Annotated in this window: 62 protein-coding genes, 1 tRNA gene, 1 pseudogene and 1 riboswitch (2 of these 65 running past the window's edge); of the genes and pseudogenes, 33 read left to right on the plus strand and 31 right to left on the minus strand. The window is 72.6% G+C overall.

Features of this window, described 5'->3' with window-relative positions:
- Positions 1-105, minus strand: partial view of a YhjD/YihY/BrkB family envelope integrity protein gene (locus tag BJ983_RS26180; protein ID WP_179796498.1) — the beginning only. 921 nt of this gene lie to the left of the window's left edge; 105 of the gene's 1,026 nt are visible here — the first part of the coding sequence; it begins with the start codon at positions 103-105; its stop codon lies off the left edge, out of view.
- Between the two features lie 59 nt (positions 106-164).
- On the opposite strand from BJ983_RS26180, the gene BJ983_RS26185 reads away from it, so the two are divergent.
- Positions 165-1,244 carry a DNA glycosylase AlkZ-like family protein gene (locus BJ983_RS26185; protein ID WP_179796499.1) on the plus strand — a complete coding sequence of 360 codons (1,080 nt, stop codon included), beginning with the start codon at positions 165-167 and terminating at the stop codon, positions 1,242-1,244.
- Between the two features lie 54 nt (positions 1,245-1,298).
- Here the strand turns inward: BJ983_RS26185 and BJ983_RS26190 are convergent, their stop codons facing one another.
- From BJ983_RS26190 to BJ983_RS26200, 3 genes are all read right to left on the minus strand, one after another.
- Positions 1,299-2,051 carry an SIR2 family NAD-dependent protein deacylase gene (locus tag BJ983_RS26190; protein ID WP_246325656.1) on the minus strand — a complete coding sequence of 251 codons (753 nt, stop codon included), beginning with the start codon at positions 2,049-2,051 and terminating at the stop codon, positions 1,299-1,301.
- Positions 2,052-2,125: 74 nt separating this feature from the next.
- Positions 2,126-2,446 carry an antibiotic biosynthesis monooxygenase family protein gene (locus tag BJ983_RS26195; RefSeq protein ID WP_179796500.1) on the minus strand — a complete coding sequence of 107 codons (321 nt, stop codon included), beginning with the start codon at positions 2,444-2,446 and terminating at the stop codon, positions 2,126-2,128.
- Between the two features lie 9 nt (positions 2,447-2,455).
- Positions 2,456-3,343, minus strand: a complete 888-nt coding sequence (locus BJ983_RS26200) for an A/G-specific adenine glycosylase (RefSeq protein WP_179796501.1) — start codon at positions 3,341-3,343, stop codon at positions 2,456-2,458.
- A 111-nt stretch (positions 3,344-3,454) separates the two neighbouring features.
- Here BJ983_RS26200 and BJ983_RS26205 point away from each other — a divergent pair, with 111 nt between their 5' ends.
- Positions 3,455-4,273, plus strand: a complete 819-nt coding sequence (locus tag BJ983_RS26205; RefSeq protein ID WP_179796502.1) for a hypothetical protein — start codon at positions 3,455-3,457, stop codon at positions 4,271-4,273.
- Here BJ983_RS26205 and radA read toward each other — a convergent pair.
- On the minus strand, positions 4,257-5,660 hold the full coding sequence (gene radA / locus BJ983_RS26210) for a DNA repair protein RadA (RefSeq protein ID WP_179796503.1): 1,404 nt from the start codon (positions 5,658-5,660) through the stop codon (positions 4,257-4,259). The genes BJ983_RS26205 and radA overlap by 17 nt on opposite strands.
- 74 nt (positions 5,661-5,734) lie before the next feature.
- Entirely contained in the window at positions 5,735-6,283 is a 549-nt protein-coding gene (locus tag BJ983_RS26215; protein WP_179796504.1) for a copper chaperone PCu(A)C domain-containing protein, read from the minus strand.
- 258 nt (positions 6,284-6,541) lie between these two features.
- On the opposite strand from BJ983_RS26215, the gene BJ983_RS26220 reads away from it, so the two are divergent.
- The 7 genes from BJ983_RS26220 to rlmB all read left to right on the plus strand — a co-directional run bounded on the left by BJ983_RS26220 (position 6,542) and on the right by rlmB (position 13,026).
- Complete coding sequence (locus BJ983_RS26220) at positions 6,542-7,024, plus strand: CarD family transcriptional regulator (RefSeq protein WP_179796505.1); 483 nt, start codon at positions 6,542-6,544, stop codon at positions 7,022-7,024.
- A 1-nt stretch (position 7,025) separates the two neighbouring features.
- Entirely contained in the window at positions 7,026-7,682 is a 657-nt protein-coding gene (gene ispD, locus BJ983_RS26225; protein ID WP_179796506.1) for a 2-C-methyl-D-erythritol 4-phosphate cytidylyltransferase, read from the plus strand.
- A gap of 34 nt (positions 7,683-7,716) precedes the next feature.
- Positions 7,717-8,181 carry a 2-C-methyl-D-erythritol 2,4-cyclodiphosphate synthase gene (gene ispF / locus BJ983_RS26230; protein WP_179796507.1) on the plus strand — a complete coding sequence of 155 codons (465 nt, stop codon included), beginning with the start codon at positions 7,717-7,719 and terminating at the stop codon, positions 8,179-8,181.
- A gap of 146 nt (positions 8,182-8,327) precedes the next feature.
- The gene (locus BJ983_RS26235) at positions 8,328-9,713 is read left to right on the plus strand and encodes a hypothetical protein (RefSeq protein ID WP_179796508.1); all 1,386 of its coding nucleotides are present in this window, start codon (positions 8,328-8,330) and stop codon (positions 9,711-9,713) included.
- A complete protein-coding gene (locus tag BJ983_RS26240) occupies positions 9,710-10,444 on the plus strand; it encodes an ESX secretion-associated protein EspG (protein ID WP_179796509.1) in 735 nt (244 codons plus the stop codon). Before BJ983_RS26235 ends, BJ983_RS26240 begins: the two co-directional genes overlap by 4 nt.
- A gap of 84 nt (positions 10,445-10,528) precedes the next feature.
- On the plus strand, positions 10,529-11,941 hold the full coding sequence (cysS, locus tag BJ983_RS26245; RefSeq protein ID WP_179796510.1) for a cysteine--tRNA ligase: 1,413 nt from the start codon (positions 10,529-10,531) through the stop codon (positions 11,939-11,941).
- Between the two features lie 2 nt (positions 11,942-11,943).
- Positions 11,944-13,026, plus strand: coding sequence for a 23S rRNA (guanosine(2251)-2'-O)-methyltransferase RlmB (rlmB, locus tag BJ983_RS26250; RefSeq protein ID WP_179796511.1), 1,083 nt, complete (start codon positions 11,944-11,946; stop codon positions 13,024-13,026).
- A gap of 63 nt (positions 13,027-13,089) precedes the next feature.
- On the opposite strand, the gene BJ983_RS26255 is transcribed toward rlmB, so the two are convergent.
- Entirely contained in the window at positions 13,090-13,974 is an 885-nt protein-coding gene (locus tag BJ983_RS26255; RefSeq protein WP_179796512.1) for an alpha/beta fold hydrolase, read from the minus strand.
- A 112-nt stretch (positions 13,975-14,086) separates the two neighbouring features.
- Positions 14,087-15,697, minus strand: a complete 1,611-nt coding sequence (locus BJ983_RS26260) for an adenylate/guanylate cyclase domain-containing protein (protein WP_179796513.1) — start codon at positions 15,695-15,697, stop codon at positions 14,087-14,089.
- Positions 15,698-15,774: 77 nt separating this feature from the next.
- On the opposite strand from BJ983_RS26260, the pseudogene BJ983_RS32745 reads away from it, so the two are divergent.
- Positions 15,775-16,608, plus strand: a pseudogene (locus BJ983_RS32745) (ATP-binding protein); the annotation flags it as partial.
- Here the strand turns inward: BJ983_RS32745 and BJ983_RS26265 are convergent.
- The 3 genes from BJ983_RS26265 to BJ983_RS26275 are packed head-to-tail and all read right to left on the minus strand — an operon-like array spanning position 16,578 to position 19,250.
- On the minus strand, positions 16,578-17,492 hold the full coding sequence (locus BJ983_RS26265) for a metal ABC transporter permease (protein WP_179796514.1): 915 nt from the start codon (positions 17,490-17,492) through the stop codon (positions 16,578-16,580). The pseudogene BJ983_RS32745 and the gene BJ983_RS26265 sit on opposite strands and share 31 nt — an antisense overlap.
- Entirely contained in the window at positions 17,489-18,298 is an 810-nt protein-coding gene (locus tag BJ983_RS26270; protein WP_179796515.1) for a metal ABC transporter ATP-binding protein, read from the minus strand. The genes BJ983_RS26265 and BJ983_RS26270 overlap by 4 nt, the downstream gene beginning before the upstream one ends.
- Before the next feature lie 13 nt (positions 18,299-18,311).
- Positions 18,312-19,250 (minus strand): metal ABC transporter solute-binding protein, Zn/Mn family, encoded by a 939-nt coding sequence (locus BJ983_RS26275; RefSeq protein ID WP_179796516.1) that lies wholly within the window; start codon positions 19,248-19,250, stop codon positions 18,312-18,314.
- Between the two features lie 177 nt (positions 19,251-19,427).
- Between BJ983_RS26275 and BJ983_RS26280 the strand changes: the two genes are divergently transcribed.
- Positions 19,428-20,519, plus strand: coding sequence for a substrate-binding domain-containing protein (locus tag BJ983_RS26280; protein ID WP_179796517.1), 1,092 nt, complete (start codon positions 19,428-19,430; stop codon positions 20,517-20,519).
- 162 nt (positions 20,520-20,681) lie between these two features.
- On the opposite strand, the gene BJ983_RS26285 is transcribed toward BJ983_RS26280, so the two are convergent.
- Positions 20,682-22,121 carry a threonine/serine exporter family protein gene (locus BJ983_RS26285; RefSeq protein ID WP_179796518.1) on the minus strand — a complete coding sequence of 480 codons (1,440 nt, stop codon included), beginning with the start codon at positions 22,119-22,121 and terminating at the stop codon, positions 20,682-20,684.
- A 217-nt stretch (positions 22,122-22,338) separates the two neighbouring features.
- On the opposite strand from BJ983_RS26285, the gene BJ983_RS26290 reads away from it, so the two are divergent.
- Positions 22,339-22,414, plus strand: a tRNA-Thr gene (locus BJ983_RS26290).
- A gap of 76 nt (positions 22,415-22,490) precedes the next feature.
- Here BJ983_RS26290 and BJ983_RS26295 read toward each other — a convergent pair.
- Genes BJ983_RS26295 through BJ983_RS26325 form a run of 7 tightly spaced genes read right to left on the minus strand, consistent with a single transcriptional unit; the run spans position 22,491 to position 26,678 of the window.
- Positions 22,491-23,738, minus strand: coding sequence for a tyrosine-type recombinase/integrase (locus BJ983_RS26295; RefSeq protein WP_179796519.1), 1,248 nt, complete (start codon positions 23,736-23,738; stop codon positions 22,491-22,493).
- On the minus strand, positions 23,738-23,923 hold the full coding sequence (locus BJ983_RS26300; protein WP_179796520.1) for a helix-turn-helix domain-containing protein: 186 nt from the start codon (positions 23,921-23,923) through the stop codon (positions 23,738-23,740). Before BJ983_RS26300 ends, BJ983_RS26295 begins: the two co-directional genes overlap by 1 nt.
- A 3-nt stretch (positions 23,924-23,926) precedes the next feature.
- Positions 23,927-24,274, minus strand: coding sequence for a hypothetical protein (locus tag BJ983_RS26305; protein ID WP_179796521.1), 348 nt, complete (start codon positions 24,272-24,274; stop codon positions 23,927-23,929).
- On the minus strand, positions 24,271-25,488 hold the full coding sequence (locus BJ983_RS26310) for a hypothetical protein (RefSeq protein ID WP_179796522.1): 1,218 nt from the start codon (positions 25,486-25,488) through the stop codon (positions 24,271-24,273). Before BJ983_RS26310 ends, BJ983_RS26305 begins: the two co-directional genes overlap by 4 nt.
- Entirely contained in the window at positions 25,488-25,847 is a 360-nt protein-coding gene (locus BJ983_RS26315; protein ID WP_179796523.1) for a WhiB family transcriptional regulator, read from the minus strand. The genes BJ983_RS26310 and BJ983_RS26315 overlap by 1 nt, the downstream gene beginning before the upstream one ends.
- Entirely contained in the window at positions 25,844-26,251 is a 408-nt protein-coding gene (locus BJ983_RS26320) for a hypothetical protein (protein WP_179796524.1), read from the minus strand. Before BJ983_RS26320 ends, BJ983_RS26315 begins: the two co-directional genes overlap by 4 nt.
- Positions 26,252-26,264: 13 nt before the next feature.
- Positions 26,265-26,678 carry a hypothetical protein gene (locus BJ983_RS26325; RefSeq protein ID WP_179796525.1) on the minus strand — a complete coding sequence of 138 codons (414 nt, stop codon included), beginning with the start codon at positions 26,676-26,678 and terminating at the stop codon, positions 26,265-26,267.
- Positions 26,679-26,830: 152 nt separating this feature from the next.
- Between BJ983_RS26325 and BJ983_RS26330 the strand changes: the two genes are divergently transcribed.
- The 5 genes from BJ983_RS26330 to BJ983_RS26350 all read left to right on the plus strand — a co-directional run bounded on the left by BJ983_RS26330 (position 26,831) and on the right by BJ983_RS26350 (position 31,724).
- The gene (locus BJ983_RS26330) at positions 26,831-27,628 is read left to right on the plus strand and encodes a GntR family transcriptional regulator (RefSeq protein WP_179796526.1); all 798 of its coding nucleotides are present in this window, start codon (positions 26,831-26,833) and stop codon (positions 27,626-27,628) included.
- The gene (locus BJ983_RS26335; RefSeq protein ID WP_179796527.1) at positions 27,625-28,428 is read left to right on the plus strand and encodes a hypothetical protein; all 804 of its coding nucleotides are present in this window, start codon (positions 27,625-27,627) and stop codon (positions 28,426-28,428) included. Before BJ983_RS26330 ends, BJ983_RS26335 begins: the two co-directional genes overlap by 4 nt.
- Positions 28,425-28,868: an NUDIX domain-containing protein gene (locus BJ983_RS26340; protein WP_179796528.1), complete on the plus strand. Its 444-nt coding sequence runs from the start codon at positions 28,425-28,427 to the stop codon at positions 28,866-28,868. Before BJ983_RS26335 ends, BJ983_RS26340 begins: the two co-directional genes overlap by 4 nt.
- A 35-nt stretch (positions 28,869-28,903) precedes the next feature.
- The gene (locus BJ983_RS26345) at positions 28,904-30,520 is read left to right on the plus strand and encodes an AAA family ATPase (protein ID WP_484456040.1); all 1,617 of its coding nucleotides are present in this window, start codon (positions 28,904-28,906) and stop codon (positions 30,518-30,520) included.
- 94 nt (positions 30,521-30,614) lie between these two features.
- Entirely contained in the window at positions 30,615-31,724 is a 1,110-nt protein-coding gene (locus BJ983_RS26350; protein WP_179796530.1) for a hypothetical protein, read from the plus strand.
- On the opposite strand, the gene BJ983_RS26355 is transcribed toward BJ983_RS26350, so the two are convergent.
- Complete coding sequence (locus tag BJ983_RS26355) at positions 31,677-32,759, minus strand: rolling circle replication-associated protein (RefSeq protein WP_179796531.1); 1,083 nt, start codon at positions 32,757-32,759, stop codon at positions 31,677-31,679. The two genes, BJ983_RS26350 and BJ983_RS26355, sit on opposite strands and share 48 nt — an antisense overlap.
- A 593-nt stretch (positions 32,760-33,352) precedes the next feature.
- Between BJ983_RS26355 and BJ983_RS26360 the strand changes: the two genes are divergently transcribed.
- The 4 genes from BJ983_RS26360 to BJ983_RS26375 all read left to right on the plus strand — a co-directional run bounded on the left by BJ983_RS26360 (position 33,353) and on the right by BJ983_RS26375 (position 36,093).
- Positions 33,353-33,628 (plus strand): hypothetical protein, encoded by a 276-nt coding sequence (locus BJ983_RS26360; protein ID WP_179796532.1) that lies wholly within the window; start codon positions 33,353-33,355, stop codon positions 33,626-33,628.
- 390 nt (positions 33,629-34,018) lie between these two features.
- Positions 34,019-34,456, plus strand: a complete 438-nt coding sequence (locus BJ983_RS26365) for a DUF2510 domain-containing protein (protein WP_179796533.1) — start codon at positions 34,019-34,021, stop codon at positions 34,454-34,456.
- A 651-nt stretch (positions 34,457-35,107) separates the two neighbouring features.
- Positions 35,108-35,626: a DUF4234 domain-containing protein gene (locus BJ983_RS26370; RefSeq protein WP_179796534.1), complete on the plus strand. Its 519-nt coding sequence runs from the start codon at positions 35,108-35,110 to the stop codon at positions 35,624-35,626.
- Positions 35,627-35,739: 113 nt separating this feature from the next.
- Complete coding sequence (locus tag BJ983_RS26375) at positions 35,740-36,093, plus strand: nuclear transport factor 2 family protein (protein ID WP_218891599.1); 354 nt, start codon at positions 35,740-35,742, stop codon at positions 36,091-36,093.
- On the opposite strand, the gene BJ983_RS26380 is transcribed toward BJ983_RS26375, so the two are convergent.
- From BJ983_RS26380 to BJ983_RS26400, 5 genes are read right to left on the minus strand one after another with little or no spacing between them, the layout of a single operon-like run.
- A complete protein-coding gene (locus BJ983_RS26380; protein WP_179796536.1) occupies positions 36,060-37,226 on the minus strand; it encodes an FAD-dependent monooxygenase in 1,167 nt (388 codons plus the stop codon). The genes BJ983_RS26375 and BJ983_RS26380 overlap by 34 nt on opposite strands.
- Positions 37,223-37,849, minus strand: a complete 627-nt coding sequence (locus BJ983_RS26385) for a TetR family transcriptional regulator (protein WP_179796537.1) — start codon at positions 37,847-37,849, stop codon at positions 37,223-37,225. The genes BJ983_RS26380 and BJ983_RS26385 overlap by 4 nt, the downstream gene beginning before the upstream one ends.
- A 30-nt stretch (positions 37,850-37,879) precedes the next feature.
- On the minus strand, positions 37,880-38,749 hold the full coding sequence (locus BJ983_RS26390) for a hypothetical protein (protein WP_179796538.1): 870 nt from the start codon (positions 38,747-38,749) through the stop codon (positions 37,880-37,882).
- A 23-nt stretch (positions 38,750-38,772) separates the two neighbouring features.
- Positions 38,773-39,147: a PIN domain-containing protein gene (locus tag BJ983_RS26395; RefSeq protein ID WP_179796539.1), complete on the minus strand. Its 375-nt coding sequence runs from the start codon at positions 39,145-39,147 to the stop codon at positions 38,773-38,775.
- Between the two features lie 4 nt (positions 39,148-39,151).
- Entirely contained in the window at positions 39,152-39,412 is a 261-nt protein-coding gene (locus BJ983_RS26400) for a type II toxin-antitoxin system Phd/YefM family antitoxin (RefSeq protein ID WP_179796540.1), read from the minus strand.
- A gap of 244 nt (positions 39,413-39,656) precedes the next feature.
- Here BJ983_RS26400 and BJ983_RS26405 point away from each other — a divergent pair, with 244 nt between their 5' ends.
- A complete protein-coding gene (locus BJ983_RS26405; protein WP_179796541.1) occupies positions 39,657-40,454 on the plus strand; it encodes a DUF4190 domain-containing protein in 798 nt (265 codons plus the stop codon).
- A 137-nt stretch (positions 40,455-40,591) separates the two neighbouring features.
- Here BJ983_RS26405 and BJ983_RS26410 read toward each other — a convergent pair whose 3' ends face one another.
- Together BJ983_RS26410 and BJ983_RS26415 are read right to left on the minus strand one after the other, a co-directional pair.
- Positions 40,592-40,996 (minus strand): VOC family protein, encoded by a 405-nt coding sequence (locus BJ983_RS26410; protein WP_179796542.1) that lies wholly within the window; start codon positions 40,994-40,996, stop codon positions 40,592-40,594.
- 13 nt (positions 40,997-41,009) lie between these two features.
- A complete protein-coding gene (locus tag BJ983_RS26415) occupies positions 41,010-42,101 on the minus strand; it encodes an SPL family radical SAM protein (RefSeq protein ID WP_179796543.1) in 1,092 nt (363 codons plus the stop codon).
- A gap of 105 nt (positions 42,102-42,206) precedes the next feature.
- On the opposite strand from BJ983_RS26415, the gene BJ983_RS26420 reads away from it, so the two are divergent.
- From BJ983_RS26420 to BJ983_RS26430, 3 genes are read left to right on the plus strand one after another with little or no spacing between them, the layout of a single operon-like run.
- On the plus strand, positions 42,207-42,965 hold the full coding sequence (locus BJ983_RS26420) for an alpha/beta fold hydrolase (protein WP_246325658.1): 759 nt from the start codon (positions 42,207-42,209) through the stop codon (positions 42,963-42,965).
- A gap of 51 nt (positions 42,966-43,016) precedes the next feature.
- Positions 43,017-43,310: a hypothetical protein gene (locus BJ983_RS26425; RefSeq protein WP_179796544.1), complete on the plus strand. Its 294-nt coding sequence runs from the start codon at positions 43,017-43,019 to the stop codon at positions 43,308-43,310.
- A 22-nt stretch (positions 43,311-43,332) separates the two neighbouring features.
- Positions 43,333-43,866, plus strand: coding sequence for a DUF4334 domain-containing protein (locus tag BJ983_RS26430; RefSeq protein ID WP_179796545.1), 534 nt, complete (start codon positions 43,333-43,335; stop codon positions 43,864-43,866).
- A 32-nt stretch (positions 43,867-43,898) separates the two neighbouring features.
- Here the strand turns inward: BJ983_RS26430 and BJ983_RS26435 are convergent, their stop codons facing one another.
- Entirely contained in the window at positions 43,899-44,990 is a 1,092-nt protein-coding gene (locus BJ983_RS26435; RefSeq protein ID WP_179796546.1) for a glycosyltransferase, read from the minus strand.
- Positions 44,991-45,150: 160 nt separating this feature from the next.
- On the opposite strand from BJ983_RS26435, the gene BJ983_RS26440 reads away from it, so the two are divergent.
- A complete protein-coding gene (locus tag BJ983_RS26440) occupies positions 45,151-46,113 on the plus strand; it encodes a TauD/TfdA dioxygenase family protein (protein ID WP_425484792.1) in 963 nt (320 codons plus the stop codon).
- 84 nt (positions 46,114-46,197) lie between these two features.
- Here BJ983_RS26440 and BJ983_RS26445 read toward each other — a convergent pair whose 3' ends face one another.
- Entirely contained in the window at positions 46,198-47,082 is an 885-nt protein-coding gene (locus BJ983_RS26445; protein ID WP_246325659.1) for an AurF N-oxygenase family protein, read from the minus strand.
- Between the two features lie 77 nt (positions 47,083-47,159).
- On the opposite strand from BJ983_RS26445, the gene BJ983_RS26450 reads away from it, so the two are divergent.
- The 3 genes from BJ983_RS26450 to BJ983_RS26460 are packed head-to-tail and all read left to right on the plus strand — an operon-like array spanning position 47,160 to position 49,026.
- Positions 47,160-47,816: a TetR/AcrR family transcriptional regulator gene (locus BJ983_RS26450; RefSeq protein ID WP_179796548.1), complete on the plus strand. Its 657-nt coding sequence runs from the start codon at positions 47,160-47,162 to the stop codon at positions 47,814-47,816.
- A 52-nt stretch (positions 47,817-47,868) separates the two neighbouring features.
- A complete protein-coding gene (locus tag BJ983_RS26455; protein WP_179796549.1) occupies positions 47,869-48,300 on the plus strand; it encodes a VOC family protein in 432 nt (143 codons plus the stop codon).
- Between the two features lie 21 nt (positions 48,301-48,321).
- The gene (locus BJ983_RS26460) at positions 48,322-49,026 is read left to right on the plus strand and encodes a DUF3159 domain-containing protein (RefSeq protein WP_179796550.1); all 705 of its coding nucleotides are present in this window, start codon (positions 48,322-48,324) and stop codon (positions 49,024-49,026) included.
- Here BJ983_RS26460 and BJ983_RS26465 read toward each other — a convergent pair.
- Positions 49,012-49,773, minus strand: a complete 762-nt coding sequence (locus BJ983_RS26465) for an SGNH/GDSL hydrolase family protein (protein ID WP_179796551.1) — start codon at positions 49,771-49,773, stop codon at positions 49,012-49,014. The two genes, BJ983_RS26460 and BJ983_RS26465, sit on opposite strands and share 15 nt — an antisense overlap.
- A 209-nt stretch (positions 49,774-49,982) precedes the next feature.
- Here BJ983_RS26465 and BJ983_RS26470 point away from each other — a divergent pair, with 209 nt between their 5' ends.
- Positions 49,983-51,182 carry a hypothetical protein gene (locus tag BJ983_RS26470; RefSeq protein ID WP_179796552.1) on the plus strand — a complete coding sequence of 400 codons (1,200 nt, stop codon included), beginning with the start codon at positions 49,983-49,985 and terminating at the stop codon, positions 51,180-51,182.
- A gap of 88 nt (positions 51,183-51,270) precedes the next feature.
- Here the strand turns inward: BJ983_RS26470 and thiE are convergent, their stop codons facing one another.
- The gene (thiE, locus tag BJ983_RS26475) at positions 51,271-51,909 is read right to left on the minus strand and encodes a thiamine phosphate synthase (protein ID WP_179796553.1); all 639 of its coding nucleotides are present in this window, start codon (positions 51,907-51,909) and stop codon (positions 51,271-51,273) included.
- 28 nt (positions 51,910-51,937) lie between these two features.
- A riboswitch (TPP riboswitch) is annotated at positions 51,938-52,049 on the plus strand.
- Between thiE and thiO the strand changes: the two genes are divergently transcribed.
- From thiO to thiG, 3 genes are all read left to right on the plus strand, one after another.
- Positions 52,042-53,148 carry a glycine oxidase ThiO gene (gene thiO, locus BJ983_RS26480; protein ID WP_179796554.1) on the plus strand — a complete coding sequence of 369 codons (1,107 nt, stop codon included), beginning with the start codon at positions 52,042-52,044 and terminating at the stop codon, positions 53,146-53,148. Its footprint overlaps the riboswitch before it by 8 nt.
- The gene (gene thiS / locus BJ983_RS26485) at positions 53,145-53,345 is read left to right on the plus strand and encodes a sulfur carrier protein ThiS (protein ID WP_179796555.1); all 201 of its coding nucleotides are present in this window, start codon (positions 53,145-53,147) and stop codon (positions 53,343-53,345) included. Before thiO ends, thiS begins: the two co-directional genes overlap by 4 nt.
- 1 nt (position 53,346) lies before the next feature.
- Positions 53,347-53,589, plus strand: partial view of a thiazole synthase gene (gene thiG / locus BJ983_RS26490; protein WP_179796556.1) — the 5' portion only. 516 nt of this gene lie beyond the right edge of the window; 243 of the gene's 759 nt are visible here — the first part of the coding sequence; its start codon is at positions 53,347-53,349; the stop codon falls past the right edge of the window.

The following is a 53,589-nucleotide window of genomic DNA, read 5'->3' on the forward strand; positions in this document are numbered from 1 at the left end:
CAGCGCGACCAGGCCGACCCGGTTCGCCGTGTGCCAGGCGTCGTCGGCCGAGAGGTCCTCGCCGTGCATGTCCGTGGTCTCGGGGACGGCGCGGACGGAGCTCACCGGGTCATCATCTCCCGACCTGACAACAGGTGTCAGGCACGGGGCGGCAGGGTGGGCGGATGGACGTGACCCGCGAGCAGGCCGTCGCGTTCCGCATCGGGGCGCAGGGGCTGGGACGGCGCGACGCGCACGACGCCGCCGCACTGCTCGACCTCGGGGTGCAGCACCGCGAGTCGTCCGTCGCGGTGGCGCTGGCGGCGCGGCTCGACGGACCACCCGCCGGCGGGGTGCTCGCCTGGACGCATCGGGCGGCCCCGCACCGGCACCACCCGGCGGACCTCGCGCGGTGGGCGCGGGCGCTGCGGCCGCTGTCCGAGGCCGACGCGGCCGGCCGACTGATCTGGACCGCGGAGCAGAGCGCGGCGTTCGGGGCGCTCGACGCGATCGACCGCACCGCGCAGGTGCTGTCGACGGTGGCCACCGGCCCCATGACGAAGGGCGAGCTGTCCACCGCCGTCAGCCGCGAGCTCCCGCGGGCGCTGCAGCGGGACTGCCCGGGCTGCGGGGTGTGGCACGTGTTCGACCAGCTCCTCCGGCTCGCCGCGCTGCCCGCCGGGCTCACGCTCGACGGGGGCCGGATCCTGCGGGCCCTGCCGCCCGATGACGGGTGGGTGCGGCCCGAGGGGCCGGGGGAGGTCGGCGACGTCGCCGGACTCGTCACGGCCGCGGCCGGGGTGCTCGGCCCGGTGTCCGCGGCGGACCTGGCGGCCTGGGCCGGGACGTCCGCGGGGGCGCTGCGGCCGGCCGTCGAGGCCGCCGATCTGCTCGCCGTGCGGGTGGACGGGCGGCGCACCTGGGTGGCCCGGGACCGGCAGGAGCTGCTGGCCGACCCGCCGCCACCGCCCGGTCTGCGCCTGCTGCCCCCGTTCGATCCGCTGCTCTCCGGCCGTGACCGCGCCCTGCTGGTGCCCGACGCCGGGCTCCGCCGGGCGGTGTGGCCCGCGCTGGGGCATCCGGGGGCGGTGCTCGTCGGGACCGGGATCGTGGGCACCTGGCGTCCGCGGGCGAGCGGGACGGCGCTGACGCTCGAGGTCACGTCGTTCGACGATCTCCCGCGGGACCTGCTCGACGAGGAGGCCGAGCGGGTGGCGGCGGCGCGAGGGCTGCGGCTGCGCGCGGTGGGCGTGGTGGATTCCTGACGTCGGGTGTCAGCGGTGTGCCACCGCTGACGTCCGGCGGGCGCGGACGGCCGCTCAGGTCCAGGCGTCGGTCAGCAGCCCGTCCAGCGCGAGCAGCGTGTCGCGGGCGCCGGCGGCGATCCCGACCCCGCGCCCGTGCCGGACCTCGGGTTCGCGGACGTTGATGCGCACGAGCCGTCCGGACGCGGCCGAGGCCAGCTCCGCGTGCCGGCGGACCGTGGGCACCGCGGTCCCGGCGCCGAGCTCGACCACGGCGACCTCGGGGTGTCGACGCAGCCAGGCGCGGTGGGCGGCCATCCGCTCGGCGTGCGCCCCCGGCACCCAGGACCCGTCGCCGAACATCAGGATGTTCGGCCGCGCGAGCGCCCCGCACCGCGGGCAGGTGGGCAGCGGGTCCCGGGCCCGCATCGTGTCCTCGTCGATCTGCACCTCGACGCCGTCCGCGGACCAGGTCGCGTCCGAGCACGGCCGGGTGCACTGCAGTGTGCCGATGGCGCCGTGGCACTCGACCACGGTGTCGTCCCCGAAGCCCGCCGTCTGGAACGCGCCGTCGACGTTCGAGGTGAACACCTGCGTCGGCAGCCGTCGCGACCAGCCGAGGAGCACCTGGAAGCCGGTGTGGGGCACGGTCGCGCGGTAGAGCGCGAGGCGGTGGCCGTAGAAGCCCCAGGCGAGCTCCGGGTCGTCGTCGAAGTGCTCCGGGTCGGCCAGCTCCTCGAAGCGCAGGCCGAGTCGGCGGTAGGGCGGGTAGGCGCGCCAGAAGCCCTCCGGGCCCCGGAAGTCGGGCAGCCCGGAGTCGACCCCCATGCCGGCGCCGGCCGCGACGACGAGGGCCGAGGCGCCGCGGAGCAGGTCCGCGGCGCGCTCGACGTCGGGGTCGCTCAGGACTCCCCGCCGGGCTTGCCGACGGACAGGACGACCTCGAACTCCATGAGGTCCGCGCCCGACGAGACCGGCTGCTTGCGCTCACCGGCGTGCGCCGCGGCGGCCGCGCCGCCGTCGCGCCAGTTGACGAAGGCCTCCTCGGTCTCCCAGCGGGTGTAGACGAAGTAGCGGTCGTCCCCCGCGGTGGGACGCAGCAGCTCGTAGCCGAGGAACCCCGGGGTGTCCTTGATCGACTCGCCCCGGGCGGCGAAGCGGCGCTCGAGCTCCTCGCCGTTGCCCTCGGGGACCTTGATGGCGTTGATCTTCACGACGGACATGGCTCCACCCTACGACGGTGCGTCGGACTCTCCGGGCAGTGCGAAGCGGCCGTCCGCGAGCTGCTCGACGAGGCCGTCGACGATCAGGGAGTCGAGGCAGCGGGCGCGCTGCGCCGGGTCGGTGCGCCACGCCGCCTCCAGCGCCGCGGCGTCGACCGGTCCGGTGGCGCCACGGAGCACGTCGAGCAGCCGGCCACGGACCTGGCGGTCCGTGCCCGCCCAGCGCTGTCCCTTCTTCGGCGGCCCGTCCCACGCCGGCCGCCCGGCCTGCTGCCAGGCGCAGAGGTCGGACACCGGGCAGTCCGCGCAGCGCGGCCCGCGGGCGACGCAGACGCACGCGCCGAGCTCCATGAGGGCGGCCGAGGTGCGGGCGGCGTCGGCCTCGTCGGAGGGCAGGAGCGCCTCGGTGTCGGGGAGGTCGCGGGCCGACGCGTCGCCGGCCTCGGCGCGCCCGTGGACCGCCCGGGCCACGACCCGCCGGACATTGGTGTCCACCACCGGGCAGCGTCGGCCGTACGCGAACGCCGCCACGGCGCGGGCGGTGTAGGTGCCGATGCCGGGCAGGGCGAGCAGGGCGTCGACGTCGTCCGGCACGACGTCGCCGTGCTCGGCGGCGATCGCGGCCGCGGCGGCCTGCAGGCGCAGCGCCCGGCGGGGGTAGCCGAGCTTGCCCCAGGCCCGCAGCACCTCGGCCGTCGGCGCCGCCGCGAGGTCGGACGGGCGGGGCCACCGCGCCATCCACTCCCGCCAGATCGGGTCGACGCGGACGACCGGGGTCTGCTGGAGCATGATCTCGCTGACGAGCACGCCCCAGCCGGTCACGTCGGGCGCGCGCCACGGCAGGTCGCGGGCGTTCGCGGCGAACCAGGGCAGGAGACGATCGGCGAGGGCGGGCATCGCGTGCGATCCTCGCCGCCCGGCCCGCGGCGTGCCTCGACGGGGTGAGTTCCACGATCGGCCCGGCGCGGGGCGGTGGCGGAGCGCGAACCCACTTCTACCGTGCGTCACATGATGGAGCCGGTGGGACCGCTCCCGCCGTCCGTGTACTGGCGGCGGCGGGGTGTCGCCGTGGTCGTGGTCGTCCTCGTCCTGGCCTTCCTGGTGTGGGCGGTGAGCGCCGCGGCCTCCGCCGACGGGACGGACACCGTCGCCGCCCCCGCGCCCACCCCGACGAGCGCACCGCCCTCCCCGGTCGCGTCCAGCGGCGCCCTCGCGGTGCCGCCGGGCAACGGAGCCCTGGGCACGCCTCTCCTCCCGCTCCCCGGCGTCACCGCCCCGACCTCCGCTGCGGGCCCGGGCGGAGCCACCCCGCCACTGCTGGGCGCCGGGTCGACCGACCCGCAGCAGCGTCCGACCCCCACGACGGCGGCCGCTCCGCCCGCGGGTCCGCCCCCCGGCCCGACCCCGGCCGCCGCTCCGGCGCCCGCCGGCCCGCAGCCGTGCCGGGACGCCGCCCTCACGGTCGCCGCCCGGACCGACAAGCCGCGCTACACGGCGGCGGAGCGTCCGCAGTTCAGCCTCGTCGTCACGAACACCGGCAAGGAGCCCTGCACCCGGGACCTCGGGCCGGCCCGCACCGCGATGGCCGTGGTCATCAAGCCCGGTGACGGCCTGTGGGGCAGTGACGACTGCGCGCCCGGCGGCGACCCGGACGTCCGCACCCTCGTCCCCGGGCAGGAGCAGGTGTTCTCCGTGCGCTGGGCCGGCCGTACCTCCGCCCCCGGTTGCCCCGCGGACCGCGCGGCCGTGCCGGCCGGCACCTACCAGCTGCTGACGCGCCTCGACGACACGATCAGCGCGCCCGCCGTCTTCACGATTTCTTCGTAGCGCCGCCCTCCAGGCCGACGGCCGCGAGGGCGCCCTTGAGGTCGTCGACCTCGGTCAGCGTCATCCCGGGGGGCGTGATCGTGCCCGGCCCGAACGGCACGACCGCCTTCCGGATCCCGAGCCGGGCCGCCTCCGCCAGGCGCCGGTCGGTCGCGGTGACCCGCCGGATCTCACCGGTCAGCCCGACCTCCCCGAAGACCACGACGCCGTAGGGGAGCGGCTTGTTGCGCGCCGCCGAGGCGACGGCGAGGGCGATCGCCAGGTCGGCCGCCGGCTCGCGCAGCTTCATCCCGCCGACCGTCGCGGCGAACACGTCGGACTGCGAGAGCGACAGCCGCCCGTGCTGCTGGAGCACCGCGAGGATCTTCAGCACGCGGGACGACTCGAGGTCGGACACCGTGCGTCGCGCGGGCGCGTCCTTCCCGACCGCCGTCACCAGGCCCTGGACCTCGGCCATGAGTGGACGCTTGCCCTCCATCGTCACCGTGACGGCCTGCCCGGCGACGCCGCCGGTGACCGTGCCGACGAAGAGCCCCGTCGGGTCGGTGACCTCGCTGATCCCGCCGTCGAACATCTCGAAGCAGCCGACCTCGTCGGACGGGCCGAACCGGTTCTTCAGGCCGCGGACCATGCGCAGCGTCGAGTGCCGCTCGCCCTCGAAGCTCAGCACCACGTCGACGAGGTGCTCGAGCGTGCGGGGCCCGGCGACCGCCCCGTCCTTCGTGACGTGACCGATGAGCACCACCGGGAGGTCCCGCTGCTTGGCCAGCGCCACGAGCGCGGACGTCACCGCACGGACCTGCGAGACGCCGCCCGCCGTGCCCTCGACGGTGGCCGACCCGACCGTCTGCACCGAGTCGACCACGAGCAGCCCGGGGTCGACCGCCTCGACGTGGGCCGCGACCTCCTCCAGGTCGGCCGTGGCGGAGAGGAACAGGTGCGGTACGACCGCGTTCGTCCGCTCGGCCCGGAGCCGGACCTGGCCCGCGGACTCCTCGCCGGTGACGTAGAGGACGGTGCCTCCGCCGCGCGCCCGCCGGGCGGCGACCTCGAGCAGCAGCGTCGACTTCCCGACGCCGGGCTCGCCCGCGAGGAGCACGACGGCGCCGGGCACGAGACCGCCGCCGAGCACCCGGTCGAGCTCTCCGACCCCGGTGGGCCGCGACGTCACCGTCTCGAGGCCGACCTCGCCGATGGAGCGCACCGGACTCGACGGCCGGGCGGCGGCCTTCGGGGCCCCGCCGGGCACGCCGACGGCGGCCGCGGGGGGCAGGCCCTCCTCGATCGTCCCCCAGCCGTTGCAGCCGGGGCAGCGGCCGAGCCACTTCGCCGCGGTGTAGCCGCAGGCGGTGCACTCGAACGGGCGGGGACGGGACTTCGTGCTCACGCGCCGGAGAGTAGGACGACCCCCCGACAGTCACGCGCGACGACGGGTCCGGCGGGACCCGGCGTCCCCGACGATCAGCTGGCCGGGACCTCGGACTGGGTGGTGAGGAAGGCGGGCACCGTGACCGTGCCCGCGCGGGCGAACGTGAAGGTGATCGGGTACGTCGGCCCCGCGTGCAGGACCTGGCCGACCCCGGCGAGGGTGATGCGCATCGAGCCGTTGGGCTGGGTCGGGGACGGGGGACCGACGGGCACCGCCTGTGATCCGACGATCTCGGTCGCGGAGTTGCCGAGGATCGTCGTGAAGCCCTCGGCGCGGACCTGCGAGGCGTAGGGCGTCGACACCGACACCAGCTGGTCGTCGGCCAGTGCCTGGTTGATGATCGTGCCGCGGATCGTGACGGTGGCGCCGGCGGGCACGACGACCTGGGTCCCGGCGTCCAGCGTGACGTCGCGCAGCAGGACCTGGCCCACCTGCGCCTCGGTGCCCCGCACCGACGAGATCGTCGTGTCGGTCTGGGTCACGGCACCGGCGCTGCAGCCCGAGAGGACGAGTGCGGCCGCGCCCAGCAGCGTGGCGGCGAACAACGCGGTCCGCGGACGTCCCGTCGGTCGGCGGGTCATGGCGCGTGGTCCTCCTCGATCAGCTGCTCTCACACCGCGGGCGCGGGGCCCGTCGGATCGGCGTCACCCTAGCGCCAGCGCGGGTCCCGGGGCGCGTCCGACGTGCCTCGTCACGCCGCCGTCGGAGGCTCCCGACCTCGGGGAGCACGGCGCCGCGCCACTTGTCAACCCCCTGACCTGCGAAGACGGCGCAATCCCCCTCCGACGACATGTCGCGGTCGTGTTAACCTGGAGGCAGCGAAAGGGGCTAGAGGACACATGGTTTTCAAGGTCGGCGAGACCGTCGTCTACCCGCACCACGGTGCCGCTCTCATCGAGGCGATCGAGACCCGGACGATCAAGGGCGAGGACAAGAAGTACCTCGTCCTGAAGGTTGCCCAGGGCGACCTCACGGTCCGGGTCCCCGCGGACAATGCCGAGATCGTCGGCGTCCGCGATGTGGTCGGCCAGGAGGGTCTGGACAAGGTGTTCGAGGTGTTGCGGGCTCCGCACACCGAGGAGCCGACCAACTGGTCGCGCCGGTACAAGGCGAACCTCGAGAAGCTCGCGTCGGGTGACGTCAACAAGGTGGCCGAGGTCGTCCGCGACCTGTGGCGCCGTGAGAAGGACCGCGGCCTGTCCGCCGGCGAGAAGCGCATGCTCGCCAAGGCGCGGCAGATCCTCGTGAGCGAGCTCGCGCTCGCCGAGGGCACCGACGAGGTGGCCGCCGAGTCCCTGCTGGACCAGGTACTCGCCTCCTGACGTGGAGGTCGTGGCCGTCGTCCCGGCGGCCGGCTCCGGGGAACGCCTCGGAGCCGGGTCGCCGAAGGCGCTCGTCGAGGTCGCCGGGGTCGCGATGGTCACACGTGCCGTCGACGGTCTGCTCGCCTCGGGCGTCGTCGACGAGGTGATCGTCGTCGCACCGCCGGATCATCTCGAGGAGATGGCTGCGGTCACGACGACGGGGCGGGTCGTCCCGGGTGGTCACGATCGCGTCGCGTCCGTGGCGCTCGGACTGGCCGAGGCGCCCGACGCCGACGTCGTCCTCGTGCACGACGCCGCCCGCTGTCTGTGCCCGGCGGCCGTCGTCTCGGCGGTCGTCGAGGCAGTGCGCGCGGGAGCGCCCGCCGTCGTGCCCGCGATCCCGGTGGCGGACACCGTGCGCCGCGCCCGTCCCGAGGGCGGCGTGGAGCTGGTCGACCGCACCGGGTTGCTCGCCGTCCAGACACCGCAGGGCTTCGACGCCGACCTGCTCCGACGCGCGCACGCCGCAGCCGGGGAGCACCGGGCGACCGACGACGCCGGGCTCGTGGAGGCGTTGGGCGGTCGGATCGTGACCGTCCCGGGCGACCCGCGCGCCTTCAAGATCACGACACCGCTCGACCTCGCGATGGCGGAGGCCCTGGTGCGCGCGCTGTGAGGGCCGGGAGACGGAGCGGAGCGGAGCTCGACCCATGAGGATCGGCATCGGGACCGACGTGCACCCGCTGTCCGCCGAGGCGCCCTGCTGGGTGGCCGGTCTCCTGTGGGAGGGCGAGGCGGGCTGCGCGGGCCACTCCGACGGCGACGTCGCGGCCCACGCCCTGTGCGACGCGATGCTCTCGGCCGCCGGGCTCGGTGACGTCGGTGCCGTCTTCGGCACGGGCCGCCCGGAGTGGGCCGGCGCCTCCGGCGTCCGCCTGCTCGGCGAGGTGCGTCGACTCGTCCACGACGACGGGTGGACCCTCGGCAACGCCGCGGTGCAGGTGATCGGGAACCGCCCGAAGATCGGGACCCGTCGTCGGGAGGCCGAGCAGGCGCTCTCCGACGCCGTGGGCGGGCCCGTGTCGGTGTCCGGCACGACGTCCGACGGGCTCGGGCTCACCGGGCGTGGCGAGGGTCTCGCCGCCGTCGCGACGGCGTTGCTGCTGCCGCGCTGAGGTCCTTCTCTCCTCGCGAGAGTGACGTGGGGCAGGTCCTGCGGGCTCGTGGGCTGCCTGGTGTGCACCTCGCCGGGCACTTTCCGCAAAGCGCACCCACGGGTCGGGGTGGCGTGCTTGCCTGGGTCCGCCGAGGGGAGGCGGGCGTGTTCGACGTCAACTGGGAGACGCGGTCCCACGCGGACATCCATGCCCAGCTGCAGGGGCGGGGTGGCGGGTTCACCGACGCGGGCGGGGCGTGGAACTCGCTCGCGACGCGGCTGCGCGATGTGGCGGGATCGGTCGAGCGGGCGACGTCGGGGATCGCGGCCACCCGGACCGGGCCCGCGGCCCAGGCGGCGGGCGGGGCGGTCGGGCCGATGGGGCCGTGGGCGGACGAGGCGCGGACGTTCAGCGACGCGGTCGGGTCGGCCTCGCACGAGCAGAACCGGGCGCTCACGGCCACCCGGGGTGCGGTGAGCCCGCCGGTGCCGCGGCCGCCCGTCACGTTGCAGACCTGGGAGGGCGTCGGTGCCCTGGCGGCCCTCGACGTCGACTCCGCGGAGAACTCCTCGCTCGATGCCGAACGGCGGGCCCGTGCCGCCATGGGGCGGTACCAGGAGTTCAGCTCGCTGCGGGCGTCCGGGCTGCCGCAGTTCTCGTCGCCCGGGCAGGGCGCGCCGCAGGTGCAGCTCGTGTCGGGGCCTCCCGGCGGCGGGGTGACCGTGCCGCCGGGACCCGGATCTCCCGGGGTGGGTGGCGGCGGGTCCACACGGCCGGGACCCGGCTCTCCCGGAGCGGGTGGCGGCGGGTCTGCACCGTCGGGACCCGGCCCGGGTTCCGCGGTGCCCGGTGGCTCCGCATCCCCGGCGCCCGCAGCTCCCGGCGTCGTGCCACCCTCCGGAGCCGGCGGCCCGTCCGCGTCCCCGGTACCGGGAGCTCCCGGGGTCGTGCCGACGCCGGGCCCCGGCAGTGCGTCCGCGTCGCCGCGACCCGGATCGCCGGGTGCCGTACCGACCCCTGGCACGCCCGGCTCCGCCGGACCGGGCGTCGGCGCTCCAGCGTCGCCGCGACCCGGTGTCCCGGGCGGGGCTCTCGGGTCGCTCACCCCGGGTGCGCAGGGCGGCGTACCCGTGTCCCGACCCGGACTCCCGGGCGGCGCGCCGACGGCAGGTGCGGCGGGCCCGAGCGGTACCGGCGCATCCGCGTCGTCGCGACCCGGTCCCACCACCACGGAGCCGATCTTCGGGCCGGGCGGCAGCGGCGGAACGGCGGGCACCGGCACGTCCACGGGCGCCCTCCGCCCCGGGCTGCCGGAGCCGGTCACGAGCCGGTCACCGGTCGAACCGCTCCGCACCGGGTCCGTCCTGGAGCCCGCCGTCCCGCCCCGGAACGCTGCCGCGACAGGGATGCCGTTCGCCCCGATCGGTGGCGTCGGCGGCGCGGGGACCACCGAGCAGCGCCTGTCGCTGGCGTCCTACCTCGTCGAGGACGACCCCGATGCGCTGGCGGGCGAGCTGCCGCGCGTGGCGCCGCCGGTGATCGGCGGATGATCCCGGCCCGCCGTCTCCACCTGGAGCGGGACGCCGTCGTCGCCACCTGGCGTCACCTCCGCCTGGGCGACCGGCCGCCGCTGCTCGACGTACCCGACCACGGCGCGACCCTCTCCGCCCGCGACGCCGCCGACCACGCCGCGCTGTGCGGGCTGCGCGGCCGGGGCCTCGCGGTCACCGGTCCGGCGGGTGCGCCGGTCCCGACGGGCGACCTGGCCGACGCCCTCCGGGTGGTCGACCGTCCGGAGGTCGACGTCGACCTGCGCTGCTGGGATCCCGACGCGCGGGGGTGGTTCGCGGCGGTGTCGGGGGAGCTGACGGTCGTGGTCGAGCCGCAGCCCGACCACGCCTGGACCGTCGACCTCGTCTCCCGGCCACCCGGGACCGACGCGGCCGACCTCGTGGTGGCCCTCGCCCGCGTCGTCCTCGCCCGCGCCCCGGAGGAACGACCGTCCGGCACCGCGATGACCGTGCCCGCCGACGCGCTCTTCGCCGGGGCGCCCACCCACCGGCTCCCACCCGCCGTCGGGACGAGGATCGCCGCCCTGCGGGCCGAGCCACCGCGCCGGCGGATGCAGCTGGGGGCGAGGGTGGCCCGACGGCGGATCGGGCCGCTGACCGTCGTCGACGGGGTCGAGGGGCGGGCGCTCGTCGAGCTGGACGGCGACGCGGTCCGGGTGCGGCCGGCGGACCGGCTCGCGGTGGCGCGTGAACTGGCCCGCCGGGTCTGACGCCCGGCGTCGTCCTCGTCCGGGCCCTCCCACCCGCGCAGGGGCCCGCACGGGTCGTGACCTGCGGTCCGTAGGATCCGCGTGGTGAGCCTGCACCTGTACGACACCGCTGCACGCGCGCTGCGGGAGTTCCACCCGCAGCACGAGGGCCGGGCGTCGATGTACGTGTGTGGGGCGACCGTGCAGGGAGTACCGCACGTCGGGCACGTCCGGTCCAGTGTGAACTTCGACGTCCTGCGCCGGTGGCTGGTCCACCAGGGGCTCGACGTCAGCCTCGTCCGCAACGTCACCGACATCGACGACAAGATCCTCACCAAGGCCGCCGAGGCGGGTCGTCCCTGGTGGGAGTGGGCGGCGACCCACGAGCGCGCGTTCACGGCGGCGTTCGAGGCCCTGGGCTGCCTGCCGCCGTCGGTCGAGCCGCGGGCGACCGGCCACGTCACCGAGATGATCGATCTCATCTCCCGGCTCATCGACGCGGGGCACGCCTACCCGTGCGACAACGGCTCCGGCGACGTGTACTTCGACGTCGGCAGCTGGCCGACCTACGGGTCGCTGTCCGGGCAGAAGCCCGACGAGATGGAGCAGGGCGAGGCGGCGTCGCGCGGCAAGCACGACCCGCGCGACTTCACGCTGTGGAAGGCCGCGAAGCCCGGCGAGCCCTCGTGGCCGACGCCGTGGGGACGCGGCCGTCCGGGCTGGCACCTGGAGTGCTCGGCGATGGCGACCCGCTACCTCGGGCCGTCGTTCGACATCCACGGCGGCGGGCTGGACCTGGTGTTCCCGCACCACGAGAACGAGCGGGCCCAGTCCAACGCCGCCGGCGACGGCTTCGCCAACTTCTGGCTGCACAACGCCTGGGTGACGATGGCCGGGGCGAAGATGTCGAAGTCGCTCGGCAACACCCTGACGATCCCCGCGGTGCTCGAGCGGGTCCGCGCGGTCGAGCTGCGCTACTACCTGGTGGCGCCGCACTACCGCTCCACCGTCGAGTACTCCGAGGCCGCGCTGGCCGAGGCGGCCTCCGCCTACCGGCGCATCGAGACGTTCGTGGCCCGGGTGACCGAGCGCGTCGGCCCCGTGCCGGCGAGCGGGGCGGACATCTCCGCGTTCACCACGGCGATGGACGACGACCTCGGTACGCCGTCCGCGCTCGCCGCCGTGCACGAGCAGGTGCGGGCGGGCAACACCGCCCTCGCCGAGGGCGACCACGCGGGCGCCCGGACGGCGGCGACGGCCGTCCGCGAGATGACCGGCGTGCTCGGCCTCGACCCGCTCGACCCGCACTGGGCCGGGGCGGAGGCCGCCGGGGGCACCACCGCCCGCTCGGCGCTCGGTGCGCTCGTGGAGGACCTCCTCGCGCAGCGCACCGCGGCCCGCAAGGACCGCGACTTCGCGCGCGCCGACGCGATCCGTGACCAACTGACCGCCGCCGGCGTCGGGATCGAGGACACCCCCGACGGACCGGTCTGGACCCTGAAGGACGACGAGCAGTAGCGATGGCAGGAAATTCGCGGCGCCCCGGTGCGCGCCGCAACCCCGGCAGCAAGAAGGGCCCCACGAAGGGGTCCGGCGGCAAGCGCGCGAAGGGCCTCGAGGGCAAGGGCCCGACCCCGAAGGCGGAGGACCGTCCGAACCACAAGTCCTACGAGGGCGGCGGCAAGACCGGCAAGTCCGGTCAGGGCGCGGCCTCCCGTCGTCCTGCGTCGGCCGCACCGCGCACGGGTGGCGGGGGCACGGGCGGCCCGGGTGGCGCCGGCGCCGGCCGGGCTCGCAGTGGCGCGCCCGCCCGTCGGGACGCCCCGGACGGCCCGCAGGTGGTGGTCGGGCGCAACCCGGTGATCGAGAGCCTGCGCGCGCACATCCCGGCGACGGCGCTGCACGTGGCGCAGGGCATCGACATCGACGACCGCGTCCGCGAGGCGCTGCGCACGGCGGGCGACCGCGGCATCAGCGTGCTCGAGGTGCCGCGCGGCGAGGTCGAGCGGATGGCCGACGGCTCGGTCCATCAGGGCATCGCGCTCACCGTGCCGGCCTACGAGTACCTCCACCCGGACGACCTGCTCGAGGCGGCCCGGCAGGCGGCCCACCTCGCGCGGACCGAACCGCTGCTGGTCGCGCTCGACGGGGTCACCGACCCCCGCAACCTCGGCGCCGTCATCCGCTCCGCCGCCGCGTTCGGGGCGCACGGGATCCTGTTGCCGCTGCGGCGTTCGGTCGGGGTCACCCCGGTCGCGTGGCGCACCTCGGCCGGGGCGGCGGCCCGCATGCCGATCGGCCGCGCGACCAACCTCTCCCGCACGCTCGGGGCCTGGAACGACGACGGGTTCGTGACGGTCGGGCTCGACGGCGAGGTGTCGGCGACGATCGACGACCTCGACGCCGTCGCCGGCCCGGACGCCGCCCGCGGGCCGCTCGTGCTCGTCGTCGGGTCCGAGGGCAAGGGGCTGTCCCGGTTGGTCCGCGAGACCTGCACCGGCACGGTGGCCATACCGATGGCGGGCGACGTGGAGTCGCTCAACGCCTCGGTCGCGGCCGGGGTGGCGTTGGCCGAGGTGGCCCGGCGCCGCCGGTCGGCCTAGTCCCGAAACGAACGAGCGGCACTCTCGCGCACATAGAGGCTGCGAAGGTGCCGCTCGCTCAGTTCAGGACAGCCACCTCCGCAGCTCCGCCAGCGTCTCCTGCGGGGCCTCCTCAGGGATGAAGTGCCCGCTCGGCATCGCCCGGCCGGTCACGTCGCGGCCGTACTCCCGCCAGACGGCGAGCGGGTCGTAGTTCTTCCCGACGAACCCGTGCTCACCCCACAGCACGAGCGTGGGGCACTCGATGCGCTGCCCGGCCTCCCAGGTCTCCTCGTCGTCGGTGAGGTCGATCCCGGCGCCCGCCTTGTAGTCGGCGGTGGTGGCGGCGATGGTGGCCGGGTCGGAGAACGCGGCGATGTAGTGGTCCATGACCTCCGGCTCCATCGTGACGCCGGGCGCCAGCAGCCGCTCCACCATCGTCCGGATCCAGAACTCGGGCGCCCCGCGGAGCAGCGTCTCGGGCACGTCGCCGCCGGTGGCCAGGAAGAACCAGTGGAAGTAGCCGAACGCCAGGGCGCGGTCGACGTTCGCGAACACGTGGCGGGTCGGCACGATGTCGAGCAGCGCCAGCCGCGTCACGGCGTCGGGGTGGTCGAGGACGAGCCGGTGCGACACCCGGGCCCCGCGGTCGTGGCCCACGAGCGCGAACCGGTCGAAGCCCAACGACTGCATCACCGCGACCTGGTCGGCCGCCATGGCGCGCTTGCCGTAGTTGCGGGCGTCGTCGTCGGGGGCGGGCTTGTCGGACGCGCCGTAGCCGCGGAGGTCGGGCACCACCACGGTGTGGTCGCGCGCGAGGTCCGGCGCGACGTCCCGCCACATCAGGTGCGTCTGCGGATAGCCGTGCAGCAGCAGCACCGGGTCGCCCTGCCCGCCGACCGCCACGTTGATCGACACCCCGTCGGCGTCCACGCGGCGGTAGGTGAACGGCTCCGGCAGCTGGGTCATGGGGGTCCTTCCCGACGGCAGGTTCGGGTCCCCCTGGCCAGGGGCGCCCACCGGCGAAACTAGTGAGCGAGGGGCCCCTTCGCTCGGGACGGGCCGCGCCGCGAGGTTCACCTCAGGCAGGCTCGTGGGCCTCGGAAGCTGCCTGGTGTGCGTCTCGGTCGGCGGAGTCCTCGGACGACCCGGTCGACCGCCGGCCCGCCAGCCGGGTGGGCGCCAGGATCTCGGTCTCGGTCGTGCGGCCGCGCAGGGTGCGCGAGCCGATGGAGGTCCAGCGCGACGCCTCGTCCCCGGCCCGCGCGACAGCGGCTCCGGAGCCGACGACGCCGCCCTCGACGTCCTTGGCCAGGTCGCACAGGCGGGCGGCCTCGTTCACCGGGTCGCCGATCACGGTGTACTCGTAGCGGCGGCGGTCGCCGATGTTCCCGGCCACCGCCTCCCCGGCCGACACCCCGATCCCCGCACCCAATTCAGCCGAGCCGGAGAACACCTCCTCGGCCAACCGGACCGCCATCACCCGCCCCGCCGCCAACGCACACCCCGCCGCGTCTGCCATGTCGGTCGGGGCGCCGAACACCGCCAGCGCGGCGTCGCCCTCGAACTTGTTGATCCACCCGCCGTGGTGCTCGACCACGTCGATCACGACGGCGAAGAACTCGTTGAGCAGTTCCACGACCTCGGTCGGGGGGCGGGTCGCGGCCAGCGTGGTGGACCCGACGAGGTCGACGAACAGCACGGCGACCTCGCGGACCTCCCCGCCGAGCTCGACGTCGTTCTCCAACGCGTGGCGGGCGACGTCCTCGCCGACCTGGCGCCCGAAGAGGTCCCGGACCCGTTCCCGGTCGCGCAGTCCGGAGACCATGGTGTTGAACCCGGCCTGGAGCAGTCCGAGTTCGGTGGTGTCGAAGACCGGGACGTCGACGTCGTACTCGCCGCGTTCGACCTTCTTCAGCGCCCGGCGCACCGCGAGCACCGGCGCGGCGGTCGACAGCGCCGTCAGGGTGATCACCGCCCCGCCCAGGACCAGTGCGACCCCGCCGAGCACCACCACCACGATCGCCAGCCGCTCGAGCGTGTAGCCGCCGATGGTCAACGCGGCGACCCCGGCGAGAAGGACCCCCAGCAGCGGCGTGGCGGTGCCGAACACCCAGCCGCCGAGGGTGCGCATCAGCACGCCGGGCAGCACGGAGCCCGACGGCGGCCGCACCGAGAGGACCTCCCGCGCGGCGCCGCGCAGCACGACCTCCACGAGCCGGTAGGTGATCGACACCGTCGCGATGCCGCCCAGCACCACCGTCGCGCCCACCTGGAACCCGAGCCGGCCCGAGGAGAAGACGTTGAGCAGCACGAAGAGGACGGCCGCGACGGTCCACAGCACGGCCTGCACGAGCGCGAGCCGCAGCGGCCCGCGCAGCACCACCCGGCGCAGCCGGCGGAAGTGCCGCTCCCGGGCCTCCTCGTCCGCGTCGTCGGGCAGGGCCGGCACGCGCATCCGCCGGTGCCCCCAGTAGGCACCGACGAGCACGGCGAGGAACAGGTAGGGCCCGAACACGATCAGGTTGCGGGTCAGCGCCGACGGGTCGGACGAGAGCGTCTCCGTGGGCAGCACCCAGGCGGCCAGCACGAGCACCACGCCCGCGCCGACGATGTTCGGCACGACGACGTTCACCACGAGGGCGAGCCGCGTCAACAGGCTCAGACCCTGCGGAGGTCGATCCGTCGTCATGCGCGGACCCTAGCGACCAGAGCCGACACCACCGCTCCGCACTGAGACCCGGAAGGGTGATCAGTACCATGCGGGACATGTCGGTGCCCGCGCTCGTGCACCGCGGGATCGCCTACACCGACTCCGCGGGCCTCGGCACCGCGCTCGCCCCGGCCGTGGCGGAGGCGCTGGACGGCGGGCGCGCGGTCACCGTGGCGCTCGAGGAGCCCACGGCGGTCACGCTGCGGGAGGCCCTCGGCACCGGCTTCCCGGCCGTGGAGTTCCTCGACATCACCCGCCCCGGGCGCTCCGACGCCTTCCAGCTCGCGGCCCGCCGGGCGACCTTCGTCGCGCAGGCCGCGCGGACCGGCGTCGAGAGCCTGCTCATCACCCAGCACGAGCGCCCGCTGGGCCGCCCGGACGCGTACTGGCTCCGGCTCGAGGCCGCGCTCGACGCCGCGCTGGCGGGGCTGCCCGCCACGCTGTGGTGCGCCTACCGCAGCGCCACCCCCGCCTACGAGCAGTGCCACCCGCAGGTCGGCTCGCTCGTGGAGCCGCACGACAACGCCGCGTACCGGACCCCGCGCGACGTCGTGCGGGGCCTGCCCGCCGTCATGATCGCCACCGCGCCCGGACACGCGCGGCGCTGGCGGTTCGGGGTGGGGGACCTGGGGACGCTGCGCCGCGAGCTCGCCGAGGTCGTCGGCTCCTCGGGCCTGGACGCGGACGCCCGGGAGGACCTCGTCTACTCGTGCAGCGAGGTGGCCACCAACGCCGTCGAGCACGGCGGGGGCATCGGCACGGCGTGGACGTGGACGGCGGGCGACGAGGTCGTCTGTCAGGTGCACGACGCCGGGCGGATCACCGACCCGTTCCCCGGCGTCCTGCCGCCGTCGGTGGATCAGGACCGCGGACGCGGACTCTGGTTGGCCAGGGCGCTCTGCGACGAGGTCGACGTCGCGTCCGGCCCGGAGGGCACCACCGTGCGGCTCGCGCGGCGCCTCGTGCGCACGGAGCCGACCACGCGGCAGATCAGGTAGGTCACGAACGCGATCCCGGCGACGAACGGGCTGATCGGTAGCCCGGGCGCGAGGGACAGGACGATCCCGCCCAACACCGCGACCTCGGCGAACAGCACCGCCAGCACCGTCGCGAGCAGCGGGGACGCCGTCAGGCGCGCTGCTGCGGCGGCGGGCGTGATGAGCAGCGAGAGCACCAGCAGCGCCCCGACGATCTGGACGCCGAGCGCCGTCGTCGCGCCGAGCAGCACCGCGAAGGCGACGGACAGCGCCCGGACGGGCACCCCGCGGGCCGCGGCCATCGTCGGGTCGAGCGAGGCGAACAGCAGCGGCCGGTAGGTCAGCGCGAGCACCCCGACGACGACGAGCCCGGTCACCGCCAGCGAGATCAGGTCGCCGGTGTCGATGCCGACGATCTGCCCGACCAGCAGCCCGAACTTGTTCGCCGAGCGCCCGGTGTAGAGCGACTGGAAGAGCACACCGAGGCCCAGGCCGAACGAGAGCAGCACGCCGATCACGGAGTCCCGCTCGTGCGCGGCGAGCCCCAGGGCACCGAACACCAGCGCGACCAGGACCGCCCCCACCAGCGCGCCCCAGCCGACCGCACCGGCCCCGAAGAGCAACAGGGCGCCCGCACCACCGGCGAAGGACAGCTCCGACGTGCCGTGCACCGCGAACGCCATGCCGCGCCCGACGATCAGCGGCCCGAGCAGCCCGGCGAGCAGCGCGAGCACCCCGCCCGCGATCAGCGCGTCGCGGACGAAGTCGAGCTGCAGCAGCTCCAGCGTCGTCGTCATCGGACGCCCGCCTCGACCGGCTCCTCGCAGTGCAGCGGGGACTCCTCGGCGCCGACGACGAGGATGCGGTCGCGCACGCGGACGACCTCCACCTCGGTGCGGTAGAGCTCCGAGAGGTTCTCCGAGGTCATCACCTCGGCCGGTGTCCCGATCCGGAACTCGCCCTCGACGAGGTAGAGGATCCGGTCGACGACGGGCAGCACCGGGTTGAGCTCGTGGGTCACGAACACGACGGCCGTGTCGTGCTCGCGGCGCCGCCGGTCGACGAGGTCGACCACCATCCGCTGGCGCGCCAGGTCGAGCGATAGCAGCGGCTCGTCGGCCAGCAGCAGCGACGGGTCGCCGACGAGGGACTGCGCCACCCGCAGCCGCTGCTGCTCGCCGCCGGAGAGCGAGCCGACGGGCGCGTCGGAGTACTCGAGCGCATCGACCTGCGCGAGCGCCTCCGCCACCCGTTCCCGACGACGGCTCCGGCCGCGGAGGCCGGGGCCCCACCGGTGGCCGTCGAGGCCCAGGCCGACGAGGTCGCGCCCGCGCAGCGGCGTCAGTGGGTCGAGCGCCCGCTGCTGGGGGATGTAGCCGACCGTCGGGTTCCCGCGGCGCGGCGGCGACCCGTGGATCGCCACCGTGCCCGCCGAGAGGTCGAGCAGCCCGAGCAGGACCTGCAGGAGCGTCGTCTTGCCCGAGCCGTTGGGCCCGAGCACGGCGATGAACTCCCCGGGGGAGACCTGCAGGTCCAGGCCGGACCACAGCGTCCGGGGCCCGCGGCGCAGCTCGGCGCCGGACAGCTCGACGGCCGGTTCCATGTCCATCTGCTCCTTAAGCGGGCGCACCCACGGCGCGGGCCAGCGCAGCGCGCGTGGAGTCCACCCACTGCAGGTAGTCGGTGACGCCGGCGGGCAGCGTCTCGGTGACCTCGACGACCGGGACCTGGGCGGCGTTGGCGGTGTCGCGCAGGCCCGCGACGACCGGGGTCTCCGTCTGCGGATTGAACACCAGCGCGGTGACCTGCTTCGCGCTCAGGGCGTTCCGTACCTCGACGAGGGACGCCGCGGACGGGTCGGTCTCGTTCTCGATGGCCTCGACGAAGTCCTGCGGGGTCACGTCGGCGACGCCCGCCGTCCTGAGCAGGTAGTGGGCGATCGGCTCGGTGGAGATGACCTTCGTGCCGGGGCGCGAGGTGCCGATCGCCGCGGTCTGCTGCGCGATCTGGTCGACGCGGGCGTCGAAGGCCTGCTTGCGCTGGGCGAGCCCGGCCGCCTCGCCCGGCTCGGCCTGGCTGAGCCGCTGCGCGATCTGGTCGGCGACCGCCTTCACGGTGGTCGGGTCGAACCAGACGTGCTCGTTGTCGTCGGCCTTGTCGGGGCGCAGGTCGAACGCGGTGATCGTCTTGGCCCTGGCGGCCGCGTCGGTGTCCGCGATCTTCTCGGCGAACTCGTCGTAGCCCCCGCCGTTGGCGACGACGACGTCGGCGTTCGTGATCGCGGCGGCGTCGGCCGGGGTGCTCTCGTAGGAGTGCGGGTCGCCCGCCGGGTCCGAGATGATCGCCGTGACGTCGGCGTCCGGACCGGCGACGGCCTTCGCGACCGCGCCCCAGACGTTGGTGGTGGCGACCACCGTGAGCGTGCCGCCCGGCGCGGCGGCCGAGGAGGAGGGCGCGGCGGTGGGGGAGTCCCCGGACCCGCCGCAGCCGGCGAGCAGCGCGAGGGCGGTGAGGGCACCTCCCGCGGTCAGGACGGCGCGGCGGACGACGGTCATGGGGGCGGCTCCTCGGGGCGCACGGGTTCACGGTCGCCCGAACGGGGCGAGAGGCAAACGATAACCGTTGCCGTTTTCGGTGACGAGCGCGGTCCGCGTGGTGTCCGTGACACGAACAGGACGGCCATCCGGACGCGAGCGGTGGCCCTAGATCGAAACAGTCGCTACGTTGCGCAGGTGGCAGAGGCACTCGAGGGCCGGAGGTCGACGCGGCGCACGGCGACCCTGGCGTCGCTGGCCGCTGAGCTCGGGGTGTCCCGGACGACGGTCTCCAACGCGTACAACCGCCCGGACCAGCTCTCCCCGGCGTTGCGGCGCCGGGTGCTCGACACCGCGCGGCGGCTCGGCTACCCCGGTCCCGACCCCGTGGCGCGCTCGCTGCGCACCCGCAAGGCCGGCGCCGTGGGGCTGCTGCTCACCGAGGCCCTGTCCTACGCGTTCCGCGACCCGGTGGCCATCCAGTTCCTCGAGGGCCTCGCGCTCGCGTGCGAGGACAACGGCTCGGGCCTGCTGCTCGTCCCGGTGAGCCCCGAGGCCGAGGACGTCGGCGCGGTGGCCCGGGCCGGCGTGGACGGCTTCGTCGTCTACTCCATGCCCGACGACGACGAGCACTTCGCCGCCGTGCTGGAACGCCCCGTCCCGGTGGTGGTGTGCGACCAGCCGACCGACGTGCCTGACGTCGACCGCGTCGGCATCGACGACCAGGCGGCCATGGTCGAGCTCGCCCAGCACCTGGCGGGCCTCGGGCACCGTCGGGTCGGCGTGCTCTGCATGCGCCTCTCGCTCGACCGCAACGACGGGTTCGCCTCGGTCTCCCGCCAGGACTCCGCCCGCTACGAGGTGCAGCGCCGTCGCCTCGCGGGCCTGCGCGACGGGTTCACCGCGGCCGGCGTCGACTGGTCGACCGTCCCCGTCGTCGAGCGCTTCGACCACACCGAGGCCGCGGGCGCGCACGCGTTCGACCAGCTCGCCGAGCGCCACCCCGACGTCACCGCCGTCGTCTGCACCTCCGACATCCTCGCCCTCGGTGCCCTGCGCGGCGCCCGTGCGGCCGGACGCGACGTCCCCGGCGACCTCACGATCACCGGCTTCGACGGCGTCCCCGCCGCCGAGCGCGCGGGCCTCACCACCGTCCGCCAGCCCTCGCTCGACAAGGGCCGCGCCGCCGGGGAGCTGCTCCTCGACCGCGGCGACCGGCAGCGCTCCCGCACCCTGCTGCTGCCCACCGAGCTGATGGTGCGCCAGACGTCGGGCCCGCCGAAGTCCTAGCTGCTCGTGTGGCAGCGAAGCGTCGTTGCTGTCGTCCAGTGGCAGGAAAGCCACTCCGTCGCGAGCGTGGCGGGCTGCTGACGTCGAACGTCAGCCGTGTGCCACCGCTGACGGCACGGTCTTCCCGACGACGGGTGCGGCGCACCCGCCGTCGGGAAGGCGTCAGAAGATCCGCGGGCGCTGCCGGGTCGGCGCAGCGGCCGCCGGTCGACGCCAGAGCCGGGAGACCGGCCAGCCGATCTGCTCGCCGAACGAGACGCCCGCGGCGATGCCCATGCTGACGGTGAGGGCGAGCAGGATCGTCACCGAGCCGGTCGCGAGGCTGCCGTTGCTGAGCTGGACGTTGGAGCTCTGGCCGACGAGCGCGAGCTGCGAGAAGCCGCGGTAGAGCAGCAGGCCGGGCAGCAGTGGCGTGATGCCGGCGATGACCAGGACGAGCGGCGGCATCTGGGCCCGCGCCGGCATGAGCATCGCGATGAGGCCGAGGACGGCCGCCGCGGCGGCGCTGGCGACGACCTGGCCCATGCCGAGGGTGCCGAACCCGTACGCGTAGAACCCCCACGCCACGGCCCCGGCCACTCCGGCCACGGGCAGCGAGGCCAGCGGTGCGTAGGCCGACAGGGCGAAGAGCACGCCGGCGGCGGCGGCCGCGACGAGCGACTTCGCGTCGGGCTGCGGGGTCAGGTTGGAGAAGTCCTGGGCGAGGGAGAACACGGCGTCGCCGCCGATCGACCCGATCACCTTGATGGACACGACGACGCCGACCAGCAGCCCGGCCGACGCCAGCACGACCTCCACCGCCCGCCCCGCCGCGGTCAACGGGAAGCCGGTGATGGCGTCCTGCACGAGCCCGACCAGGGACAAGCCGGAGAGCAGCACGATCAGGCCGGTCGCGACGACGAGGCTGGGGGAGTCGAGCAGGATGCCGGAGGAGGCGAGGACGAGGGCCGTCGTCGTGACCAGTGCCCCGCCGAAGACCTGCTGGAAGAACATCGGGACGCCGTGGCGCCCGAGCCACCGCGCCACGCCCCAGACGATCCCGGTGAGGACGAAGGCCGCCAGCGCGACCCCGAACCCGCCGCCGATGAGCACGGCGACGGCACTCGCGAACACCGACCGGGAGAGCCCGGCGATCCAGCGGGGGTAGGGGTGGTTGGCCGCGACGGCCGCCGAGAGCCGGGTCAGCGCCTCGGAGGAGGACACCGGGGAGTCGGTGTCGACGATGTCCTTGATCAGCGCGTCGACCGTGGCGAGGCGCGTGTAGTCCTGGGTGCGGTAGCGGACGTTGCGCATCGTCGTGACCGGCCCGGCCTCGACGCCGCGGTGGCAGCACATCGTGATCGTGGAGAAGGCGATGTCGACGTCGCAGGTCGGGAGCCCGTACGCGCGGGCGATCGACAGCATCGTGTCGTGCGCGGCGGCCGCGCCGGCGCCGGTCGCCAGCTGGACCTCCCCGATGCGCAGCGCCAGGTCGAGCACGCGCAGCACCAGGGCGTCGTCGGCGACCTGCGGGCCGGTGACGGCCGGCAGCAGGTTGTCGCGGACGGTCGGCGCGTCGAGCGCCGCCCGCCGTCGCAGGTCCTCAGCAGTCGGGATCGGCACGTGTCTCCTGATGGATCCACGTGCACGCTCGGCCACCCCCACGGGCTGACTCTCCATCTCTTCGGCGTCCGGTTCGGCCGCAGGGTGATCCCGCGGACCGAGCCCGGGAAACTTCATCTTCAGGCACCTCGTGGGACGTGGGCGGGGCGGACGACGTTGTCGTCCGACCGGGCGACCGGCGGTGTGAGCCGGCCCTCGCCTACGATGGTGCCTCAGTGCCGGCGTAGCTCAATCGGCAGAGCACTCGCCTTGTAAGCGAAAGGTCCGGGGTTCGATTCCCCGCGCCGGCTCCACGTCCCACCTGCACGGATGCTTCCCGCCGACCCTGAGCGGGAGCTGTCACTGCACCAACGACTGCACCAACGGTGCTCACAGATCCTCCCACTCGATGGCGTCGAGGGCCTGGCGCATGGCATCGAGGTTGGTGTGCGCGTAGATCGTCATCGTGACGTCGATGTCGGCGTGCCGGGCGATCGCCTGCACCACGTGCGGCGGCGTCCCGAGGTCGAGCAGCAGGCTCACGACGGTGTGGCGCAGGTCGTGCAGCCGCACGCCCGGCATCCCGGCACGCTCGCGGAGCTTCGTGAACTCCCGCGACAGGTTCCGCGGCTCCATCGGCGTCCCGATCGTTGACGGGAACACGAGGTCGTGGTCCTGCCACACCTCCCGGGCGAAAGCTCGCTCCTCGTCCTGACGACGGCGGTGCTCGAGCAGCACCCGCCGGGTCACCTTGGGCAGCGGAATCGTCGCCGCCGACTCGTCGGTCTTGGCCGGCCCGATGTAGAGCCGACCACCGGCGCGGGCGACGGTCTGCTCCACCGTCAGGGTCGCGCCCTCGAAGTCGAGGTCCTGCCAACGCAGCCCGAGCAGCTCGCCGTGGCGCAGCCCGAGGGTCGCGGCGGTGACGTAGAGCGGGTACCAGCGCGTCCCCTCCGCCGCCTTGAGCAGCGCCTTGGCCTCCGACACCGGCAGCCCGCGCCCCACCTTGTACTTCGGCGTCGGCACCTTGACCAGCTGCGCGACGTTGCGCGGGACCAGCTCCTCGCGCCACGCGCTCTGCAGGGCGTTCCGCAGCACGGCGTGGATGAACTGGACGTGGCGCACCGTCGGGTGCCTCTTGCAGCACGGGTGGCCGTCGCGGCAGCAGGGCTCGCCGCCCGGATTCCGCCAGGCGTTCTTCCCGTTCGCGCAGCACAGGCACTTGGCGCGGACGGTGGCCATGAAGTGCCGGACGTCGGCGCCGGTGAGACGGTCGAGGCGCTTCTTCCCGAGGATCGGGACGATGTGCAGCCGCACGACCGTCTCGTAGCCCTGGTGCGTCGTCGGGCGGCGCTCCTGGGCGACGCCGGCCAACCAGTGGGCCATGTAGTCCGCCACGGTCACCGACCGGTCCGGGACCGGGATGCCCTGCTCGTTGTTCGACTGCAGCCGGACGAGCTTGGCGCGGGTCTCCTCGAACGACCGCGAGGACACCCGCTTGCGCTCGATGCGCCCCGACGCAGTGTGGACATAAGCCGCGCCGATCCAGAGCCCGTCGCTGGAGCGCTGGAAGATCGTCCCCTCGCCGTTGACCTTCCGCCTCCGGCCGCCGCGGTCCTGCTCCTTCGGGCCCGCCATCAGACGACGGCCTCCGCCTCGAGCAGCGCGGCGACGTACTCCTCGAGCGCGGTGCGCGGGATGCGCCGGGAGCCGCCGATCTTGATGGAGCGGAGGTCCCGGTTGCGGAGCAGGTCGTAGACCTTGCACCGGCTGATCTTCAGCATCTCGGCGGCCTCCTCGGCGGTGAACAGCAGGGCGTCCATCTCTCAGTCCTCCGGGGTGAGTCGGCCGAGGTGGCCGAGCTGGTTGTGGGTGGCGGTCAGGTGCGCGGCCAGCTGGGCGGCGTGGTGCCGGGCGTCGTCGAGGTGGCCGTGGGCCAGGCCGAGCGCCTGGTCGGGGTCCCAGCGGCGGTCGTCTAGGTACTCGGCCGGGTCCGCGCGGCGCAGCGAGCGGACGAGGAAGTCGAGGACCTGGGGGAGACGGCGGGCGAGGTCGTCGAGGCTCCCGACGACGTCGTAGGCCTCCGTCGCGGTGATCGGAACACGAACGGTGGCGTGGTTGGCCGCGCGGAGCTGGTCGGCCGTGGCGGCGACGGCGGCCGCGAGCCGGCTCACGCGACCTCAATCCAGTCGGCCCACGTCTCGCCGCTCGCACGACGGGCGTGACGGGCGAGGCGGTCGCAGTACTCGCCATACCCGCCGAGGTAGGGCGCGCGGAGCCTCGTGCAGTCGTGGCCGGGCCCGGACAGGTAGGCGATGCCGGGAGCGGCGTTGGCGTGCGCGGGACCGAGCGGGCGGGCGTCGTCGCCGTGCAGCATCGCCAGCGAGTCCGCCGGGACTCGGAACGACAGCCGGAGGGCGAACTGGTCGCGGGCGTAGCCGCCGCCGACGGCGTTGGCCTCGAACCGCTGCGCCAGCATCAGCACCCGGAACGCGGCCTTGCGGCCCTCGGACACCAGCCGCAGCACCGCGCTCGTGATGCGCTCGGCGAGCTTCTTGTCGCGCGCCTGAGCCGCCCGCAGCAACCCCGGGAACTCCTCGAGCACGACCAGGACCAGCGGCGTCCATTCGGACGCGGTGACGGCGTCCTGCCGGGCGGGCATCGCGTCGAGCCGGTGGTCCATCTCCGCCACGAGCCGGTCGAGCATCGCGGCGTGCTCGAGGAGATCGCGGGTGCCGGTGGCCTGGAGGTCCCGGTGGGCGGTGCCATCGAAGGCGCGGCCTAGGACGAGGCCCGTGATGTCCGAGCCGGTGATCAGGACGTCGGGCGCGGCACAGAGCTGGGCGAGCAGGCCGTAAGTGAACACCGACTTGCCCGACCCGTTCTGGCCCTGCACCGCGAGGTGCGCCGGGCCGGTGAGCCGGTGCGTGATCGCGGTGCCGTCCTCCCCACGACCGAGGACCATCCGGCCCGCGCCATGGGCCAGGGGCAGCTCTGGCAGCGGCACGCGAGCGGTGAGCGGGTCGGACTGGAGGAGCACGATCCGCACCCAGCGGCCGGCCAGCGGCTCGACCCGGAGGCCGTGGGCGCCGAGGGTGTGGGCGAGGCGAGTGGCCTGGGCGCGGAGGTCGTCGGGCTCCTGGCCGGGCAGCAGCTCCGTGGAGAACACGAGGCCGTCACCGTGACGGAGGCCGCCGAAGCGCGGGGTGCGGATCGTGGTGCCCGCCGCGACGTGCACGTAGTGGCACAGCCCGACACCAGTGCACGCCTCGCGCCACAGCATCCGTAGGTCGTCCTCGAGGTGCCGGTGCGCCTCCGCCGCGCGCTGCTCGAGGAAGCGGTCGCGGAGGCGGGTGACGAGGGTTGGGCGCCAGTCGATGCCAGCCATCACGCGGCCCGCCGCTCGAGGCAGCGCGAGCAGAGCTGCCCGTCGACCGCCGGCATCGGGAACAGCAGCGCACATGCCGGGCACATCGGCTCGTCGTCGGCGACCGGGTCCGGGACGCCGGCCGTACGGGCGCGGCGGATCGCGCGTCGGTCGGTTGGGGTCGTCGCGGCCCACAAGCCGTGGTCCTGCCCGGAGTCGAGCGCCCAGCGCAGGCAGTCCGTCGCGACCGGGCAGCGCCCGCAGATCGGCGCCACCGCCATCTTGTGTCGAGCGACCGTGAGGGAGGTGTCGTCGTCGGTGGGCGGGAAGAACAGCTCGGGGTCGGCGTCGCGGCATGCCGCGTCGCACTGCCAGGTCATGACGCCGCCTCGGCCTGCGAGCCCTGGCCGGCGCGGGAGCGGGGCGCGGTGGAAGCGGTGGAGCGCACCTCCTGGCAGCGGTACCAGACCTGCGCCCCGGTGACGTTGCCGTTGCGGTCCTTCTTGTCCATCACGCCGATCTCGAAGCCGACCAGCTCGACCGGAGTGGCCGGGGCGAGGTCGGCGCCGGGGGCACGCTCGGAGACGAGGCCGACCTTGATGATCTCGTTGGTGGCCCGGCCGAATTGGCGGAAGCGGGCGACGAGCTGGGCCTCCCACTTGGGCAGGCCGTCCTTGGTGGTCTCCTGCCGGAACGAGTCCCCGAACGCGGTCTTGGGCTCGCAGGACAGGAACAGCAGCGACTCGAAGGTCGCGGCCTGGTCGATGGCGAAGTTCTGGATCACGGGTGCTCCTCGTTCAGGGGTGGGCGGGGTAGCGGTGCACGTGGGAGAGGGCGGCATGGCCTCGGCCGAGAGCGCGGGCGGCGCCGATGAGCGCGGTGTGCGCGAGCGTCAGCACCCCGACGAACTCGACAAGCCGCTCGCCCGGGTCGCGCCGGCTGTCGTCGCGCAGCCCGGCCGTGCCGTTGGCGAGGGCGCAGCGCTGGGTGAACAGCACGATCGGCGGGAGCCGGTCGACGAGCGTGGTCACGGACCCGAGCGCCTCGTAGAGCTCGACGACGTCGACCACTCCGGCCCGAGCGGCGAGGTTCGCCAGCCGCAGCGCCTCAGACGCTTCGGCGAGCGATGTCGAGACGGGATCAGCGGACCGGACGGGTGGGTGACGCGCGACGGACTCGTCGGACGGACGGCGCGCGGGCTGGGGGTCCATCACTGCTCCTCCTGGTACACGTAGGACGTAGGACGTCCGGTGTGTCGAGCAAAGCATGCCACACACCCGCTCGGGCAAGTAGGACGTAGGACGTCCTGTCAGTAGCCTTACCAACACGTGCAAGAACCGGAGCAAGCTTGAGGAGGTAGCCGGTGGCGCTCGAGGCGGCGAAGTCGCAATACCGGCAGGTCGCCGACCTGCTCCGGGCTGCGATCGAGCGGGAGGAGTACGCCCCAGGCTCGCTCTTGCCGTCGGAGTCCGAGCTTGCCGCCGAGTACGGCGTTTCCCGGGTGACGATCAACCGCGCGGTGCAGCTCCTCCGCGGTGAGGGCATGGTCCGCGTCCTGCGGGGCCGGGGCACCGCGGTGCGGGCCATCCCGCCGATCCGACGGAACTCGAACCTGCGCTACGCCCGGTCCTCGCGAGAGGAGGAGGGCAGCCGAGGAGCCTTCGACTTCGAGCTCAAGCGCCTCGGGCTGAAGCCGGCCACGAAGCTCGCCCAGCTCGGACAGGTCCCCGCTCCCGAGACCGCACGGCAAGTCCTCGGCTTGGAAGCCACCGACACGGTGCTCATCCGCAAGCGCGAGATGTATGCCTCCGACGAGCCGGTCCTTCTCGCCACGTCGTACTTCCCTTGGATCCTCGCCGAGCAGGCCGGGGTCACCGAGACCGACACCGGGCCGGGCGGCACCTACTCACGCCTCGCCGAGATCGGGAAGGGCCCGGTCCGCTTCAGCGAAGACCTGCGAGTTCGCACACCAACCGCGGCCGAGGAGCGCTTCTTCGCCCTCGCCGAGACCCAGCAGGTCTACGAGATCGTCCACATCTCGTACCTCCCCGACGGCACCGCCATCGAGTACCGGGAAGACGTGCTTCCTACCCACCAGTGGGTCATGCATTTCGAGTGGAACGCCGAGAACGACACCAAGAGCGGAGAGACCGAGCGATGAGCCCGCTGCTCGAGATCGTCGCCGCGGAGCTGCCCGGCAACGGCGCCACCAGCGAGGACCGCGTCCGTGTCGGCACGAACGCCGTCGTCGTCCTCGACGGCGCCACGGGCAGCGACACCCGAGTGACCGTCGCCGACTACGTCGACCACCTGGCGGGCTCCATCATCGAGGTCCTGGACGCCGAGCCGGACATGCCGCTTCCTCACGCCCTCGCCGACGCGATCCGCTCCACCATCGGCGCGCTCCGTTTGATGCCGGGGGAGTCGCCGTCCTCCACAGTCAGCATCGCCCGCCGCCGCCGCGACGAGGTCGACCTCCTGGTTCTGGGCGACAGCCCCGTCTACATCGGGCCCAACAGCCAGCTCCTCACCGACGATCGGTTGGCGCAGCTCGACCTTCCAAGCCGCACGAAGGCGAACCAGCGGCTGCGCGAGGGGTCCGGCTACGACGACGTCCACCGCGATCTTGTCCGCGCCGTCCGTGCTGAGCAGCTCCCGTGGCTCAACGAACCGGGCGGCTACTGGATCGCCGAGGCCCAACCCGAAGCCGCGCACCACGCCATCACGCGCACCGTGCCGGCCGCCGTGCCTTGGCTCGTGATGCTCACCGATGGCGTCGACAAGCCGCTACGCCACCTCGATATCTCGCCCGCAATCGGCCTGAACTGCACTACGGCTGGGCTAACGGAGTTCCTTGAACAGCTTCACGGTTGGGAGGATGAGCGCGATCCTGATGCGCGCCTTCTTCCTCGTTTCAAAGTCCATGATGACAAGACCATGGCTGTCGTGACCGTTCCGTGAGCGATACGCCGCTTCACTCCGTTTCAGTCGCTGGAGTCACCTTCGACGACAGCGGGCGAGTCCTCCTGATTAGGCGCCGCGACAATGGCGAGTGGCAGGCACCTGGCGGCGTTTTAGAACTCGGGGAAAGTCTCGAAGTTGGAGTGGTACGTGAAGTCCTTGAGGAAACGATGGTTCAGGTCCAACCGGAGCGAATAACTGGTATTTACAAGAACCTCGCCCGCGGGATCGTGGCGATAGTTTTCAGGTGCCGTCCTATCGCGGGCATTGCTACGCCGACCGATGAGAGTGTCGAAGTTGCATGGTTCTCCCTCGCAGAAGTAGTCGAACTCTTGAATCCTGTCTTTGCGGTGCGCGTAACGGATGCAGCGAGATATTCGACGTACGGAGTGCAGAGTAGGTCTCACGACGGCGTGAAGATTCTTCCATCAAGGTACTAGCTCTGGCAGCGGCGGCAGACAACACGGGGGCCTGGGTGCACGTCAAAGGCGCGAAGTTTGACAACTTCCGTAGGTTTCGAGACCTCGCAATCGACGGACTTTCATCGGACGTCAGACTGGTCGTCTTGGCGGGTCCCAACGGACTCGGGAAGAGCACCGTATTTGAGGGTTTCCGAGCCTGGCAAGGTCGATGGTACGGGATGAACTGGGACCCAGACTACTTCGTTCGAGTCGGTTCCGGGGCGCTTCCCGTGACTGGTCCTGATCAGGCCAACGTCGAGTTTTACGAAGGAGACGTTGCTACTGACGTGGAACGGGTTAAGAAAGCGTTCTACTTCAGAACGGCGTATCGCATTGAGGCGGACTTCAGCTCTGCAGGCGGGGTTCCTCGCATGGGGGCTCTCGTCTCTGACCCCAGATTCAGTCGAATGTCCGAAACTGACGCTGCTGTCAGTCAGAATTACAATCGAATTATCGAGGAAGCTGTCCGGGAGCTATTCGACGCGTCTAAGGTTCAAACAACGGAGGATATTCGCCGCGCACTCCTTGCGGACATAACAGATTCGATGAGGAACATCTTCGGAGAACTGGAGGTGGAGAACATCTCAGACCCGTTGGGCGGCGGATCATTCTACTTCTCGAAGAACGAGAGCCGTAGATGGCACTATAAGAATCTGTCCGGGGGGGAGCGAGCTGCGTTCGACCTCCTACTCGACATGGCGGTAAAGAAGAGGGGCTACGATGACACTATTTACTGCATCGACGAGCCTGAACTGCACCTGAACACTCGTGTTCAAGGGGCTCTATTGGTCGAGTTGATGCGACTTCTACCTGCAAACTGTCAATTATGGATCGCGTCACACAGCATTGGCATGATGAAGAAGGCTCGAGAGAGAGCTGAACAACTTGGTGACGTCGCCTTTCTTGATTTCGAGAGCTTCAATCCAGCTCAAGTGGGTCAGGTCCTAAAGCCAGCGAAAGTCGATCGAGCCTTTTGGCAGAGGACGCTCAGCGTTGCACTGGATGAGATTGCTGATCTCGTCGCGCCGCGCACGCTTGTACTGGTAGAGGGCAAGCCTGGGTGGACAGACGGGGCTACCCGACGCGCCAACGTTTCGTTCGATGCGAGGTGCTACGAGAACATCTTCTCGTCAGTTAAGCCCGATGTGGTCTTCATGAGCGTTGGAGGCTCCGCCGATGTTGAGGACGATACGCTCCATCTGACGGAAACAACGCCGATCATCTCTCGGGCAACTCAGGTCCTTCGCGTGATCGATCGCGACGATAGGAGCGAGAAGCAAAGGGAGGAGTACCGACAGGACGGGGTTCGCGTCCTTCGCCGTAGGGACCTGGAGAACTATCTCTTCGGTGACGGGGTCATTAGGGCCTATTGCGCGAACGTAGGGCATTCGGAAATCGCAGACTCAATTATCGAGCTACGAGATGCCCTGTTGGTTAAAAGAGTTGAGGATGGCGTCGGAAGCGGCGACGATGTGAAAAGTGTATCGGGCGAACTCTTCACTCGAATGACGACTGGCTTGGGTTTGACCCAACAGGGCACAAAATTCGCTTGGATGCGGGACACGCTAGCCCCACTAATTCAGCCGGGCACGCAAGAGTATGAGGAGTTGGACGCCGATCTGTTCGGCTGATCGTCCCCATTCGTCCTTATTAGTGCTGCTTGAAACAAAGGGGAAATAAGTGAACAGGAAAGCTGTTCATTTTGGTGTAGGACGATTCATCTTGGTGCCTCGTGACCTCGAAGCGTCTCCCACTGAGTGGTCTAAGAATGTTGGGTCAGCCCTAGGCAAAATTGCTGCTATTTCCGATCTACAAGTACCGACCGTCGATACATTCCTCGAAATTACAGTGCCGGCAACTTACGTGAGAGCGTCAGGACTCGATGGCGAGACGATTGAACCGATAACAGTTTTTCAGCCAGCGAAGGTCCAGATCCTATTTACTGTCAATATTCCAGAACGAATTCAGAAAGAGCTCAATCCGTTCGATCTTCACTTCGGAGGCACTCGCTTTGCTGTCATGATTAATTACGAGGACCACGGGCCGGTGGTCGTCGCGCGCTGCGCCGATGACGAGTCATCGATCTTGCAGTCGCACGCAGTGATGATCGTGAGGGAGTTTCTGCAGCGCGAGCTTGCTCATGCGCACGAGCTCTTTCTGGTGTCCGTCGGCCCGAGCCCTTTCCATGCCGATTTCTCTATCTATCCCAGTGAGGCAGAACTTCCTGATGATACAGAGGGGCAATACAGAGAGCTAATCTACCGTCGAAGCCGTGGTCGTGGGCCACTCCGTTACTCGCTAGCGTTGCCTTCGTCCTTTGTGGCGCCAGAGGGAGGTGATCGAGTCTCACTCGCGTTTAGTCTGGCCCTCTACCACCTTACGCGGGAGCTCTCACTCTACTACTCTCTGTCGGAGCGTGCAGATATCCATCGAGATCAGGTGTTCATAGTTTCGGCGCTAACGGACGATCTGATTGAGCAGTATCAGCGACGTGGCCCGTGGCCAGCTCTGAAGCGTACTTTCGCCGGTGGGCTGAGGACGAGGTCGGTTCTCCTGCGAGTGATCGAAGCCGAGAAATCGGAAGCTCAGGGAAGGTCGTTTGCCTCGAGCCTCATAGGCGAGCTGTCTGAAGGAGATGAGGAGGCCCCACTTCTTCATCGCGAGCTTTCGGTCGCGCGTAACGAATCCAACGCGGCCGAGTTGAGGGCGGCGCGGGAGACGGTCGACTCCTTGGAGTCCACTCGGAAGAAGGAGTTTGAGATCGCAGTGATCTCACTCTCTACGCTCTTAGGTGGCGCGGCGGGCGCAGTAGTCAGTTTGCTCACCGGGTCGTGAATGATCCGGCTGACTCAACTTGACGACGAAGCTCGGGGCGTCATTTATGGCAACCCATCCGCGGTTGCCGTTAGTCATTAAGCGCACTCGGGAGCGTGAGCGGCGGTGAGAGACGCGTCCGGTGCTCTTTCGTACGCGCTGCACCCAGCGCGTCTGCACCCGTCCCTGGGCTCGAGCCCAGCGTCGGGCGACGCGCCCGGCGCGAAGGCCATCTTCGGCGGTCACCTGCACGGTGCGTACCGCGCGCTGGAGCGTCCAGACGCCCCAGAACCGGCCAGGTCCGGTGGCAGGCTCAGCCCACTGCGGTGGGACGTCGTGCTGGTACTCCTTGGCCGCCATGAGGCCGTGCTTGGTGAAGTAGGCCGCGACCCGGCGCGGGTCGGTGGCGCGCAGGCCGTCGGCGTAGTCGAGGGCGGTTCCGGCCAGCTCGTGGCGGCGGCGCTGCTCTGGGTCGGGGTGGGCGACGACGTCCGCCCACGCGGCGGAGAGCCACACCGCGAATCGCTGCCCGGTCGTTCGAGCGGTCCCGTGCGGCGGGGTGCAGAGCAGGTGGACGTGCGGGGCGCCCCGGCGCTGGAACTCCAGCTTCCACACGCAGGCCCACTCCTCGCCCCATGCGCGGGCGTAGCGCTTGCGCAGCGCCTTCATGTGCCGCTTGAGCACCGCGCCCGTCGGGACCGAGGTGAGCCAGTCGCCGGGGTAGGTCAGCGTCACCATCGCCGGAAGCCGCCCGCCCTCGTAGAGCGGGGTGTAGTCCAGCTCGCACAGACGGCGCACCATGTTCGCCCGGGACTTCCGCGACCAGGACGTGATCGCCGTCCGAGGCGTCGGACGTTCCGGCCACTCCCCGGTGGCGACGAACGCGGCCACCGCGGCGTCCACGTCCTTCACCCGCGCCGACCGCGCCCGCTCCTCGGTGCGCTCCCGGCGCGACCAGTCCCGGCACGCCACCGCGAAGATGCCCGGCCCCACCGTCAACTCCCAGCGCGGGCCCTCCGCGAGCGTCCCGGGCTCTTCGCGGATCGCGGGGAACATTGAGGCGGCAGCGTCGACGAGCTCGGGCGAGGGAAACGACGGCGACCACAGCCCAGCGACCGTGTCCGGGACGTGCTCTTCGTGCTGCTCGGAGGTGGTGCGGCCCGATATGGCACATAGAACAAGCCCAGGCCGGCCGCCCCCGGCGGCCGGCGGTGCGGCCGGGTCGGACGCGGCCACGGCCTCGCCGGCGCTCCTGCCTCCGGCCCGCGCCAGCTGGCCGGCCACGCCTCCCACGGCCGCCACAGCGCGGGCGGCGGAAGCGGGGTGGCCGGGCGAGTACGAGCGCCACGGATCAGGCAGGCGCGACCACGACGCGCGAGCAGCGGACAGACCAGAGAGGGAGTGCGACACAGGAGGGCTCCTCGAAGCTGGAGGGGCCGACCGGCGAGCTGAAGACCGTGACCAAGGCGCGCGGAATCGCCACAGGGCCCACAAGGCCTGCGGTACGGAGCGCGCAGATGGACTGCCGTGTCAGGCAGCCCGAACGATCAGAGCTGCCAGTAGGCGACGAGGGGTGACGACGACAAGACCGCTGAGCGATCGACGGACGGACTCGCGGAGCAACGGAAGAACCCGTACAAACGGCTGCGATGTCGATTGAAGACGGAACGAACCCTGCCCGCCGCGCCGTCGAGGAACTGCTGCACGTTGCCCAGCACGGCCGAGACCTGTGCCCTCCCGGCAATGACCCGCAGGAATGGGCCAGCGGCGTCCTCTACGACCTCGCCCGCGTCGCCGAACTCCTCGACGGCGCCGTGGAACAGGTATCCGGTCGCCGCAACGACACGGTCGCGGACAGCGCACACGCCCTCGCCACCGTGATCTCCGCGCACCGCAACCTCGCAGTCGGACCACCACCTCAGTGACAGAGCCCTGCCGTCGCGCCTCCGGCGGCCAGGGCGCTCCGCCCCTGGACCCAAGGCACCGACCTCAGGAGAGCCCGGACGGCTCGAACTCGAGGTAGCGGAAAGGTGGTGGCGTGCGGGACGGTGTCTCACCCACGTCGGCGCTTCCTGGGTCTGACAGCCCGCCCGCACAGCCGCAAGGGCCACGGTTCGCGAGATAGCCGGCGGCAGAGGCATCAAAGTGGCCCTTGCCCCTGCACGAGCGGTCCGTCCGAGGCGACCACGCGCCGCCGAGGGAGAGACCCCGAAGCCAGTCTCTATTGGATCAAGACCCGGTAACGACAGTGCAAGGGGGGTCGATCCAAGTTCCAGACGCGCTGCGGGGGCGGCGCACCGAGACGGAGGTACCTCATGGGTCTCATGCGCAAGATGACCAGCATCAGCACGCTCGGGCTGGTCGACTTCCGCTCCGACAAGGAACGGACCGCGAAGTACACCCGTGACACCCGCGATGCGACCCGCGAGGCCATCGAGGCGCAGGAGGCCGCAGCCAAGTACGCCCGTCAGACGCGGAACGCCACCCGGGTCACCGTCGTCCAGAACATGATGATGTTGGACCAGCAGCGGCGGCAGCTTGCTCAGGATCGCGTCCACCACGTCGAATCGCAGGCGAACGCGCACATACTGGCTGGCGGCCAGCAGCAGCAGAGTTGGCCGGAACCGCAGCAGATCGCGCCGCAGGCCCCGCCGCCCTACGTCCCGGACTCGATCCCGGCCGGCTGGTACGACGACGGCAACGGGACGACCCGCTGGTACGACGGACAGCGTTGGACGCCGCACACCCGCTGACCTCCGAGCCGTGCTGATGCACTGCACCAGCACTGCACCAGCCGGGCTCCGTCCAGCAGCGTTCGTCAGAGTCCGTCGGAGAAGAACGCGCTGGTCAGGGGCGTGCAGCAGCCCTGTCGAGACGGTCCAAGGGCAACTTGTAAGCGAAAGGTCCGGGGTTCGATTCCCCGCGCCGGCTCCACGTGCTTCTTCCCGACGCCGGGTCGTGGTTGCGCTGCTCAGCGTGGCCGCTCGGACTGTGTGCGGTAGTTCGTGAGCGTGTTGCAGCAGCGCTTGCGCGTGTCGCTCACGAAGTCGACAGCAGGGCGTAGACGGCCGCCGGGCCAAGATCGCGATTTCGGTGGCGACGCGCCGCGGATCGTCGGCGTGTCGCCACCGAAGTTCCGATCGAGGTCGTCGGCGATCGCGGCAGCGCGACACGGCGAACCGGTCCTCGAGTCGGACCCTCCCGACGGCCCAGACGCGACACCCGATCGCCGCATAACGAGCGGCTCCGACGGCACGACAGTCCGGGCAGGTCCGACCCGCGAGGGGGCCGGACACTGACCTAGACCGTCGGGGGACCCACGAATGACCGTTGCGCCTGATTCCACGCCCCGCCCGACGAGCGGTGGTCGGCACGCGACGCCGCCGCGGGGTCAGGCCCGGACCATGACGGCCTGGTCGCCGCAGCCGGCCGCCTCCTCGGAGGTCACGGACAAGCTGCACATCCCGGCGCAGTACCGGCAGCCCGCGGTGCGCCCGGTCGGCGGGCCTCCGCAGCAGCTGCCCACGGGCCTCGCGATGAAGCGGCGCAACCCGGTCGGCGTGTGGCTGGGCCTGCCGCTGATCACCTTCGGCATCTACACCTACGTCTGGTACTACAAGATCCACCGCGAGATGGCCGAGTTCGACCGCCGCCGGGTCGTCCCGGTCGCCGGCCCGATGCTGGTCCTGCTGTTCCTCAGCTGGACGATCGTGGCGCCGTTCGTGTCGCTCTACAACACCGGGAACCGCATCGCCGACGCCCAGCGCGCCGCCGGCCTCCGGCCCTCGTGCAGCGCGGGGATCGGCCTGCTCCTCTGCTTCGCCTTCGGTCTGGTGTCGCTCTACTACCAGAGCGAGCTCAACAAGATCGTCGACTCCTACGCCGGCGCGACGCCCGGTGCGACGGTGCCGCTGCGCGGCTGACGCTGTTCCCGACGGCGGGTCCGGCACCTGCGTGAGGTCGGGATCATCCCGCGGGCGCCCGGCGTTGGGACGAGTCCGTCCCCGCCGTCGAGAAGGAGCCAGCCGTGCCCGACATGGAGAACCTCGTCCACGCCACCCTGCGCGTGTTCAACGAACGCGACCCGGAGGCCCGGCTGCAGGTGATGGCCGAGGTCTACGCCGACGACATCGTCTTCACCGACGTCGAGGGATCGCTCCGCGGGCACGCGCCGCTCAGCGAGAAGGTGCAGGGCCTGCTCGACTCCGCGCCGGGGTTCGTGTTCACCCCGGTCGGCGAGGCGCACGTGCTCGACGACCTCATCCACGCGCCGTGGGGGTTCGGGCCGCCCGACGGTGAGCCCGTGGTGCGGGGCGTGGACATGAGCCTGGTCGCCGACGGCAAGGTCGCGCGGCTCTACACGGTGCTGGTCGACGCCGTCGAGGGGTAGTCCTCCAGTTCGATGTCGGTCGCGAAGCGGTCCATCAGTGCCATGACGCGGCTGAACAGCGGCGCGACCGAGAAGAGCTTGTTCCGCAGCCAGATGCGCGGGCGGGTCGACGGCGCCAACAGCGCGCCGGCGTTCACCTTGGCCGCGACCTTCGCGTAGCCGCGGAACGTGCGGTCGTACGCCGCGAACGCGGCCGCAACATCGCCACCCGCCGTCATGAGCTCCCCCGCGAGGACGTAGGCGCCCACGACGGCGAGGCCGGTGCCGAAGCCGCCGAGCGCGTTGCCGTAGGCGGCGTCGCCGACGAGCACGACCCGCCCGCGGGAGTACCGGTCGACGTGCACCCGGCTGATGGAGTCGAGGTGGAAGCCTTGCGCGTCGGGGAGGGCCTCGAGCAGCTGCGGGACCTTCCACGCAGCACCGCAGTAGGCGTCGCGCAGCGCCTGCTTCTGCGCCTCGACGTCGCCGCGTTCGACGCCGAGCGGGTCGGACCGGAAGACGAAGAAGGCCGGTGCCTTGGGTCCGCCGGTCGCGGCCATGCGGCCGGGCTCGTTGTACATCTCGTCGCCCGCGACCAGCTCACCACCGACCTCGAGCAGGGCGTAGTAGTGGCCGAGGTGGGTCACGTAGTCCGACTCCGGGCCGAACGCGAGACGGCGGACCGTGGAGTGGATGCCGTCGGCGCCGACGACGAGGTCGAAGGTCTGCGACGGCGAGCGGCGGAACGTCACGTCGACCCCGTCGGGCGTCTCGTGCAGCGCGGTGATGCTGTCGTCGAAGACGTAGCGGCAGGTCGCGGACGTGCGCTCGACGAGCAGCTGCGCGAGATCGCCCCGGCGGACCTCGATGTCGCCGCCGCTGAAGGCCGCCGGGGTGATGCCGAGGGTCCGGCCCTCGGCGTCGACGATCCGGCCGTCGCCGCCACCGCCGGTGGCGAGCCGCTCGACGTCGTCGAGAAGGCCCATCCGACGCAGCACCGTCAGGTGGGTCTCGCCCTTGAAGTCGACGGCCTGCCCGCCGGGTCGGACGGCCGGCGCCTGCTCGACGATCGTCACCTCGAACCCGTACCGCGCGAGCCAGAGGCCGAGGGTGGGGCCGGCGATGCTGGCTCCGCTGATGAGGACGCGTGTCATGGGTGGGCCTCTCGGTGCACGAGCTGGTGGAAGTGGGCGTCGAGGTCGGCGATCGCGACGCGGGCGGTGTCCTCGAGGTCGGCGGCGGGACGGGTGTCACGGAGGACCGCGGCCCCGATGGCGTCCCCGACGAACTGGAGGATCGCGACGAGCGCCGACGCGTGGACGTGGGCCAGGCCCGGGTGCAACGACGGGTCGGTGACGGCGAGGGCGTCGCGGAGTGCGCCGACCTGGCCGTCGCGGACCTCCAGCCCGAAGCGCCGGACCACCGGGCTGCCGGCACACAGAGCGAAGAACTGCCCGCGCTGCTCGGCCAGGTCGTCCGTCCGGGCCCGCGCGATGTCCTCGAACACCACGACCTGCAGCGCGACCGCCGGGCTGGTGCCCCTGGGCCGGTCGACGACGAGGTCGTGGAGGCGCTGTCGGATGGCGTCGGCGCGGTCGAGGGCGAGGTCCTGCTTCGCCGGGAAGTAGTTGTAGACGGTCTGCTCGGAGACGTCGGCCGCGCGGGCGACGTCGGTCATCGCGACGGCGTCGAACCCCTGCGTCGCGAACAGGTGCGCCGCGACATCGGCGATGCGCTGCCGCGTCTCGGCCTTCTTGCGCTCCCGCAACCCGGCCACGGCGCTAGTGCTACACGAAAGTTCGAGTGACTACAACTTTCCGGACGTCGTCGGGTAGGGGCTGCGGAGTCCCTCCTCGGGCCCGTCGAGGGCCTGCGCGAGCCGGGTCGTGTCCATCGTGACGTCGAGGATGAAGCGCTGGAACATCGACAGCATCGCGACCAGTGCGGCGCGCTGGGTGTCGTCGACGACCTCGCCGGCCTGCGCGGGGGAGAGGCCGGCCGGCGTCGGGAACGCTCCGACGATCGCGCGGGCGCGGTGGAGCAGATCGCGGGCTCGCAGGTCGTAGTCGACGGTCCGGACGACGGGCGCCAGGACCTGATGGTGCAGGGCGGCGAGGTGCTCGGGCCAGGCGGCGAGGACCCGGAAGTCGCTGGCCGGGCCGTGGTGGAGGTGGTCGTCGACGATCCGGTCGAGCAGGGTCAGGACGTCATCGCCGGCGGTGCGGGGGTCGACGAGGGTCAGTTCGGGCATGTCGGCGGGCGCGCCGCCGGGGAGCGCGGTCGTGTCCCAGGACCCGTCGTCGTGACCGCCCGAGGACCGGCCGTGCAGGCCCTCCGACCAGGCGGTGATCAGCAAGAGGTACTTGGCGTTGCCGTAGTGCAGGGCGCGGACGGCGGCGCGGACGTCGTCGGGGACCTCGACGCGGGGCGGTGGTTCGGGCAGGGCGGCCAGTGCCCGGATCTCGTCGGACGCGCGCTCCAGGCCGACGGTGCCGAACACCGGTCGTGCCGCCTCCCACGCGGCGGGCACGTAGTCGCCGAAGCGGGCCATGCACCGCGCCGCGAACATCACCCACGGCACGCGGAGGGTCCCGCGCATGCTCGTGTAGGCCTCGGCGAGAGCACCGGTGGCCTCGTGCTCCTCGACCTGCGGGAAGGCGGTGCGGGGGGTGGGCATGGGGTCACGTTCCCAGATGCCGATCAGAGGCGGAGGAGGTCGACGTCGTAGCGCTGGACATCGTGGTCACGGGTCGCCAGCGTCAGGCCCTCGCTGAGCGCCTGAGCGACCAACATGCGATCGAACGGATCGCGGTGCAAGAGTGGGAGTCGACCCGCGGCGATGCCGTGCCTGGACGTGACGGGAAGGGGGCGGAAACCGGCTCGCTCGACGATCTCCGGGAGGTCGGACGGACCCGTGAGCTTGCCGAGGGCCTGCTTGAGGCTGATCTCCCAGACGGTCACGGCGCTGACGTGGACGTCGGGGTCGAGATCGAGTCGCTCCTTCAGGTCGTCCGAGAGCTCTGGTGCGTCGGCGAGCCACCAGAGCAGGACGTGGGTGTCGAGGAGGAGGCCCACCGCTTCAGGGTGCGAGGCCGAAGTCGCGAGCGATGGCCTCGTTGGTCTCGGCGGAGTCCCAGTCGCCGGTGAGGTCGATCCGACCGGCCAATGAGCCGCGGGCGGTCCGCCGTGCACGCGGTTCGAGTGGAACGACCTTTGCCACCGGTGTCCCCGCGCGGCTGATGACGACCTCCTCGCCTCGCTCGACCCGCTCGATGATGCGGGAGAGGTTCGTCTTCGCCTCGTGGATGTTGAACGCCTGCGCGCCATGGTCGGCAGTCATCCCACCTCCTCGGTTAGCTAAGAGCCTAGTTCACGTCTGCTCTCCGGTGGTGCGAGTTCGCCCCGAGACATCGGAGGTCCTCGACGTCGTGGGAGACGAGCCGTCTCGACTCCGTGGGCTCCGCACCTCCGGGCGATGTAGCTCGAGAGGGTGACAGATCACGGATCGGTCGCTGCGCGGTAACAACGCGGAGGTCATTCTCGAGAAGGGGGACAACAACGGCGCGGACATCGGGGGCACGGAAATGACGCAGGGAATCGCAGGATCGCGGCACGGTCGGAACGTCGGGCAGACGGCGGACTCGCCGTTCGACGACGCGCTGACGACGCCGATCCGCATTCCGCAGGCGGTCACCCCGGTCGCTCGCCCGCAGGTCCCGGTGCAGCGCGTCGCCGGGCCGCAGCAGCAGGTCCCGGCGCCGCAGCCGCAGGCCTTCGTGCCGCCGCATCCGCCGACCCCTCAGCTCCCGCCGCAGGCCAACGGCCTCGCGACCGCCGGTCTCGTCGTCGGGATCATCGCCGCGGTGCTGTCCTTCATCCCGTTCGTCGGCACCGTCTCGTGGGTGCTCGCGCCGATCGGACTGGTGCTCTCGCTCGTCGGCCTCATCAAGTCCGGCAAGGCGCGCAGCGGGCGCGGGAAGTCGATCGCCGGCCTCGTCCTGGGCGTCGTCGCCCTGCTCATGTGCATTCTCTACACCGCCGTCTTCGTCGGGAGCGTCAATTCGGTGGCGCAGCAGAGCGCAGCCGTGCACCAGGTCACCTACGAGGTCACGACGGCCAAGAAGTCGAACGTGACCGTCACCTACAGCCAGTCGCAGAACGACGACCTCGCGATGGCCTCCGTCGCCGACGCGGCCGCGCCGTGGAGCGCCGACGCCCAGGTCTCCGGTCTCATGGGCCCGAACATGACGGCCACCCTCAGCCCGGACCTCGACAACCCCGGTCGCTCCGACACGATCACCTGCACCATCCGCGAGGACGGCGTCCAGGTCGCGCAGAACTCGGCCAAGGGCCCCAACGCCTCGGTCACCTGCGCGAAGTAGTCGGACCCACGAGCGGGCCGTTCGTCACGGAAGACCGTGACGGGCGGCCCGTTCGTCGTCCACGCGCCGCCCTCACGATGAAGATCCGAACCTCTGGGGCGAGTCGCCGTTCTCCTCGGGCGCGCCACCACAGAGGTTCAGATCTTCGCGGGCGTCCCGCCGCGATAGGTGCCGAACGTCAGCAGGTTGCCCTCCGTGTCCCTCGCGGAGCACGCACGGGTCGGGCCGCCGGCGGCGAACGACGTCTCGTGCGGTGCCATCACGACGTCGGCGGAAGCGGCCACCAACCGGTCGTGCACGGCGTCGACGTCGTCGGTGACCAGGTAGAGCGCGCCCGCCTTCAGACCGCTGTGCGCGCCCCCGACGTGCTTCGTCCCGCCCAACAGCACCGTCCCGCCGCCGGGCCAGGCCAGTTCGGCGTGGACCACGTCGTCCACCTCGTCACGCACGACCACGGATTCGGCGAACCCGACGACGTCGACCAGGAAGCGCAGCGCCGCCTCGGTGTCGTCGTAGTGCAGGACCGGCCAGACGGTCGACATACGACGCAGACTGTCAGGTCCAGTACAGGACCCGGGCCTGCGGCAGCTGCTCCTCGATCTGATCGGTGATCGTCGAGCGCAGGTGGTCCATGACGTCGTTCGGATAGACGTGCTTGACCGACCCGAACTTGCCGCGCTTCTCCTTGCGCTGCTCGGGGTCCATCTCCAGCTTCGACGCCGGGTACCAGGTCTCGAGCGTCTCGCGGCTGCCCGGCGTGAACCGGTGCGTGATGCACTCGATCGTCAGATCCGCATCCGCCGGCACGGCCGCCGCGACGTCCTCCAGGAGCGACGCGTAGGCGACCTCCCACCCGCCGTCGGGAATGATCGGCGCCAGCGTGACCCCGACCGGCCAGCCGGCCGACGCCAGCGTCCCGAGTGCGGCGACGCGCGCGCCGACGGGGTCGGTGCCGCCCTCGTAGCGCGGCCACGGCGAGAGCGAGAAGCGCAGGCGCGTGCGCCCGTGGTGGGGGAGGTCGAGCAGCGGGTCGACGTCCGCGAACTTCGTCGTCGCGCGCAGTTGGACGGGACCCGGGAACGAGTGGGTCCCGACGTACGCGATCGCCGCGGCCAACGAACCGGTCGCCGGCTCGATGCCGAGCGGGTCGGTGTAGCAGGAGGCCTCGAAGGTCGTGCCCTCGTGGGCGCGGGCCTGCGACGTCGAGGTCACGTGCCCCTGCCCGACGTAGGCGTCGAGGTTGGCGAGGATGCGGTCGAGGTCGGCGTAGACGCGGGTGATCGGCGGGCCGCTCAGCGACCCGGCGAGGTAGCAGTACTGGCAGTGCGCCGGGCACCCGCGCGCGAGGTCCACGCGCCAGTCCGCCGACGGCGGGATCGGGTCCAGCTTCCGCGCCGAGTCCGGGCTCACGACGACGGCGAGCGTCGCCTTCGCCCGCGCGTACGTCTCGCGTTCGGTCTCGCCCTTCACGCCGGTGATGCGGTCGACCTTGAGCAGTTCGATGTCGTCGCACCCGAGGGCCTCGCAGCGCCGGACGATCTCGTCGGCGTGGGCGTGCTCCTGCGCGGCACGGGTGACGCGGACGTGCTTCGGCGCCCACGGCTTGTGCGGGCGGGGCGTGGCAGCGGGACGGGCGGGGGCGGCCATCGTCGGGGCTACCCCGGACGGCGTCGCTCGCCCCGTCTTTCGGTCGACAGGACGTCAGTGGCGCGGAGGGGTCGCGACCTCGGCCCCGAGTGATCACCGCGGCGCTTGCCCCGACCCGTCGTCGGGAAGGCCTGGCGCATGGCGATCATGGAGAACGGCGACGTCCGCATCCACTACGAGGAGCGCGGCGAGGGGTTCCCGGTGCTGGCGTTCGCGCCGGGCGGGCTGCAGTCGGCGATCGAGTGGTGGTCGGCGGCGCCGTGGGACGTGCCGGACGCGCTCGCGGGCGACCACCGTGTGGTGCTGATGGACCAGCGGAACGCGGGGGAGTCGTGGGCTCCGGTCGGTCCCGACGACGGGTGGGACAGCTACACCGACGACCACCTCGCCCTCCTGGACCACCTCGGGATCGAGCGGTGCCACCTGGTGGGGATGTGCATCGGCGGGTCGTTCATCGCGAACCTGATCCGGCGGGCGCCGGAGCGGGTCGCCTCCGCGGTGGTGCTGCAGCCGATCGGGCTGGACGGGAACCGGGAGCTCTTCCACGGGACGTTCGCCGACTTCGCGGAGCAGCAGGGCGAGAAGCACCCGGAGACGTCGGAGTCCGACTGGCGCTCCTTCCGCAATCACCTCTACGGCGCCGACCACGTCCTGTTCAGCGTGCCCGACGAGGCCGTGGCCACCTTCGAGGTGCCGTTGCTGGTGTTCGCGGGCGGCGACGAGCCGCACCCGGCGTCGGCGTCGTCGATGCTCGCGGATGTGGCGCCGAACGCCACCCTGGTCGAGCGGTGGAAGGCGGCCGAGTACACCGAGGCGGCGCGGGAGTCGATCGCGAACTTCCTCGCGGTGCACACGCCGGCCTGATCGAGTGAACGCCCGTGATGTTCACGGTGAGTAGTTCTAAAGTCACTCGACGTGAGTGTCATGTCCGACGCGACCCGGATTCGTATGGTCGCCCGCACCGCGTTGGTCCAGATCGACACCCTCGTCGACGAGGGACTGCGCGGCGCCGCCCTGGAGGCGCTGATCGAGCACGCCGAGGCTCTCGCGGTCGCGCCGTTCGCGCGGGTGCGCCGGGACCCGTTCCCGCACCTGTGCCGCCTGCGCTACCTGCTCGAGGGGCTGGTCGGGCGGACCTCCCACACGCTCGTCGGCACGCTCGACGACCTCATCGCGCGGTCGGTGCGCCTGCCGGTCCGATCGCCTTGACGGTCACGGCAGACTGTTTCTCATGACGGCCGTCGAGGACTTCACGACCCTGCTCGCCCGCACCCCCGTCACCACCGACGAGGCGCTCGCGCTGTTCGACTCGCTCGACCCGGTGTCGGTCGACGAGATGATCGGGCAGTGGTGGGGTTCGGAGTTCCCGACCGGCCACCCCATGGACGGCCTTCTCGCCGCGACCGGGTGGGCGGGCAAGCGCTTCGACTCGGCAGACGAGGTCCACCCGCTGCTGTTCTGGAACGCCGACCGCAGCGACGTGTTCGCCGTCGACCCCGCGCTCGTGCCGATGAACCTGCCGCTCCCGTCGGGCGCGCGGAAGCCGTGGCTGCACAAGGTGATCACCCTCGGGCGCCCGGTGATGGGCACGTCGAAGTACACCGCGCGGCTCCGGATGACCGAGTACCGCGGCGTCTCCAGCGCGACGATGATCTACGACGCGCGCCCGATCAACGACGTGTTCCACCGGGTCGACGCGTCGACGCTGCTGGGCTGCATGGACCTGCGGGACGCGGCTCCGTACTTCTTTGTGCTCCGCAGGTGAGCACTAAGTGGGGTTATAGGCCCACTTAGTGCTCACCTGGGCGAAGCCCACACCTCCGCCAGCCGTTCCGCCCACCGCGGCGCCGCGTAGGCCTCCGCGTCGGCGCGGGCCCGGGCGCCCAGGGCGGCCCGGAGCTCGTCGTCGTCCACCAGTTCGCCGAGCGTGCGGGCGAGCGCGGCCGGGTCGCCGACCGGCACGAGCGCGCCGTTGACGCCGTCGTGCACCAGCTCGGGGAGCGCCCCGACCGGCGTCACCACCGGCGTGAGTCCCGACGCCATCGCCTCCAGCACCGCCATCGGCAGGCCCTCGTGCGAGCTGGGCAGCACCAGCAGCTGGGCGCGGCGCAGCAGGTCGTCGCGCTCGGCGCGGTCGAGCCAGCCCGCGACCTCGACGACGTCGCCCACGCCCGCCGTCGCGACCGCCTCCCGGACCTGGTCGACCTCGCCGTCGCCGGCCGCGACGAGCCGCAACCGGGCCCGCTGCGCGGGCGTCAGGCGCGCGCAGGCGTTGACGAGGTCGTAGACGCCCTTGCGCGCCCCGAAGCGGCCGAGGAACAGCGCCAGCACCGGCCCGGCGTCCGGACCCTCGACCGCGGCCGGCCATTCCACCGGGTTCGGCAGCGCGACGACACGCTCCGCCGGCACGCCCAGCCGCTCGCGGTAGGGGGCGCGCAGGGACTCGGAGAGGACGACGAGGCGGTGCGGCCGCAGGAGGGCGCGGACGACGGCGCGGGCGGGCCGGGGGAGCGCGTCGAACCAGTCGAGGAACTGCGAGCCGTGCAGGTGCATCACCACGCGCGTGCCGCTGTGGCGGGCGACGGCGCCGAGCAGCCCCTTGCGCAGCACCGACGCCCGCTGCGAGACGTGCAGGTGCACGACGTCGGGTCGGTCCCGCCGGATCCGCCGGGCGGCGGCGAGCGTGCCGCGCAGCATCGTGCCCAGCCGGTCGGGCCCGTCGGAGTGGGTCGTCACGACGGCGAGCTCGGCGTGGGTGGGCAGGTAGCGCTCCAGGACGTGCTGGACGCTCCCGATGCCGCCCCGGGCCTGCGCGCGGGGACCGACCACCAGGGCGCGGGGTCGGGACGTCGAGCCCGTCGTCGTGGGGGCCTCCTGCAGGTCGGTCACCGGTCGGTCTCCTCGCGTCGCTCGTCCCCCGGGTCCGGTTCAGAAGATCGTCTTCACGTGTCGTTCACGTATCGTCCGGGTTCGGGGCGTATGTCGGACGCCCACCGGCGAGTGCCACACGCCGATCGGTTGTGCACCAGGGCCGGAGGTCCCAAGATCGGTGGACGTGACGACCCTCCTCGATTCCGGTGACCCCACCGGTGAGGTGGGCACGGGCCGCCCCCGTGCCACCCCCGCCATCGACCTCCTCGAGGGCCGGCGACTCGTGCGCCTGCCCGGCGACGGGCCGGAGCGGTGTCGGGACTACGCGGGCTTCACGCTCACCCCGGTCGGGACGGCGCTCGGCGCCGAGGTCACCGGCGTCGACCTCGGGCAGCCGATCGACTTCGGGCTGCGACTCGAGCTCAACCGGGCCCTGCTCGACTGGAAGGTGCTGTTCTTCCCCGACCAGCACATCTCGTCGGCGCAGCAGCGGGCGTTCGCCCGGCAGTGGGGCGAGCTGGAGACCAACCCGCTGCTCGAGGCGGGCGAGGACCCGAGCGTCGTGCGCTTCGCCAAGGGCGGCGACGGCCCGCAGACCTACGAGAACATCTGGCACGTCGACACGTCGTTCCGCCGCGCGCCCGCCATGGGGGCGGTCCTGCGGATGATCACCACGCCGCCGTTCGGCGGGGACACGATGTGGGCCGACATGGCCGCCGCGTACGACAACCTCGCAGGCGAGGTGCGGGCGCGGATCGACGACGCGGTCGCGGTGCACGACATGGTGCCCGGGTTCGCGCGCTTCCTCGACGCCGACAAGCTCCGCAAGCTCGAGGAGACGTTCCCGCCGGTGACGCACCCCGTCGTCCGGATCCACCCGGAGACCGGGCGGCGCACGCTGTTCGTCAACGGCGCCTTCACCACGCGCATCGTGGGGATGGAGCAGGCGGAGTCCGACGCCCTGCTGCGCCACCTGTTCGCCCAGGCGCACACCCCGGAGTACCAGGTCCGCTACCGGTGGACCGAGGGCACCGTGGCGTTCTGGGACAACCGCTCCACCCAGCACTACGCGGTGGGCGACTACGGCTCGCACACCCGGATCGCCGAGCGCGTGGCGATCCTGGGCGGCAAGCCGTACTGAGCTCGACCCCTGTACGAACGAGCGGCACTTTCGCGCACATGGATGCTGCGAACGTGCCGCTCGTTCATGCCGGGGTTGGGCCGATCAGAGCAGCCCGGCCCGCTTCCAGATGCGCTCCGACGGGCCGCCGATCATCCCGACCTCACCGAGGAAGCCGAGCACCTTCTCCGTCATGAACCGCTTGGTCGCCCGGTGCTCCGGGTTGGCCGTGGCGGCGTTCCGGCCGACGCGCCCGGAGAGGCCGACGCTGCGGTAGACCCGCGCCTGCCACAGCGAGTTGACGACCTCGCTGGACACGAGGGCGGTGGTCCAGCGCTCCCGCTCGAGCTCGGCGCGCGAGAGGGTCGGGACGATCCGGGCGAGCTCCTCGCGGGCGAAGCGGACGTGCCGCGCCTCCTCGACGACGTGCACCCGGGCGACCGCGCGCATCAGCGGCAGGATGCGCTCGTCGTGCATCGACTCGCGCTGCAGCCGGTCGGTGGCCTCCTCGGCGACCAGCACCGACGCGAACATCGAGGCGCCGGACCCGATGTGCCCGTAGACGCCGCCGAGGCGGTGCAGCAGGCCGTGCGGGCGGTAGTCGGGGCAGCCCAGCGCGTCGACGGCGCGGGCGAACATCACCGAGTGGCGGGTCTCGTCACCGACCTCGGTGAGCGCGTACTGGGAGTGCGGGCGGCGGAGGTCGAGGTCGTAGGCGTGGCGCACCAGCATCTGCATGAGGATCACCTCGAACCACAGGCCCACCGAGAGCAGGCTCGCGGCCTCGTGGCGGGCCAGCGTGCGCTGCTGGTCGGCGTCGAGGGAGTCCCACAGCGGAGTGCCGTACAGCGACACGCGCTCGGGGGGCACGGCCCAGCCCTGCGGGTCGACCGGAGCGTCCCAGTCCACCTCGATGGTCGGGTCGAGGGTGTGCCGGGCGCTGGCGGTCAGCAGGCGGGTCGCGGTGGCGTCCCGGTCCAGGATCGTCATGGTGACGGACTGTACCCCGTACACGATGTTCCGCATAGTTGTCGTTACTCGCGAGTCGGGGTCAGGCTGGAGTGACCATGGATGGCAGGACACGACGCTGGGCGGGGCATCGGGAGGCGCGGCGCCTCGAGCTGGTCGACGCCGCGGTGGTCGCGATCGAGGAACACGGACCCGACGTGACCACCGAGCAGATCGCCGGCCAGGCGGGCGTGTCCCGCCCCGGCCTGTACCGGCACTTCGACGGCAAGGACGATCTGCAGGCCGCGATCGCGGCCCGGTCGGTCGAGCGGCTGGTCGCCGAGCTCGAACCGGTGTGGCGGCCCTCCGGCCGGCCCCGGGAGATGCTCGAGCGCGCGCTCGCGGCGCACCTGCGCTGGCTCTCCGAGCACGCGAACGTCTACCTCTACCTCAAGCGCAACTCGCTGCCCTCCAGCGGCGACTCGGTGGAGTCGGCCAGCACGAACGTGCGCAGCGTCGTCTCCGCGCACGTCGCGCAGATGCTGATCGACGGCTCGCTCGGCGCCGAGACCGAGCCCGCGGTGGCCCACCCGCTGGCCTACGGCCTCGTCGGGATGGTGGACGCGGCCGCCGCGCACTGGCTCGACGAGCCGCACGGCGCGTCGGTGGAGGCGCTCGGGGCGCAGCTGACCGAGGCGTGCTGGGCGGTCATCCGCGTCACGGTGGGCTCGACGGTGATCGACGCGCTCGGCTCGGTGGGGGCGGACACCGCCTGATCGGCCCGATCACCCATGATGGTCGGGACCGACCCCGCCAGGAGGGCTGCCGATGGCGCTGCGCCGCGCGTTCCCGACGATCCTCTCGGACCGCCTGCCCGAGACCCGCGACTTCTACGTGCGACTGCTCGACTTCGAGGTCGCGTTCGACAGCGACTTCTACGTCGCGCTGCGCACCGCCGAGGACGACGACGGGGCGGCCTGTGAACTCGGGATCTGGGCCGTCGGGCACGAGATGGTGCCGCCGCCCTACCGCGCCGACCCGGCGGGCATCGTCCTGACCTTCGTCGTCGACGACGTGGACGCCCTGCACGTCGAGGCCCGCCGCCAGCAGATCCCGGTGGTCGCCCCGCCGCGCGACCAGTTCTACGGGCGCCGCCGGATGCTCCTCACCGACCCGAACGGCCTGCTCGTGGACGTCTCCTCGCCGTCCACCCCGTCACCGGAGTTCCGGTCGATGGGCGCCGGGGTCCTGCGGGACTGAGGCAGCCCTAAGCTGGGTGGCGTGCTGCGCCGCCGGGACGACCCGCTCCGGGAGATCCTCGCCGCGTCCGGGCGGGGGGTCGTCGACGCGGTGCTCCCGTCGGCGGCCTTCGTGGTCGTCTGGCTGGGCGCCTCCGCGCTGGGCTGGTGGGAGCCGATCCTGCTCGGCGGGCTCGCGTCGGTGCTGGTCGCGCTCGTCGTCGCCGTGGTGCGCTGGCGCGGCGGGGAGCGTCCCAGGGCGGCGGCCGTCGGGCTGCTCCTCGCGGTCGGCGCCACCCTGATCGCCCTCTACACCGGCCGCGCCGAGGACTTCTTCCTGCCGCGGATCGTGGCCAACGCCGGGTCGCTCGCCGCGTGGCTCGTGTCGATCGCGGTGCGCTGGCCGCTGCTCGGGCTCGTCGTCGGGGCGGCGCTGGGCAGGCCGAGGGCGTGGCGTGGCGACCCCGACCTCGTCCGCGGCTACTCCCGCGCCAGCTGGCTCTGGGCCGGCCAGTACGCACTGCGCCTCGTCGTGTTCCTGCCGCTCTGGGCCGCCGGGGCGACGGTCGCCCTGGGCGTCGCGCAGTTCGCCCTCACGTGGCCGCTGGTGCTGGTCTGCGTGCTCGGGTCCTGGCCGCTGGTCCGCTCCGCGCTGCCGGCCGGGCATCCCGGGCCGCGGCATCCCGTGATCTCCCGACAGAGCAGCGAGCACGCCGACAGGGGGCCGCGCGGCTCAGTGGACGGGTGAGGGTTCCGGACGCTTCGGCGGCCGCCCGTCCCCGGTGGAGCGGCCCTGCAGCCGTCGGCCCACCCACGGCACGAGGTGCCCGCGGACCCAGCGGATGTCCTCCTCGCGACGGCGGACCCACGGCGTCGGCGCGAGCGGCGGCCACGGGTCGCGCCAGTCCTGGCCGGTCGGCACCCCGAGCACCTCGCAGACCCGGACGGCGACGCGCCGGTGCCCCTCGGCGTTGAGGTGCAGCCGGTCCTCGGCGCGGGCGCGGGGGTCGGCGAGCGTGTCCATCGTCCAGAGGTCGACGAGCTTCGCGCCCCGCCGGGCCGCGATCTCGCGGATGTGCTCGTTCATCGTGGCGAGGCGCCGCCCGACCAGGTCGACGACCGGGGTCGAGCGGGTGTCGAACCCGGTGAACACGAGCACGTCCGCACCGGACCCGACGAGCCGGCCGACGGCGCCGTCGAGGCGCTCGGCGAGGTCGGCGGGCCGGGCGGTGGGGCGCAACAGGTCGTTGCCCGCCGCGCAGATGCTGACGAGGTCGGGGGACATGGCGATCGCGGGGTCGACCTGCTCGCGGACGATCTGCTCGAGCAGCTGGCCGCGCACGGCGAGGTTCGCGTAGCGCAGGCCGGGTTCCTGCCGCGCGAGGTGCTCGGCGACCCGGTCGGCCCAGCCGCGTTCGGTGCCGGTGATCGGGTCGAGGTCGCCGACGCCCTCGGTGAAGCTGTCGCCCACGGCGACGAAGGTGCTCCAGGACATGCTGCGATTCTGACGCCCCGCCGACGCGGGATCGCTGCAGGCCCGTCCGGCCCAGTCGGTTGACCCGCTCGCGGAGGGCGTGGGGCGACGGGGTGAAGGTTCTCACCCCATGACCACGCTGGCATCGTGGGTCGCGTCCTGCGACGTGGGTGAACCTGGAAGGGGTCATCCAGCCCTACGCCCCCGACGTACCGCGAGCCCTGGGAGCCATGCCCGACGCGACCTCGAGAACCACGACCGCCGAGCCGGAGACCGAGACGAAGGCCTCCGCGACCGGACTGACCCTGCCGCAGATCATGGCGGGGGCCCTCGCCGCGGCGACCGCCGCGATCCTGGGCTCCTTCCTCGGTGTGATCGGCACGATCGGTGGGGCGGCGGCCGCGTCGGTGATCTCGACCGTCGGGTCGGCGCTGTACCAGAAGTCCCTGGAGCGCACGCGCGACGCGGTGAAGTCGCGGCTCGTGGTGAACCAGGTGGCGGGGACGAAGGTGGCCACCGCGGTGGCCCGGGCCACCGGCCAGGCCGCCGGCCCGCAGGCCGGTCGGCCGAACGGCGCGCGTCCCGACCCGCCGCCGCGCCCGGGTGTGCCCGGTGTCGCCGGCGCGGTCGGCCCCGGTGGGCGCCCGATGCCCCCGATGTCGCCCCCGTACGGCGCCCCGGTGCCGTCCGGTGTGCCCACGCGCCGCCTCCCCAACGGCACGGTGGTCCCCGTCGGCCCGCAGCAGCTGCGCGCGGGCGGCCGGACCGTGGCGACCCGCCTCGACGCGAACGGGCGCCCGAACGGCGAGCCCGTCGACCCCACCCACCGCATCCCGAACGCGCGCACGCCGGGCGGCGGGAACCCCACGCAGGTCGTGCCGCCGCTCGGACCGGACGGTCGTCCGCTCGCGGGCCCGACCCGGCAGATGCCGATGGGGGGCCCGTTCCCGCCGTCCGCCGGCCTGCCGACGGCGCACCTCGCGCACGGCCCGGGCGGGGACGACCCCACCGCGCTCGCCCCGGCCGTCGCCGACGCCACGCCCTGGTACCGCCGGTTCGGCTGGAAGACCTGGGTGACCCTCGGCGGCGTCGCGGCCAGCGTCTTCGCGATCGGCCTGCTGGCGAGCTTCGCGGTCGAGTCGGCCACCGGACACCCGCTCTCCGGCGGGACGTCCGGGACCTCGGTCGGCGCGATCTTCGGGCAGAACACCGAGGCGCCCCCGACGTCGGAGACCTCCTCGACGGAGGAGCCGAGCGACACGGACGCCACGACCACGACGTCCTCGGACCAGGGGTCGGGCCGGGACGGGGCGGAGCGCTCCACCACCACCCGGGCCCCGTCGACGACCACCTCGCAGCCCCAGCAGCAGAACCCGCTGTCGAGCCTGGTCCCGCGCTTCAACGACCAGGGCGGCTCGACGGGCAACTAGGCCGTCCGGCTCAGCCCGCCTCCTGAACGACCGGCACTCTCGCGCACATGGACGCTGCGAGGGTGCCGTTCGTTCGTTCCGGGGCCGACTAGGTCCGCAGCGCGTCCGCCAACGAGCGGGCCGCCGCCTCCGGGTCGTCCGCCTCGGTGATCGCCCGGACCACGACGACCCGCCTCGCCCCGGCGTCGAGGACCTCGGGCAGCCGGTCGTGGTCGATGCCGCCGATGGCGAACCACGGGCGGTCGGTGCCGCTCGCGGCGGTGTCGCGCACGAGGTCCAGGCCCGGCGCGGGGCGGCCGGGCTTGGTGGGGGTCGGCCAGCACGGGCCGGTGCAGAAGTAGTCGACGCCGGGCTCGTCGGCGCCGGCCCGGGCCTGCTCGACGTCGTGGGTGGACCGGCCGACGACCACCTCGTCGCCGACGATCCGCCGCGCCCAGGAGACCGGCAGGTCGTCCTGCCCGAGGTGCAGCACGTCGGCGCCGGCGGCCAGCGCCACGTCGGCGCGGTCGTTGACCGCGAACAGCGCGCCGTGCCGGCGGGCGGCGTCGCGCAGCACCTCGAGGGCGGCCAGTTCGTCGCGCGCCTCGAGGCCCTTCTCGCGGAGCTGGATGACGTCGACCCCGCCGCGCAGCGCCGCGTCGGCGAAGGCCGCGAGGTCGCCGCGAACCGCGCGGGAGTCGGTGCAGAGGTAGAGCCGGGCGTCCGCCAGCCGTGCGCGCGTGTCCATCGGGGCCCGACGCTAGCGCGTAGGCTGGCCGGTGAACCGCGGGAGCCTGGACGTGCCGGGCTGAGAGGGGACCGTCCCGGTCCCGACCGTCGAACCTGATCCGGGTCATGCCGGCGCAGGGAGGGATCAGCAGTGGAGCGCATCGTCGTCGTCGGGGCCGGGGTCGTCGGCACGACGGCGGCCTGGGTCGCCGCCCGCGACCACGCCGCGGCGGAGGTCGTCCTCGTCGACCCGGCGTCCGGCTCCGGAGCGTCCTGGGTCGCCGGCGGCATGCTCGCGCCGATCACGGAGGCGTGGCCCGGCGAGCGCGAGGTGCTGGAGCTCGGCGCCGCCTCGCTCGCCCGCTGGCCCGCCTTTGCCGCGGAGGTCGAGCAGGCTTCCCGACGCCGGGTCGGGCTGCGCACCGAGGGCACGCTCGCCGTCGTGGTCGACACCGCCGACCGGGAGGACCTCGACCGTATCGTCGCCCACCTGCGCGCGTGGGGACGCGACGCCGAGCGCCTGACCGGCCGCGAGATCCGTCGTCGGGAACCCGCCCTGGGGCCCGCGGTGCGGGCGGGGATCGCCGTGCCGGACGACCTCGCCGTCGACAACCGGATGCTGCTCGCCGCCCTGCGCGAGGCCGCGCGGAACGCGGGGGTGTGCGAGCGCGCGGAGACCGTGCACGCGGTGGTCGACGGCGGCGTGGAGCTGGCGTCGGGGACGCTCGCGGCGGACCGGGTCGTGGTGGCGGCCGGGGCGTGGTCGGCGACGCTGCACCCGGCCCTGGCCGACCTGGTGCGGCCGGTGAAGGGCGAGATCCTGCGGCTGCGCGCGCGGGCCGGATCGCTCCCGCCGCCGCGGCGCACGGTGCGGGCAGCCGTGTCGGGGCGCGCGGTCTACGCCGTGCCGCGCGACGACGACCGGCTGGTGCTGGGCGCGACGCAGTACGAGGTCGGGTTCGACCCGGACGTGACCGTCGCAGGCGTGCGCGACCTGCTGGCCGACGCCGAGCGCGTGCTGCCCGGGATCGGCGACTACGCGCTGGAGGAGTCGGCCGCGTCGTTCCGTCCGGGGACCGCGGACAACCTGCCGGTGTTCGGGCCGGTATCGGGCGGACCGGACGGGCTGGTCGCCTGCTTCGGCCACGGGCGCAACGGCATCCTGCTGACCGCCCTGACGGCGGACGTGATGGCGGCGCTGCTCGCCGGTCGTCCGGTGCCGGACGACATCCGGGACCTCGTGGAGGTGACGACGTGAACGTGCTGGTCAACGGGGACGTGACGGAGATCGGGCCGGGCTCGACGCTGGCCGACGTGCTCGCCGCGCGCGGGGTGCCGGAGCGCGGGGTCGCGGTCGCGGTGTCCGGCGAGGTGGTGCCGCGCGCGCAGTGGCGGTCGACGGCGCTGCGCGACGGCAGCGTCGTCGAGGTGCTCACCGCGGTGCAGGGAGGCTGATGTGGACGATCTCGTGATCGCCGGACGGAAGTTCGGCTCGCGGCTGATCATGGGTACCGGCGGCGCGGCCAACCTGGCCGTGCTGGAGCGGTCGTTGGTGGCCTCGGGGACGGCGCTGACGACGGTCGCGATGCGGCGGCTCGACGCCGGCGGCGGGCCGGGGGTGCTGGCGCTGCTCGAGCGGCTGGGCATCGAGGCGCTGCCGAACACGGCGGGCTGCCACACCGCGGCCGAGGCCGTGCTC

Source organism: Actinomycetospora corticicola (assembly GCF_013409505.1).
Taxonomy (GTDB): domain Bacteria; phylum Actinomycetota; class Actinomycetes; order Mycobacteriales; family Pseudonocardiaceae; genus Actinomycetospora; species Actinomycetospora corticicola.

Excerpts from the sequence above, each read along its gene's own strand:
- BJ983_RS26185 (WP_179796499.1), top strand. The coding sequence starts at position 165 with ATGGACGTGACCCGCGAGCAGGCCGTCGCGTTCCGCATCGGGGCGCAG.
- BJ983_RS26190 (WP_246325656.1), bottom strand. The coding sequence starts at position 2,051 with ATGGGGGTCGACTCCGGGCTGCCCGACTTCCGGGGCCCGGAGGGCTTC.
- BJ983_RS26195 (WP_179796500.1), bottom strand. The coding sequence starts at position 2,446 with ATGTCCGTCGTGAAGATCAACGCCATCAAGGTCCCCGAGGGCAACGGC.
- BJ983_RS26200 (WP_179796501.1), bottom strand. The coding sequence starts at position 3,343 with ATGCCCGCCCTCGCCGATCGTCTCCTGCCCTGGTTCGCCGCGAACGCC.
- BJ983_RS26205 (WP_179796502.1), top strand. The coding sequence starts at position 3,455 with ATGATGGAGCCGGTGGGACCGCTCCCGCCGTCCGTGTACTGGCGGCGG.
- BJ983_RS26215 (WP_179796504.1), bottom strand. The coding sequence starts at position 6,283 with ATGACCCGCCGACCGACGGGACGTCCGCGGACCGCGTTGTTCGCCGCC.
- BJ983_RS26220 (WP_179796505.1), top strand. The coding sequence starts at position 6,542 with ATGGTTTTCAAGGTCGGCGAGACCGTCGTCTACCCGCACCACGGTGCC.
- ispF (WP_179796507.1), top strand. The coding sequence starts at position 7,717 with ATGAGGATCGGCATCGGGACCGACGTGCACCCGCTGTCCGCCGAGGCG.
- BJ983_RS26240 (WP_179796509.1), top strand. The coding sequence starts at position 9,710 with ATGATCCCGGCCCGCCGTCTCCACCTGGAGCGGGACGCCGTCGTCGCC.
- rlmB (WP_179796511.1), top strand. The coding sequence starts at position 11,944 with ATGGCAGGAAATTCGCGGCGCCCCGGTGCGCGCCGCAACCCCGGCAGC.
- BJ983_RS26255 (WP_179796512.1), bottom strand. The coding sequence starts at position 13,974 with ATGACCCAGCTGCCGGAGCCGTTCACCTACCGCCGCGTGGACGCCGAC.
- BJ983_RS26260 (WP_179796513.1), bottom strand. The coding sequence starts at position 15,697 with ATGACGACGGATCGACCTCCGCAGGGTCTGAGCCTGTTGACGCGGCTC.
- BJ983_RS26265 (WP_179796514.1), bottom strand. The coding sequence starts at position 17,492 with ATGACGACGACGCTGGAGCTGCTGCAGCTCGACTTCGTCCGCGACGCG.
- BJ983_RS26270 (WP_179796515.1), bottom strand. The coding sequence starts at position 18,298 with ATGGAACCGGCCGTCGAGCTGTCCGGCGCCGAGCTGCGCCGCGGGCCC.
- BJ983_RS26275 (WP_179796516.1), bottom strand. The coding sequence starts at position 19,250 with ATGACCGTCGTCCGCCGCGCCGTCCTGACCGCGGGAGGTGCCCTCACC.
- BJ983_RS26295 (WP_179796519.1), bottom strand. The coding sequence starts at position 23,738 with ATGGCGGGCCCGAAGGAGCAGGACCGCGGCGGCCGGAGGCGGAAGGTC.
- BJ983_RS26300 (WP_179796520.1), bottom strand. The coding sequence starts at position 23,923 with ATGGACGCCCTGCTGTTCACCGCCGAGGAGGCCGCCGAGATGCTGAAG.
- BJ983_RS26310 (WP_179796522.1), bottom strand. The coding sequence starts at position 25,488 with ATGGCTGGCATCGACTGGCGCCCAACCCTCGTCACCCGCCTCCGCGAC.
- BJ983_RS26315 (WP_179796523.1), bottom strand. The coding sequence starts at position 25,847 with ATGACCTGGCAGTGCGACGCGGCATGCCGCGACGCCGACCCCGAGCTG.
- BJ983_RS26325 (WP_179796525.1), bottom strand. The coding sequence starts at position 26,678 with ATGGACCCCCAGCCCGCGCGCCGTCCGTCCGACGAGTCCGTCGCGCGT.
- BJ983_RS26335 (WP_179796527.1), top strand. The coding sequence starts at position 27,625 with ATGAGCCCGCTGCTCGAGATCGTCGCCGCGGAGCTGCCCGGCAACGGC.
- BJ983_RS26355 (WP_179796531.1), bottom strand. The coding sequence starts at position 32,759 with ATGTTCCCCGCGATCCGCGAAGAGCCCGGGACGCTCGCGGAGGGCCCG.
- BJ983_RS26360 (WP_179796532.1), top strand. The coding sequence starts at position 33,353 with ATGTCGATTGAAGACGGAACGAACCCTGCCCGCCGCGCCGTCGAGGAA.
- BJ983_RS26365 (WP_179796533.1), top strand. The coding sequence starts at position 34,019 with ATGGGTCTCATGCGCAAGATGACCAGCATCAGCACGCTCGGGCTGGTC.
- BJ983_RS26370 (WP_179796534.1), top strand. The coding sequence starts at position 35,108 with ATGACGGCCTGGTCGCCGCAGCCGGCCGCCTCCTCGGAGGTCACGGAC.
- BJ983_RS26375 (WP_218891599.1), top strand. The coding sequence starts at position 35,740 with ATGGAGAACCTCGTCCACGCCACCCTGCGCGTGTTCAACGAACGCGAC.
- BJ983_RS26380 (WP_179796536.1), bottom strand. The coding sequence starts at position 37,226 with ATGACACGCGTCCTCATCAGCGGAGCCAGCATCGCCGGCCCCACCCTC.
- BJ983_RS26390 (WP_179796538.1), bottom strand. The coding sequence starts at position 38,749 with ATGCCCACCCCCCGCACCGCCTTCCCGCAGGTCGAGGAGCACGAGGCC.
- BJ983_RS26400 (WP_179796540.1), bottom strand. The coding sequence starts at position 39,412 with ATGACTGCCGACCATGGCGCGCAGGCGTTCAACATCCACGAGGCGAAG.
- BJ983_RS26405 (WP_179796541.1), top strand. The coding sequence starts at position 39,657 with ATGACGCAGGGAATCGCAGGATCGCGGCACGGTCGGAACGTCGGGCAG.
- BJ983_RS26410 (WP_179796542.1), bottom strand. The coding sequence starts at position 40,996 with ATGTCGACCGTCTGGCCGGTCCTGCACTACGACGACACCGAGGCGGCG.
- BJ983_RS26415 (WP_179796543.1), bottom strand. The coding sequence starts at position 42,101 with ATGGCCGCCCCCGCCCGTCCCGCTGCCACGCCCCGCCCGCACAAGCCG.
- BJ983_RS26430 (WP_179796545.1), top strand. The coding sequence starts at position 43,333 with ATGACGGCCGTCGAGGACTTCACGACCCTGCTCGCCCGCACCCCCGTC.
- BJ983_RS26445 (WP_246325659.1), bottom strand. The coding sequence starts at position 47,082 with ATGACGATCCTGGACCGGGACGCCACCGCGACCCGCCTGCTGACCGCC.
- BJ983_RS26450 (WP_179796548.1), top strand. The coding sequence starts at position 47,160 with ATGGATGGCAGGACACGACGCTGGGCGGGGCATCGGGAGGCGCGGCGC.
- BJ983_RS26455 (WP_179796549.1), top strand. The coding sequence starts at position 47,869 with ATGGCGCTGCGCCGCGCGTTCCCGACGATCCTCTCGGACCGCCTGCCC.
- BJ983_RS26465 (WP_179796551.1), bottom strand. The coding sequence starts at position 49,773 with ATGTCCTGGAGCACCTTCGTCGCCGTGGGCGACAGCTTCACCGAGGGC.
- BJ983_RS26470 (WP_179796552.1), top strand. The coding sequence starts at position 49,983 with ATGCCCGACGCGACCTCGAGAACCACGACCGCCGAGCCGGAGACCGAG.
- thiE (WP_179796553.1), bottom strand. The coding sequence starts at position 51,909 with ATGGACACGCGCGCACGGCTGGCGGACGCCCGGCTCTACCTCTGCACC.